Genomic DNA, 57,671 nt, shown 5'->3' on the forward strand with positions numbered 1-57,671 from the left:
ACATTCGCGCCTTCCGGGACATGATGAAGCTCCTTGGCTCCAATTGGTCTTTTATCCTTACAGACGTTACTGTCGGCTCCGCCGGCAATGGTGAACGGATGGCTTATGTCTTCGATACCCGCCGGGCCAACTTATCGGGTCTTGCCTCCGAAATTGTAGTACCTAAAGAATGGCTAGATGAAGTAGAAGAAAATTCGCTCAAAGATCAGTTTGTCCGGTCACCCTACGCCGTGAGTTTCCGGTCAGAATCCAAGACGTTCATCCTCGTCACCCTACACATTATCTACGGTAAAAAGTCGAGTGATCGCATTGCTGAACTCAAAGGCATCGCCCGCTGGCTAAGTGACTGGGCTTCTGATATCAATACCTACGATCAAAACCTGATCTGCCTCGGAGACTTCAACATCGATGAACGTGGCGACCTACTCAATCAAACCTTTCTGGCCAAAGGCCTGTACGTTCCCCCGGCTCTGCAGGCGCCGGAAGCCACCCGCTCTATCTTCAATAAAGATAAATACTACGATCAGATTGCCTGGTTCAACGGAGACAACAAGCAGCCAAAACTATCCATGGATTTACTGGCGGCAGGCAACTACGATTTTGTTCCCCTTCTCTGGAACGAAGAAACCCACTCCAAGCTTCAGCATTCCTGGATGATCTCTGACCACTATCCGCTCTGGGCAGAATTTTCCATTCGTTGAAAAGGAATTCGGTAGAAAATAAATGATGCTCTATTTCTGACAGATTTCATACTTGCCCATAGGAGAATCCTGTTAGAGGCTATCCATCACACCAAAATATCCTTAACGACCTTGCCGTGCACATCCGTTAACCGGTAGCGACGCCCCTGATGCTTATAGGTCAGCTGTTCATGATCTACTCCCGTCAGGTGCAGCAGCGTAGCCTGGAAGTCATGAACGTGCACCGGGTCTTTGATGATGTTGTAGCCGAATTCATCCGTCTCACCATAGCTGACACCCGGTTTTACGCCACCACCCGCCATCCAGATAGTAAAACAACGTGGATGATGATCGCGGCCGTAGTTGGTAGCCGTCAGGGTACCCTGACTGAAGTTTGTGCGGCCGAATTCTCCTCCCCAGATTACAAGAGTATCTTCCAGCAATCCCCGCCGCTTTAAGTCAACGACCAGCGCCGCGGAGGCCTGATCCGTATCCCGGCACTGACTGGCAATTTCCCGGGGCAGGTCCACGTGTTGATCCCACCCGAGATGATAGAGCTGGATGAACTTCACATCCCGTTCGGCCAGGCGACGGGCCAGCAGACAGTTAGCAGCGTAGGTTCCGGGCTTCCGGGCCGCTTCGCCGTAGAGCTCGAAGACTTCATCGGGCTCATCGGAAAGGTCCATCACTTCCGGAACGGAAGTTTGCATCCGGTAAGCCATTTCATACTGGCTGATTCTGCTTTGTATTTCGGGATCCCCAAAGTCCTGCAGACGCAATTCATTGAGCTTCGCGATTTTGTCCAGAAAATCACGGCGGGCGTGCCGGTCAATACCCTTGGGGTCCCGCAGGTAGAGCACCGGGTCTTTGCCACTTCGAAACTGTACACCCTGATGCAGGGACGGCAAAAAGCCGTTACCCCACAACCTGGAATAAATTGGCTGTGGCCGTTGCGCGCCCCGGCTCAGCAACACGGTGAATGCCGGCATGTTTTCGTTTTCACTTCCCAGCCCGTAACTCATCCAGGAGCCAATGCTCGGCCGGCCGGCCTGCTGACTACCGGTCTGAAAAAAGGTAATGGCCGGGTCATGATTAATGGCCTCGGTGTGCATACTTTTGATAAAGCAAAGCTCATCCGCAATGGCCCCGACGTGTGGCATCAGCTCACTCACCCAGGCACGGCTCTCTCCCCACTGTTTAAAGCCAAACAGCGACCCCGCCAGCGGCATGGAGCTTTGGTTGGCCGTCATTCCGGTCAGGCGCTGATTTCCACGCACACTGGCAGGTAATTCTTCTCCATTCCGCTCCCGGAGGAGCGGCTTGTGATCATAAAGTTCGTATTGACTCGGGCCACCCGACTGAAAAAGATAAATGACCCGCTTTGCCTGCGGTGGCAGGTGCAGATTTTTGATGGCCGCCGGTAAGTCAGGAGCGGCCTTGTCCTGACCACACCCCAGCAAAGAACCCAAAGTCAGGGCTCCGAGGCCAAGGCTCGCCTTACCGAAAAAATGACGGCGGTTATACTTTAGTCTTGCTTCGTGAAGAGGGTCAGTCATGGGAATAAGTTATCGGGACTTTACGGGATTACTTTCTCTGCGCTTCATCAAGGTTGAAAATGGCGCTAACCACCATCGTGGCGGCAGCCAGGCTTTTTCGGTCTATTTCCGGGGGCGGTGGCACCGTACCGATGCTAAGCAGTTCATCGGCCGCTGCGGGATCTTCTTCGAAGTAGTCGGCATTCTCCGCCAACATTTCCAGCAGGATGTTTTTCTCCGGCTCACTGGGTTCACGGGAAACTACCTGAACAAAAGCAGCCCTGATCAGGGCATCTTCACCTTGCTGATCCCGTAAGAGTTGCTGGGCCAGATGGCGACTGGCTTCGGCGTAGAGGGGAGAATTGAGTACGACCAATGACTGCAGCGGCGTGCTGGTTTTCTGGCGTTTGACGGTGCAGACGGTTCGTTCTGCAGCGTCCATGGTCAGCATGTCCGGGGGAGGAATGGTCCGCTTAAAGTAAGTATACAGGCTTCGGCGAAAGAGGTCAACGCCCCTGCTGGGCCGGTAGATCGGTTCTCCGATATCGGAGGCCATCTCATACCAAAGACCGGCGGGCTGATAGGGTTTGACCCATTTGCCTCCAATTTCGTCGTGGAGCAGCCCGCTGGACGCCAGTGCATGATCACGGAGCATTTCGGCCGTAAGCTTGCCCGACGGGCCACGGGCCAGCCAGCGGTTTTCGGGGTCTTCTTTCTCGTCTCCGGGACGAAGACGGCCGCTTTGCCGGTAGGTGTTGGAGGTAAGCAGGAGCCGGAGAATGGCCTTTGTGTCCCAACCATTATTACGGTATTCCAGTGCCAGATAGTCCAGTAATTCCGGGTGGGAGGGCAGGTCGCCCTGATTACCAAAATCTGCGGCTGACTTCACCAGCCCCTGGCCAAAGACCTGTTGCCAGAGTCGGTTGACGGCCACCCGGGCGGTGAGCGGGTGCTCCTCCATAAAGAGCCACTGCGCCAGACCCAGACGGTTCTTTGGGGCATCATCAGGAAGTGGCGGCAGGGCACTGGGCGCCTTACGGCTTACGGGTTCTCCGGGATGGTCGTATTCTCCTCGCAGACGCACAAAAGTGGGGTTTATCGTGTCTTTCTCTTCCATTACCATCACCTTGGGCAGGGTGCGATCGATGGACCGAAGGCTATCCAGCATGGCGGCCGTTCGGCGGTAGGGTTCTGAATAATGCAACAAGAGGTGTTTCTGCCAGCGGTCAGCAGTAAAACGGGCGGAATTTGGGCGCGAGGCCGCAGGTGCAGAGGAAGCTAACAGAGCAATGTCCACGGGGCTCAACTCCCGCTCATAGAGCCGGAAGTTGTCAATAGCGCCCCGGGCAAAGCCCCTTAACCCTGCTCGGGTACGCCCCCGCTGGTTCCAGTTTCCGATGGCGAAGTGATTGCCATTCAGGATGGTCTTCCGCCTCAGGTTATCTACAACAATCTTTGCATCCTGCGGCTGCGCCCCGATGTACAAGCGGACTCCCCTACCCCTGCCAGACCCATCGTAAGTCACCGCTACGTGTTGCCAGCTTCCCGCAGGCACGGCCGCCCGGGTGCGGACCTCCAAAGCCCGCAGGCCTTCGGGGTACTGGTCGGGCGACCACCATTCTCCCGACAGACGAAAAGCCAATTGATTGTTAGCCGTCAGCACCAAATCATAGCCGTTATGCAGCAGCTCATCCATCCGCTTGCCCAAAATGGCCCGGGTGCCACCCCGCCCGTCGTGCCTGATCCAGACCGAGGCCGAGAAAGCCTGGTGGTGTTCAAAATCGCCCACCAGCCCCAGCGAAAGGTAGTTTTCGCCGTCAAAAGACAGGGCCTTCCCTTCTCTTCCGCTCACTTCCTTTACCGCCCCAAAGGTTGGTGGAAGATTGAAGTTCATCCAGCCGTCCTCCGTTTCCGGTAAGCCGCTGAGGGTTCGCCCCCCCTCATTATCGTTAAAATCAAAGCGGGCCACCAGCCCCTTGGCCAGCAAGGTTTCCTTTGTCTCCAAAACCGCGTCCTCCCCCGCGATAATTCCCGATCCTTCCAGCTCCCGCTGTCTGCTCTCCAGGCGGGTGATGAATTGCTCCACCTCCGCCAGTTTTTGCTCCAATTCCCGACTTTCAATCGGCATATTCGGCACCGGCGCTTCGTCGTAATAACCGTTAGCCGTTCCCCTTTCGGTGATGTTGTTAAAAAAGGCCGTCAGCTGATAATAGTCCGTATGCAAAATCGGGTCGTACTTATGGGTATGACACTTAGCACATTCAACCGTGAGGCCAAGGAAGGCCGTCCCAAAAACATGCGTTCGGTCACTGGCATATTCCGCCAGATATTCCGCTTCGATGACGCCTCCCTCCTGGGTGATGGGGTGATTGCGGCCAAAGCCGGTGGCCAGTTTCTGCTCGTAAGTCGCCTCCGGCAGCAAGTCACCAGCTAGCTGCCAGGTGACGAAGTCCCGATAATTCAGGTTCTCATTGAAGGCTTTGATGACCCAATCCCGCCAGGGCCACATCGTTCGGGGCCGGTCATCCTGATAGCCGTGGCTGTCGGCGTAGCGGCTGAGGTCCAGCCAGTCGATCGCCATCCGCTCACCATAATGCGGAGAGGCCAGCAAGCGGTCGACCACCTTTTCGTAGGCATCCCCCGAATCATCATTTTCAAAAGCCAGCAACTCCTCCGGCGTTGGGGGCAGGCCCGTGAGGTCAAAGCTTAGCCGGCGGAGCAAAGCCCCTCGTTCCGCCTCGGGGCTATGGGTCATCCCGCGCTGCTGAAGTTCCGACAGCACGAATTGATCAATCGGATTACGGACCCAATCCATCTCTTCCACCTCGGGGATAGGGGGCATTTCGGGCGCCGAGAATGCCCAGTGCGGCTTGTATTCAGCGCCTTGCTCAATCCACCGCCGGATCAATTCTTTTTCATCATCGCTCAGTGACAGGTGACTCTCGGGTGGTGGCATTACCACTTCCGCATTACTACTGATGATGCGTCTCCACACTTCGCTGTTGTCCACGTCTCCGGGAACGATGGCAAATTTCCCCGCCTTGTTTTTGAGTTCAGCGTAGGCAAGTTCCGGGGTGTGGAGCGCAAGCCCCGCCTTTTGCTTGGTTTCATCGGGGCCGTGGCAGGCGTAGCAACGATCACTCAGCAATGGCTTTATGTGAAAGGTGAAATCAGGGCGCTCCGGAACAGCAGCAGCGTGTTCGTCGGCGCGCCCGTGGTTACTGAACTCGCCGAATGTACAGGTGCAGAGCAAGGTGGTAAAGCAAAGAAGGGTAATGAGCCATCGGCATCTCTTAACGGTAGTAATGGATCGACTCATACTTTATCGGGCAATATTATCCTTGGATTTCTGTGGGGCAGGTTCCCTTACTCCCCTCCTTCTTTGCCTAAACTACTAAAATATTCAACCATTCGCCAACGGCCATCCGCCATCTTAACCAATGCGACAAGTATTATACTCAAATCATGTACTCACGTCTCTGAAGCAGGAGAATGGCCTTCGTTTCCGTCAGATATTGTCCTTGTGCAAAGCGTAAAATCCATCCAGCGCCACACGAATACCCGCGCTGTTTTCCTCCCGTGAAAGGAAGTAATATACCCGTCGGGAAAGCAAAAAATCATTGGCTTTCAGCAATGGTACAAGCTCCCTTGAAACTGCCTCCGAGGCAACTTTAGCTTGCTCAATGAGTCTGAGCAGGTAATCGACCTCCTGAAAAGCAGGGTTCTCCGGTAAAAGGCCGATTAAACGGACAACAGTTCCCTCCCCCGGTTTGCTCTTTGCCCGCAATAAGGATTTCAGCACCTCCTGCCGCAGTCCGCTCCGCTCCGTATCGTAGAGTTGTACCATGGCCATCAGGTATTGCCCGGGGTCCAGCCCTTCGAGAAATGAAAGGCTGAGGGACAACAGCTCCCCCTGCGCATGAGCCGAAAGCCGCAGGACGGATTCCACCAATTCAGGATCGTACTGTTCGCGCCGATTTAATTCACTGAGGGCATAATGTTGCTTCGCCTGATTTCCTGAATCCAGTAATTGCCTGAGCGCCGAGACGGTAGCCCGGGCTCCCGTAATACGACGCACCTCACCAACCACATCACCATTAGCCCAATGCCACAGGGTGAAGCAGGACCAGGTGGCCCCAATGACCGTTTGTCCGTTTGCCAGTAGTATGGTGGTCGCTCCCGATATTCCATCCACCTGCCCCTCCCCGATTACCTGATCATGGGTAACTTCATGGTAAGTAAGATCACCGTAAGGAGAATTTTCGTCCAGCAAAATCGTCTGCAGGGTTTGATAATCGTCTTCTGTGAAAGGAACGCCCTCTCCTTTTTCCAGATAATCTCCGGGGACAAGCTCATACTTCACGTACTTTCCTAATGCATCCCAAAACAGGCTTACCGGTACGACTTTACACTGATGATCCGCGCAAATAACCGATTGTACGTCAAGCCTGAATATCCGTTTTTCGTTCACTTCTGCTTCAACGAGCTGGAAAGTAGTAGCATGTTCCTGTTCGAATGCCGGATGGTTGGCCTTGATCTCATGTACCCCAACGACGGTTTGGCAACTGCTTCCTGAGGGAAGCAGCTGTAAAACGAGCAGAAGCCCCCCGATGAACTTCGAAGGCGTCAGGATATTTCCCCAATCAGGCATAACAGCGTACTTCAAAGAGCTTAGCATTGGCAGCGCCATAGGTTTCCTCCAGATTAATCCTGATGGCGGTAAACCGTTGAGGCGGAAAGGTAAATTTAATCAGGCGCCGCTTGTTCTTGTCCAGCTTTCCTAAGGATACCCACTGCCCCTTTACCCGGCCTTCCACACTAATGGTTTTGAGTAGCTCTTCCGGGACGGTATTGGTGAAGGTTTTACTGACTTTGGAGTCTTTCCGCATCAGAATATTCCTTCTTACGTTCGTATCGCACTTGATTTCGATTTTACGCAGCAAAACGGGCTCCCGCCATTCCAACTGAGCATTGGCGGGCAGGCCCTCGGATTCCCAGTGGTGCACCACGTCCAGAAAGTCCCGCGACCACCCATCCGTCAGCAAGGCTGCATCGCCCGAGCTGGTGGAGGAGCCAATGATCAGATCGGCAGTACGCGCCAGGTCTTTTTCGTCGCGAGCGGGTCGGTCAGGGATGAAAGCATCATCACGCAGCAGTTGTTCCTGTAGCTGGTTCAGATGCTTTTTATAGACCTCCCTTGGCCCGCAGGATTCCGCAATACAAATAGCGGCAGCCGTTCCTACGGCCTGCCCCATGGTTGCACAGGTTGCCATTACGCGGGAAGAAGAAAGAGCAATGTGGCTCTGGCTGATGTTGCGCCCGGCAAAAAGCAGGTTAGGTACATTCTTTGAGTATAAACTCCGGTAAGGGATCTGGTATACCCGGTGAAAATGCTCGTGGAAGAAGCTTGGCGGAGCTTTTAAGTCTTCAATCCCGCCCGGATTGTGTTCATCGAGCGACCATCCGCCGTAGGCGACGGCATCCTCGAACTGTTTATACCCGAGCATATCCGGTTCTTTGAGGATGTAATCACCCATGAACCGGCGGGATTCCCGCCGGCCGGGCAGGGAGCACACCCAGTCGAGGGCCTCGTTGGCAGACTCCGGGAACTTGCCGGAATTTTTGATGTAGTCCCACAGTCCGTAGGCATAGCCCATCAGTTTGTGACGGTTTTCCTCGAATTCACCGATGATATCGTCGTCGCTACCAACTTCTATCCACCAGATGCCATTTTGGTAGTTGTTGAATTTTCTCCCCTTGTGCGCTATTTCCGGATCAAAGGGGATAGTGAAGTGAGGCGCCTCGAAGGGCATCGGCCGGCCCATGTCTTTAGCTTCCAGCATCAGGGAAGCTCCCATTTGCCATCCGTCGGGCTCATCGGGGGCATACTTTTCTCCGAACTCGGCTTTACCCTCCCGGCCCGTACGATAAACGGCGCCGGCGGTTGCCGCCAGGAGGCCATCTCCTGAACAATCGATAAAAATGTCAGCGTTTATCGTGATGGTCGTCTCCGTAGTTTGCTGCCAGCATTTGGCAGCCTTGATCCGGCCGTTGTCCATCTCCGCCTTCGTGGCCTGGGTGTTCATGATGAGGTCCAGGTTGTCTTCAGCAGTAATGAAACCGTAGAGTACGTGATCCCAGACGGGGTAAGATTCCTGGGGGTTGTGGAAACGGTTGTGAAGCAGCAACTCTTCAATGACGCCGGTTTCCCGCTCGGGCTTTCCCCCCTTCAGGTGAGTGACGCCATTGACGTGTACCCGGATTTCACTGGAGGCATTGCCTCCCAGTACGGGGCGATCCTGCACGAGAACTGTCTTAGCTCCGTTGCGAGCCGCAGAGACCGCGGCGCACATACCCGCCATTCCACCACCGATCACGGCAACGTCGTAGTTCAACGTTTTTTCCCGGTGGATGACGCCGGACTTTTCCCCGTTGGGTAGTTCCTGAATTACACCACCCTTATCCCGAGGCCCGTCCTCGCCCGCAGCAGCCATACCGCTTAAGGGCACGAGGCTAACGGTCAGGGCTTGCTTTGCTGACTTCTTAAAAAAATCTCTCCTTTTCATCACATTTACTTCTGGTGTACTGGTCTAAAATATGGCTTCCCGGAATGATCAGGGCCGCCAGAAAGAACGTACGCAGCAGAAGTACCCATTAATGGCCATTTATTGTCAATGAATACTCAAATGTTACCATCAGGAAATGAGCGGCAGGCAAAAAACAGGTAAACGAGCGAGCTATCCCCCCCTACACCATCGCCCGCAGCGACTCAATCTTCGCCGTCCAGTCCGCCAGTTTTTTGCGTTCCAGAGCAACGACGGCCTCCGGGGCGTTAGCGACAAAGCGCTCATTGGCCAGCTTCTTCTCTACGCCCTTCACCTGTCCTTCCAGGCGGGCGATCTCGGCGTTGATCTTCTCGGCTTCAGCGGCACGGTCAATGGTTTCGTTGAGGACGAGGTAGGCCTTGTCGTTTCCGACGAGGAAGGGCAGCGCGTTGGCCGGCGTGTCGCCGGTCAGTTCAACGGTGGAGAGAACACCGCTCTTCATCAGGAATTCCTTTGCACCTGCGGTAGCGCCCAAAAGCGCCTCACTGGCGTCGCTCCGCTGAATGAACAGCTGCAAGGCATCCCGATGGCTCACTTTCCGCTGGTTACGAATGTCCCGTGTGCTGGAAACGATGTCTTGCAAAACGCTGAAAGTCTTGACGATCTCCGCGTCGTAGGCACTGGCCTCCGGCCAGCGGCTAACGATACAATCTTCACCCTCACCACGCTCGCGCAACTCATGCCAAACCTCCTCGGTGATGAAGGGCATGAAGGGGTGCAGGATGATCATCATGCGCTCGAAGGCGCTGATCGTGAAGTCGTAAGTCTCCTTACTCAGCTTACCGTCAGCGGGCTTGATGGCCTCCAGGTACCAGGAGCAGAAATCGCCCCAGATGAAGTTGTAGAGCAGGCTCAGCGCCTCACTGATCCGGTACTCGCCCAGCAGGCGATCCGTTTCGGCGACGGTGTGGTTCAGCTTCGCGTCCAGCCACTTACCGGCCAGGATGGTGACGGGGTCCGGGGCTTTATCCGACTGCTCAAACGACTGAATCAAACGGTTGGCGTTAAAGATCTTGTTACAGAACTTCTTGCCCTGGTTACAGAGCTCGGATTCATTGAGAACCTTGCCCGTCTTCTGATCAATTGGCGCATCAAAAACGATGTCGTTGCCCGCAGCGGCGGACCGCATCATACCGAAACGGACACCGTCCGCACCGTAGTTTTTCAGTAGTTCCAGCGCGTCCGGGCTGTTGCCCAGGCTTTTGGACATCTTGCGTCGCTTCTCGTCGCGGACCATGCCAGTGAAGTAGACGTTCCGGAAAGGCATCTTCCCCTTCTCCTTTGCGAAGGCCTCTCCCAGCAGTTCTTCGCTGAATTCGTAGCCGGCCATAATCATGCGGGCCACCCAGAAGAAAATGATGTCCCAGCCCGTAACGAGGTCGTTCGTCGGGTAGTAATATTCCAGTTCCTTGCTGTCTTTCCAGCCGTCGAAGACGGACATGGGCCAGAGCCAGCTGGAGAACCAGGTATCGAGCACGTCCTCGTCTTGCTGCAGGTCATCCATGGTGAGGTTCTCCGCCGGGAGCTTACGCCGGGCCTCTGCCAGAGCTTCTTCGGCGGTTTCAGCGACAAAAATTTCGTCCTTGTAGTAGTATGCCGGGATGCGCTGCCCCCACCAAAGTTGCCGGCTGATGGGCCAGTCTCTGACGTTTTCTTCCTTCAGCCAGCTACGGTACATGTTGATCATGCTGGCCGGGTGGAACGTAATATCGCCAGACTCAACGGCGTTCAGGGCGGTGGCTGCCAGTTCGTCCATTTTCAGGAACCACTGCATCGTCAGCCGTGGCTCAATGACGGCATTCGTCCGCTCAGAGCGGCCAACGCTCGTGCGGTACTGCTTGGTTTCCAGCAGGTCACCGGTTTTCTTGAGCAGCTTAACGAACTCAACGCGGGCTTCGTCGCGGTCCATGCCCACAAACTCGATGGCGTTCTCGTTCAGGGTACCGTCCGGGTTGAGCAGGTCGATAACCTCCAGGCCGTACTTTTCGCCCAGGGCATTGTCGTTCATGTCGTGCGCCGGAGTGATCTTCAGGGCACCGGTACCGAAGTCCATCGCCACATAATCATCGGCGATGATCGGAATCTCACGATTGGCGATGGGAACGATGACTTTGCGGCCGTGGTATTTCTTGTAGCGCTCGTCGTCCGGGTGAACGGCCAGAGCCGTATCCGCCGGGATGGTCTCCGGGCGGCTGGTGGCGATAACGATGTATTCGTCCTCCGTACCCGCCACCTTGTACCGAACGTGGTAGAGATTCTTGTTTTCTTCGGTATGGATTACCTCTTCGTTGGAGAGAACCGTCTGGGCGGCGGGGTCCCAGTTCGTCATCCGCAGGCCACGGTAAAGCTTACCTTTTTTGTGGAGGTTAACGAAGACCTTGATAACGGCCTTGTACAGCTCCGGCTCCATCGTAAAGCGGGTGCGCTCCCAGTCACAGCTGGCGCCCAGCTCCTGCAATTGCTTCAGAATAATGCCGCCGTATTCCTCTTTCCAGGCGAAGGCGTGGGTCATGAATTCGTCCCGGCTCAGGTCGGATTTCTTGATACCCTGCTCGCGCAGTTTCTTAACCACCTTGGCTTCCGTAGCGATGCTGGCGTGGTCCGTTCCGGGAACCCAACAGGCGTTCTTTCCGTCGAGGCGGGCCTTGCGAATCAGAATATCCTGAATGGTATTATTGAGCATGTGCCCCATGTGCAGCACACCGGTGACGTTGGGCGGAGGAATTATAATCGTGTAGGGCTCGCGCTCATCGGGCTCACTGTGAAAGTAGTTCTTTTCCATCCAGTGGGCGTACCACTTGGATTCAACGTCTTTGGCGGAATACGTTTTAGCTGACATAGGCTGCAATAAATTTAGGCGCGAAGATAGGGCGCGGGATTTGCTTGCGGTAACGGTTTTATCGGGGCGAAGAGTTGCGGGGGCGCGGACGCGGGTGCAAGGGGAGTTACCGGAGCAAGCACCGCTCCGCGTGTGACCGGCCAAAGCGGCTTCCAGCCGCGCTACCATTATTCGATAGCGCGTGCAGAGTACGCTTTAGCCGGTCGCTGCTGGAAGCAGCTTACGTCGTTGCTACGCGCCAGGGCGGGGACGGTTTGATCTGGTAGAGTAGAGACCCTTATCTTTAACTTTCCTCCCATTACCATCGTTATTACAGTATGGAAGCAATCTCATTCCCCAATCGCCGGTACACCCCTGAAGAATACTTCAAGGAGCTCGAAAAGTCAGAGCATAAGCTGGAATATGTTGATGGAGGGATTCGTATGATGGCGGGGGGGAGCCCTGCACACAATCGCTTAATCAAGAATGCATTCAGGAAGATGGATGCGAACCCTAACAACTGCGAGATATTCCTTAGCGATAGCGCTGTTTCAATTCCTTCCAGAAACAGCTACTTTTTCCCCGACCTAAGTGCTGTCTGTGACCCGAATACTGAAAAGGAAGAGGCCGGTATAGAAAAACTGTTAAACCCCTGCCTCATCGTAGAAGTCCTTTCCGAAAGCACGGGAGAAACAGACCGAGCGGAAAAGTTCAATGCCTACCGACAGCTAGACAGTTTTAAAGAATATATCCTGATCGACTCCCGGAAATTACTTGTGGACACCTACTATCGGGAATCAAACGAACTTTGGCATATTCGGTCTTACTTTAAGGAGGATCAATTGGTGGAGATACGTACGCTAGGGGTGCAGATTGCGGTGGGAGATTTTTATGAAGGGGTGGTGTTTGGGGAGGATAGCGAAAAAACTAAGGAAGAATAATGCCTTCAGCATTGGTAGCGCGGCTGTGAAGCCGCTTTGGCCGGTCGCTGCTGGAAGCAGCTTACGCCGTTGCTACGCGCCAGGGAGGATTCAGGCGATTCTTCCCCGCAAAGTATAGCTTGATCTTATTGCCGGCGGGGTCGTTCAGGATGGCCTCGCGCCAAAGCCAGCTTTCGTCTTGAGGCAACTGGTCAAACCGGATGCCTTTGTTTACCAAATCAGCGACCACCTCATCGAGCTGTTCACACTCGAAGTAGATGATAACTCCGGGCCCGATTACCGGCTCCTCCACTTTATGAACGGATAGCGTAGCGTTTCCATCCGGGCAGAGCAGTCGGGCATATTTGGGCATAGCCTCTACGATCAGTTCCAGGCCGAGGGTTTGGTAAAAGGTGACCGTCTCCTGAACATTGATGGCGGGGACGGTAATTTGATTGAGGTTCATGGAAGATGCTTTACGCTAAAGACAAGCGGGCGCAGATTCCAGTTGAAAACGGGTGACTCTCCCCTGCTCTCCCACCCTTTCCTTGCCCCTGCGCGCCGTCGCCCGGAATCTTCTCTTTTTGATTGTCTACTTCCGTTTACCTTTGCTGCCCCTTATTCTTTTCTCCCCTTCCCCCCTTATTCCTTTCTCCCCTTCCCCCTTTACTCATGATCTATCCCGCTCATCTGGAAGCCATCGCCTCCGCCCTCGCCGCCATCTTCACTGATGGTGCTTACGCCGACCGGGAAATTGCCCGGGTGCTGAAGGCTGATAAACGCCGTGGCAGCAAAGACCGCGCCTTCATTGCCGAGCAGACCTACAATGTCGTCCGCAACTACCGTTTACTCCGTCATCTGGCAGGAGGTGGCAAGCCCAAAAAGCGCGAAGACTGGTGGCGACTGGTGGGTATCCAACTGCTACTCGAAGGAGAATCACTTCCTCCCTGGAAAGAATTTGCCGGGCTGAACGAAAAGGAGATTCAGGAAAAATGGACGGATGCTCAGACCACCCGCGCGCTACGCGAGAGCATCCCCGATTGGCTGGATAAAGTCGGGGCCACCCAGCTCGGCGAGCTTTGGGAGCCTACCCTTTCCGCCCTGAACGAACAGGCCCCCGTAGTGCTGCGGGCAAACCGCCTCAAAGCCACGCCCCAGGAAGTCCAGAAACAGTTGGCCACTGACGGCATACAGACCGAGGTTATCTCTGATGATGCACTTTTGGTGACCGAACGGCGCAACCTCTTCCGTACGAAAGCCTTCAGCAACGGACTCTTTGAAGTTCAGGACTTCAGCAGTCAGCAGGCAGCACCTGCCCTGGAGGTGGAACCCGGCCACACCGTCATCGATGCCTGCGCGGGTGCCGGTGGCAAGAGTCTGCACCTGGCCGCCCTCATGGAAAACCGGGGAAAGATCCTTAGCCTGGACATTCACGGCTGGAAGCTCAAAAACCTGAAAGAACGCGCACGCCGCAACGGTGTGAGTAACCTCGAAACAAGAGAAATCACTTCCACCAAAGTCATCAAACGACTCGCCGGGCGGGCGGATCGCCTGTTGCTCGACGTCCCTTGCTCCGGCCTCGGTGTCTTGCGCCGTAACCCCGATGCCAAGTGGAAATTATCTCAGGATTTCATTGACCGCGTCGTCATCGAGCAGGCCGACATTCTGAGCCGCTACAGCAAAATGGTCAAGCCCGGCGGTAAAATGGTCTATGCCACCTGCAGTATCCTGCCGCAGGAGAACGACGCGCAGGTAGACGCCTTCCTGGCCTCCGAAACGGGCCAGAGCTGGACATTGGAACATAAACAGACTTTTCTACCCGAGGTGGACGGGTATGACGGGGATGGCTTTTTTGTGAGCCGGCTGGTTAATGCAGGCTAAGCCCTTGAAGGAGGTTTAAGGCACGCCCTTTTTTGAAAACCGCAGCGAACAGCCTCCTCCCGGAAGCCGTTGCAGGCTACATGCCCAAGTTATTCGCCATTTCTCCACTTACCGATGTTATCACCGAGGGTGATACCAAAACACCCTTGTATAAAGTCGACCTCAGGAATCTTTCCCGGGCCTTCTGCGGGGCCTTGTTTCTGGCCCTGCCGTTACACTTTACGATGGAAATGTGGGCCCGCGCGCGGGTAATTCCTGCCTGGGCACTCGTTCTCATCATCATAGCCTGTTATTTCATTAATGTAGGATTTGCTTTTTACAGCGGGTTCAAAGGAAAGACTGATCAGCAGGTACCCTGGCTCGATGCACTGAGCAGTATGGGCATCGGCCTGGCGGCCAGCGTCATTACACTGCTCCTGATCGATCAAATAGGACCTGAAATGTCGGTAGACATCATCCTGAGCTGTATTGCCCTGGAAATGGTTCCCACCAGCTTCGGAGCCAGCCTTGCCAAAAGTCAATTAGGCAGTGGTGACAGTAATGACAGTAAGGACCTGACGAAAAACTGGTCCAGAGACAAGACAAAAATGATCGCTTCCCTTCTCGGGGGCATTATGTTCGCCTTCAATGTTGGCGCCACCCAAGAGCCAATTACCATTGCGACTTCCGCTAAATCATTACAAATGATTGGCATCATCCTGTTCTCCCTGTTCGTCAGCTACCTGATGATCTTCATGACGGAGTTCGAAGAAAACGAAGAAGATGCCAAAGGAATTATGGGCCCAAGCTGGGCAGAAACGGTGATTTGTTACGCTATCTCACTAGTCGTTTCCGCAGCTCTTCTATGGATGTTTGGCTACCTGACGCCCGAAACACCCCTTTCAGTATTACTGCCCTGGATTGTGGTCCTGGGCTACGCAACCACTCTAGGAGGCTCAGCCGGCAGGCTGGTCATTTAAGAGGGCGTTTCAAATTACCCCTATTAAGCAATAAACCCTTTTTACCATGAAAGACGATCAGAAAAACTCAGCGAAAGATTCCTCCACGGAGCAGCAGCCTCCTCCAACCATTATTGCATGGTCCGTCCGTGGCGTTAGTCTCTTATTAATTCTTAGCCTCATAGGTTTCTTCATTTGGTCTGCGCTGCAGCCCCGCATAGAGCCTGCCTTCGACCTGGCTATTCTGGACGATAAGATCGAACGAAGAGGAGAAGAATGGGTGCTACCGGTAGAAGTGACGAACCGGGGCAGCATCAGTGTACACAAGCTGAAGGTGAAGGCCAGTTTGAGCAATAAGGCAAAAGGTGCTGCCGAGGAAGCGCACATCGTTCCGATGCTCGGCCCCAATGAGATGGTTACGCTTGTTTTCTGGTTTGATCAAGATCCACGGCAAAGCCAACCACAGCTAAGCGTGGGCAGCTATCAATTGCCCTGACGGACAAAGAACCGTTCCATCGGACCGATGTTTTTTGCGTCGAAAGTTCCCGCCGGCTCAACAACAAATGTATCAGGTAGCAGCTCTTTAGTCGTCTGCGATATTGCTACCCGACCAACGTCTCCCGCTGCCTCCAGCCGTGCGGCCTGATTGACGGTATCCCCCCAGATATCATAGACGAACTTGTCTTGCCCCACAACTCCCGCTACCACCGGGCCACTGTGAATCCCAATCCGCGCCTTGAAATAGTCATTTGTCTCCAGGTAAGCCTGAATATCGAGTGCCGCCCGGACCATCCGCTCAGCATGATCCGTATCCGGCTCCGGCAAGCCGCCGGCGCACATATAGCAGTCTCCGATGGTTTTGATTTTTTCCAGGCGATGCTTACGGACGATCTCATCAAAAGCCCTGAAGGTTTCGTCCAGCAAGCTCACCAGTGTTTCCGGGTCCAAGGTGGAGGCCAGGGCGCTAAAGCCCTTAAAGTCGGCAAACAGCACCGATACGGAGGGGTAACTCCGGGCAGTGGCCTTGCCTTTCGTCTTTAATTCTTCCGCCACGGTAGCAGGAAGAATATTGCGCAGTAACTCGTCCGAGCGCTTACGCTCGCGGGAAATTATCTGATTCTGTTCCTCCAGCTTCGCCTGGTAGCGTTTGCTCGATCGAAAACGGAAGTACAGAGAGGCCAGAACTAACAAGATGCCTCCGGCCAGTGCCAGTAAAAAGTTACGTCGGAGTTTTTCCTGTTGCACCACAGCTTGCTGCCGGTCAATCACACTTTCCTGCTGAATGAGCAGGATGCTGTCATTAAGTATCTGAAAGGCCAAAGCATCCAGTTCACGCTCCTGCTCCTGCAGCTGTAACATTTGCCGCACCTGGCTGTCATTAAGGGCGGTGATGGTTTGGTTCTGAACCGACACAATTGCAGAAAGAGAAGCCTCATTGATCGAATCGGCATTGGGGATCTTACTTCGTCGCTTTCGAGCTGAAGGCAATTCGACGGTCTCCGTTTTCCGGTTTCCCGTTAATTTCTCCAGCCTTCCAAGAATATCTTCCACGGCTTCTCCCTTCCGTTCTTTTCGAAAGAGTTGAGCCGCCAGTTTGAGCTCCCGGATACCGGCCACTCTTTCTTTGGCAGTAGCCTGTTTGCTTTCCGTCAGTGCCCTGCCCAATAACCGGTGTCCTTCTGCTTTCACCAATGGCAGTTGGGCTTCCTCTCCACTTTTGATGAGTGCCTGGCTCTGGGCTTTAGCCGCCCGGTAATTAGCCTCTTCCAGCATGGCTTCAATTACCATCACCTGATTGCTGTAGTCATTCGTCTGACCAAATACAGAAAGAGCAGTCAACAAAAAAATCAGCAATGTGAGCATCCGGAGCCTCATGACCATTTAGTACCACGGTGTGGGGCCAATTGTTTAATTCCTGAGGGCTACCGGGCCTAAATCAACCATTTACGCGGTATTCCCTGGAGACGACAAAGTCCCGAAAGTCTGCATCCTGAATAATTTCCTCCCCGCCATCGGGTGCGCCATTCAGGTATTCAACGGGCTCAAAGTTCTCCATCGGCGTGTAGGGAGCGGAGAGTTCTTCAATAAATTGAGAGCGTTGCGCCAGCGGGTTGTTCCGGTCACTGGCCATTTTAGTCATGATGGTCGTTCCGGCCACCAGCAAGAGCAGTGCCGCGATCATCCAGGGGCGAATACCCAGAATGCTGCTTCCCCCACCCCGGCGCTTGTCGAGCCGGCGCTCAATCCGGTTCCAGCTCCGGGATGCTGGCGTCCGGCGCAAGCCAGTAGCCTGGCGGCGAAATTCCTTCTCGAAGGGATCAAAATTTGCCATGGTTTAATGCTTTAAGGGCTAGCGGTGTAACCCATTTTTTCTAATTGTTCGCGCATCCGCTTTTTAGCCAGGATGAGCTGTGATTTACTCGTATTGATGCTGATCTCCAGCATCTCGGCGATTTCCCGGTGTTTATAGCCTTCCACTACGTAGAGGTTAAAAACCGTCCGGTAGCCCGCGGGCATCGTATCCAGCAGGGCCATAATGTCGGCTTCCGCCAGCCGGGCAGTTGCACTGGCCGGAACGGAGAAAGTGGCGGGATTCACATCGTCTAATTCCGAAGCCTGCTTCAATGCGTGCTTTTTACGCAACAGCATCAGTGCTTCATTGACTACGATACGGCGAATCCAACCTTCGAAGCTGCCCTGTTCGTTAAAAGAGGCAATTTTATCGAAGACCTTGAAAAAGGCCGTTACCAACACGTCTTCCGCATCGGCATCCCGGGCGGTATATCGTCTTGCTACGGCCAGCATGACCGGGCTGTATCGATCATAAACCGCCCGCTGGGCGCGGCGGTCGTTGCCTTTACATCCGGTTATGAGGTCTTGCTCGGTCATAGTGATTCGTGAGACAACCTAAAGATGCAACTCCCTGACCGAATGGTGGGTCAGGCCCAATCAAAATCAAAAATATCCCTGAAGTGAGCTTTCACTAAGGGTTTTACCTCCTCCAGCGTAACGGATCTGCCCAACTCCTGACTCAGACTGGTGACGGCCCGATTATCATCGGCAATACCGCAAGGAACGATGTTGCCAAAGTGATCGAGGTCCGGCTGCACGTTGAAGGCAAAGCCATGGAGGGTGGTCCACCGACTAAGGTGTACACCGATGGCACAGATTTTTCGGCGGGGCTGGCTTGTGGCTTCGTTTCCGGGCAGCCATACGCCCGTAAATCCTTCATCCCTTTCGGCATAAATTCCAAAATCGGCGCAGGTCCGGATCACTACCTCTTCCAGAAAACGGACGTATTGATGTACATCATTAAAGAACTCATCCAGATCAAAGAGCGGGTAAGCCACCAGCTGACCCGGGCCGTGGTAGGTAATGTCTCCACCACGATTGATTTTATGAAAAGTGAAGCCCTGGTTTTCGAGTTGTGCCTCATTAAGCAGCAGATGATCAATGGAACCCGATTTACCCAGTGTGTAAACGGGCGGATGTTCCACAAACAGCAATTCATGGGTCTGGAGAACCGGCAGTTTATCCTCCTTTTTCCGCTCGCGGTTTTCTCGCTTCCGGGCCACAATAGCCGCGTGGCGTTCCGTTTGCAGGTCCCAGGCTTCCTGGTAACCGAGGTTCCCAAGGTCAGTAAATTTTACGAGAGGTTGGCTCATGCTGACAACAACGCTTTAACCAAAGGTTTGGATTTGGGGGCGCGCCCGCAGGTGCAGGGTTTTGATGAGTTCACGCGCGGAGCGCGTGGTGGGCAAACCCTGCTCTGCTTAATTTTCATTGCACCTGCGTACAGCGCCCTGAATTGCCAAGCTAAATTTGTACTTTTGCGCCCGATTTAACGCGCGGTAGCTACAATCAGCCTACCCTACTAATAATACTATCATACTAACAGCATGGCTCTCAAATGCGGCATCGTCGGCCTTCCTAACGTCGGCAAATCCACCCTCTTCAACGCCCTGACCTCGGCCAAGGCGCTGGCGGCCAACTACCCTTTTGCCACCAAAGAGCCCAACATCGGTGTTATTACCGTACCGGACCCAAGGCTGGACAAACTCTCTGAGCTGGTTAACCCACAAAAGGTGATTCCCACCACGGTGGACATTGTGGACATTGCCGGACTCATCAAAGGGGCCAGTAAAGGAGAAGGTCTGGGCAACCAGTTTCTCGGGAATATCCGAGAGACGGACGCCATCATCCACGTTGTTCGTTGCTTTGATGACGATAATGTTGTTCACGTCGACGGCTCCGTTGACCCCGTCCGGGATAAGATGATCATCGATACGGAACTGATCCTGAAGGACATCGAAACCGTTGAAAAGAAGGTCGATAAGTTCCGGCGGACAGCGAAGTCTGGCGATAAAGAAAGTAAGAAGATGGTGGAGGTAGGCGATGCTCTGCTCGCCCATCTGGAAAGCGAGCAGCCCGCCCGTAGCTTTGAAACCAGCGAAGAAGGTGAAGAGATCGTGAAGGATCTCTACCTGCTGACCGCCAAGCCCATCCTCTACGTTTGCAACGTAGACGAAGACAGTTTCCCCGGTGGCAACAAGCACACGGAGGCCTTCAAAGTAGAAGCAGCCAAGGAGAAAGCAGAGGTCATCCTAGTCTCCGCTCAGATCGAAGCTGAAATTGCCGAACTGGACACCAAGGAAGAGCGACTGGAATTCCTGGAAGAGATGGGCCTTGAAGAAGCTGGTGTAAACCGGGTCATCCGCGCCAGTTACCAGCTGCTGAACCTATTGACCTACTTCACGGCTGGCGAAAAAGAAGTCCGCGCCTGGACCATCACCAACGGCACCAAAGCACCTGGTGCTGCGGGTGTTATCCATACCGACTTCGAGAAAGGCTTCATCCGTGCGGAGGTCATCCACTATGCGGACTACGTAGAGTTTGGCTCTGAGGCCGGTGCACGTGACGCCGGTAAGCTGGGTGTGGAAGGCAAGGAGTATGTTGTGCAGGACGGTGACGTGATGCACTTCCGGTTTAATGTGTAAGCCTACACCCGCACCACTACCATCACGCCCGTACTCCACCCCATTTTCGTAAGGACAAAGTCCTCCCGCTGCTCCAGGTAGTCCACCAACCAGGCGACCTTATCACTGTGTCCGTCCGGCCAGTTAGGCTGTGCCGTCATGTCATCAATGACGTAAAAGCCGCCGGGCTTTATTAAGGAGAGGACCTCTTCCGTTTCACTGTATTTCCCGGGCCAGGCGTCCGCAAAAACGAGGTCAAATGCTGCTCCGGAGTACTGTTTTATCCACTCGGTTCCGTCCTGACATACTAATTGGACTTGCGCCTCATCGCCAAAGAATCCTTCGGCGATGGTGATCAGAGCGGGGTCATTGTCTACGGAGGTAAGCTTTGCTTCTGCTCCGACCAGGCCATCGATCATCCAGGAAAGCGACAAGCCAATGCCGGTACCCAACTCCAGAAAGTTTCCGTTGGGCTTACTGCTCATCAGCGTTTTGAGCAGGCTACCGATGTACTTATCGGAGGGCATGGTAAAGCCTGTCTCTGCAGACCTGGCTTCCACTGCCGGGAGGATGGTTGGCTGATCGAAGAAAATAGCGTCGTTCATATACGGGTTCCTTTTCTTCAAGGAGCAGCTTTTACGCCTAACCACCAAAACGGACCAAAGCTGATTTACGACCGGCGAAGCCGGGAAAGCTGCTGCTGAATTTCCTGCTCTTTTTCCACCCGCGAAAAGCTATAATCCCCCGATTCTGCGGCGGCTATATCGTAAAGTAATATGGCCCGTTCAAATAGTAGAATCTGCTGCTCCGGGCGGTCTTCCCTTCCGGCAGCCTCCCGAAGAAAATCAGCTAACTGTTCGATGTGGACCGGCGTCATTTTTTGCCCGACCATTACTTTCAGCAGCTCTTCTCTTTCGGCGGTCAGTAATGTCTCCAGCGGCAGGCCAAGTGCTTCCCATAACTCATCATTGACCACTTGCTCCCAGCCGGCACCAGGCTGATTACCGGAGGTAGTGTTCAGTAAGCGGGCAATGGCTTTACCGATGGCACCGCCCAGCCGTTCAATTTCGTCTTTGAGTAAGTCTCGTTGTTGCATAGCTGCTCATAAAGCAAAAGCTATGCCAGGTGGAAAGGGAGCTGCCAGATCAACATGGACATGAGACCAGTTTCATTCGCCAAAAGTATTCAGGGCACTCCATGGCTATAATAACTTTTCTTTGCACCTGCACGTTAGGCCGGTTCAGTGAGCACGTCTGCGCCACCTGCCTTGTTAAAAGATACCGGAAACGCATGTTCGGGTGATTACCATTGCGCAGCAGTGTTACTTATTTATACCGGCGTCCCAAATCCGCTTTAAAGCATATGCTTTGCCTGCGGAAAGTTTTACAGTATTCTCCGTTTCGCTGAACAGACTTATCTGGTTGAAGACCTGATCGGGAAAAAATATATCGGTAATCACCGTAGCTCCGCCGTCCGCAAATAACTCAGCGGAAGCTTGGTCAAAAACCAGTTGCATACGAATGGTTTCAGCGTCAGCATTTCGTGGTGCTATGGTTATTTTGTCGGCGAACTTATCAGAGAAGGAGGTATCACCACTTTTAGTCCGATCGCTAAAGAACTCATCTTCTGAAGGATCATATCCAACCCGATACGACTCACCAGAGCTATTGTGTAGTATTACTCCGAAAGAACCAGCTTTTTCTTTATCCAACAGCGTGAATTCAAGTTCGAGTTCATAGGTTCCTTTACTGCGGTCGGTTATTGGCGCTGACGCTGGTGCAATGAAAGCTTTTAAGGGCATTGTGGCAGAAACTACATCTCCGTTCAACATATTTTCACTGGTTCGAAGTTGCTTCAATTCCTTTACTGGCGTAGAGAATATCCGGTATCCTGACGATAAGCGATGAAGCTCCAGTTTACGGGCTACCGTCATGGCACTTCGCCATGCTTCGGTAGGCACATCACGGGCATACTGCCAGTTACTCATCCATCCGATAAACAGCCGCCGGCCGTCAGTTTCAGGAATATTGGACCAGGTTACGCCGGCGTAGTTGTCCCGGCCGTAGTCCAGCCAGACTGCTTGTTCATTGGTTACTTCTTTTCTGAAGTCCTCGTCAAGAGTAAACGTTTTACCATCCCAATCACCGACAAAATACTGGGTGGCCGAGCCTCCGTTTGGTCCTCCCGGGTTGATACTTGCAATCAGTATCCATTTAGTAATTCCTTCCCCTTCTACGCTCGCGGGGAAGAAGTCAGGGCATTCCCATACGCCTCCGTGGCTACCAAACTCCTGGCCAAACTCGCTCTCAAAAGTCCAGTCGATCAGGTTCGGACTGCTCCAGAACATCATTCTGTTTTGAGCAGCGAATACCATTAGCCATTGTTCTCGTTCGGCATCCCAGCTTACTTTCGGATCCCTGAAGTCCCTAATTGATTCCGTATTAGGCACTACGGGATTACCCGCATATTTCTTCCACGTACGCCCCCGGTCGTTGCTGTAAGCAATGCCCTGGTACTGAAAATCCTGCCTGCCAGCTTTTTCCATTTCAGAGTTGTGGTAGGTAAAAATGGCAATCAGCGGCCCATTACCATCCTCCCCCAACCCACTGGTGTTTTTCTCGTCATACACGGCACTTCCGGAGAATATCCATCCAAGACTGTCGGGATATAAAGCAATGGGTAAATGTTCCCAGTGTACCATATCTTCACTAACAGCGTGTCCCCAGTGCATGGGGCCCCAAACGGTGCTATCGGGGTAATATTGATAAAAGAGATGGTATTCGCCATCATAAAACACCATGCCGTTCGGATCATTCATCCATTTTTCCTGTGGCGAAAAGTGAATCTGTGGACGGTGAGAGTCCAGATATTCCATATTGGCGTCACTTTCAGTAATCATTTCGGCCTCATTGTGCCCTGGCCCGGTCTTTGAGCCACACGAGAAAGCTATCATTACCAAAAGGAGGCATGACAACAGAATAGAATTATTCATTTTAGCAATTTTATTTTTTAATCAACTTACCGCTGGAAATGGTCCGCCCTGAAGAAAGTCGGTAAATGTAGGTACCCGCCGGCTGGTTACCGCCACCCCACCGGAATTTTGCGATGCCTGAAGCGGGAACTATTTGTTCTGTTTGCCATACGTGTTGTCCGGTAACAGAGAATATATCTAACGCAATACTTTCCCCCGCCTGGAGCCTGGTGCTGAAGTATGCTTTGTCCTGAAATGGATTTGGAAAAACCTCCGTAGAGGGATGATCATTAACCAAGTCACTTTCATGCAAGTCCGTCAGTTCACCACCTTCAATGACGTTTACGGTTTGATTGACATCCAAATCATAGTAAGTTTCTACCTTCCCGGATAGCCAGGTGATCTGGAGTTCATCAATTTTTGTAGCGGCTCCAATGCCAAAGTGAACGGCCTTAAGGCTCTGCGCAAAAAAGCTGGTGCCATGGTACCAACGATACAATGTTTGCTCTCCTGCTTTAATACGTACTTCTGTCCCGTAGGCACTGCGGTTGGATTCAGTTCCTTCCAGCCGGACTTTAAAAAAGTTGTGATTCCCGTCATTGACCAAATCATTACGAAAAAGCATGGGCCTTGACGCCACGTTAGCAATAATGACGTCGAGATCACCATCACCGTCATAGTCAAATACTTCCATTCCCCGGGCACGTTCCATTCCGTCCAGACCAAAATCAGCTGAACGATTGACAAAGCCTTCCTCCCTGTTTTCGATCAGGGTATTTTGAAAAAAACAATGTGGCTCATCTTGCTGCTCGACCCCTCCAATGTATTGTTTACTCACAACTCCATTAACGGCGAATAAGTCCTCGTCTCCGTCCTGATCAGCATCAAAAAACTGTACGCCCCAGCCCCAGCCAGTATTATCAACCGCCAGGTTTTCTGCTACGTCAACATAACGCCTTCGCCCGGTATTTTTAAATAAGGGATTTGGGTGATGGGAAAAAATATTGGTTACATAGATATCAAATAAGCCGTCGTTATTATAGTCTCCAACGGCAATGCCCATCCCTGCCCCTTCATCAGCCATTCTGTACGCCAGACCGCTTTCGTTATAGTGAAGACCGGATGTGTTAGTCAGACATTGATTGGCTTCGGTATCATTGGCAAGATAGAGGTCCAGAAATCCATCCTTGCCAATATCAATGGCCGTGGTAGTCCAGGTAATACCGGCACTGAACAGAGCCGGATGGTTGTTAAAAAGGGAGAAGGTCCCCTCCCCCAGGTTTTCGTAAGCCAGGTTCGGTCCGTTGAGTACGGAAACATAAAGGTCAAGATCACCATCACGATCGTGATCGAACCAGGTAGCTCCTCCGCTATAGCATTCATTACAGCCCACCAAGCCTGCCGCTATACTGACATCGGTGAATGTACCGTCGCCATTATTATGATAAAGTTGGTCTTTACGGCTATTACTCAGGTATAAATCAGGAAAGCCATCATTGTCATAGTCCCCCCATGACGCTCCCATTTTCTCGCCCAGGGATGCAATGACATCGTTGTTTACAAACTGATCGGTAAATCCCGCAGCAATAGTTACGTCAGTAAATGTACCATCTCCATTATTGCTCATCAACCGGTTCCAGGTTGAATCAGCAGCAGCTTCAAAGCTGTGATAACCGGTAAAGAAAATGTCTTCATCGCCATCACCATCAAAATCAGCTATGGCTACCCCGTTATTGTCGGAAATATGGCTAAGACCTGCCGCCAGATCAACCCTGGTGAAGGGCTGAGCGCACAGCTGGGCAGCCAGGAGTAGTAGAACCGCAAAGAAAAGACGTTGTGTACTCATGGTAATTGATTGAGATTTTAAGATCTGCGTACTGTGAAATGCTCCGGATGCAATAAATCAAAAGCATCCGGAGCATTAGCAATGATCGGCTTAGTTGTAGCCTGGGTTCTGAACGTATAGCCCCTGAGAGATCGTAATCTGCTCTTGGGGGATGGCCAGGTACTCATCTCTCCCTGCGGTAAAGAGTGCATCGGTTAGGTGAGCTACGCGGTCACGCTCCTCGTTAAAGTAGGTATTAAGCGTTTCGGCGGCGATACCCCAGCGAACGAGGTCAAAGAATCGCTTGGATTCAAAGGCAAGTTCCAGGCGGCGCTCCATGCGGAGAATTTCGCGGGCGTTATCCTGGCTTCCCAAATCTGAGTACTCTCCGACGGTCCAATCACCAGTCGCATTTCCTTCAGCATCGACTATCCGCGAAAGGCTAGCTTCTGAAATCGCCCGGCGGCGAATTTGATTGATGATCTGTAGTGCTTCACCAAGTCGGTTAAGTTCTATGAGTGCTTCTGCTTTCCAGAGCAATACTTCCGCCCAGCGGATCTGGTCTGTATTTCGGGCAATGCTAAAGAATGCTTCGTATTGACGGAAGGCCGGAGAATTCGGAAGTTCCTGATCCTTCATTCCCAATTTGAAGCCATAAACGCCAGGTACACGCGAATAAGACTCATCATAAACCCGGTTAGGGTCATATTTAAACGGCATACCGATAAGCCCGATCGTATGAGCTAAGCGGGGGTCCACCTTATTGGCTCTGGTATCCTCGATAGTTTCAATCTGAGCCCCTGAATTGAAGTCACTCAGCAAAGGCAGGCCACTATCATCGGTTTTATAAGCATTGGTCAGGTTTTGGGACGGCTGGTTGAAAGAGCAGCAACCGTAGCCAGGTCCGAGAGAAGAGGTAAGACCGGTTGAGAAATTGCCTCTGCCCTGATTAGACCCATCATTGATGGAACGCATAACGGCCCAGACAGACTCCACACCACTTTCATATTCCCACAGGAAATTTTTTGCGTAGTCATCGAACAGCTCATATTCTCCCGTGCCCTCAATGGTATTGATCAGGTTAACTACTTCCTGCAGTTCAGCAGAATTGATGCTTACTACCTGATGGTTGTCATCCTGAACGTAAGCTTTGTACATCAGCACTTTCGCCAGATAGGCTCTGGCCGCGTTCTTGGTCGGGCGCCCTTCATCAGCTTGTGCGTCCGGCAAGCCTTCAACTCCTGCTCTGAATTCTTCCGCGATGTAGGCCCAACCTTCCTGGTCGGTCAGTTCGCGGTTGGAAACATTAATAATTTCTGCCTTAGGAACATTCTCATCAATAAAAACCGGATACTTGTAAAGAACCTTGAGGATGAACTGATAGTGACCGCGCAAAAATCTCATTTCCGCAAGGCGTTGTGCCGCGCTTACCCCTGCCTCTTCCTGATAAACGGCCGGATCGATGGCTTTAATCCGACTCATCGCATCGTTGACACGGGAAATTCCGGCATAAATCCATTTCCAATTCAGGTTAGCGTTAAAGTTGTTAGGGTCATTAAGGGTAAAGACTTCCGTCTGGTGTGTCGGGAACTGGTCGCCAATACCACCGCCACCTTTGTATCCGTCGTCAGAACGACTGGTACCCCAGGCCCAAAGATCACCATATTGGTGGGCCAGCAGTCCGTCATTACCAAGACTTGCGTAGGCCGCAATTATCATCGATTCTACCGTTTCCGGGCTTTCCAGATCACTACTGGACACTACTCCCGTTGGGGTGAATTCCAGGAATTCATCGCTACAGGCGGTTAAGGTTAAAAGCAAAGCGACAACCGCCAGGCCTATATTCATCTGAATTTTTCGATTCATGATTTCAATTATTTATTGTTCGTTATCGTACTGCTCCTGAAATACAAAGCTGAATTTCCGAATGGATAATTTCTTTGCCCGTTAATTAACTTGGCAGCACGACAAGGATTAGAGTAATTATGGATTAAAATCCGGCATTGATACCGAGAGAGATACGCAATGGCTTTGGGTACAGACCACCAACATTGTTTTCTACACGCCAGCCAACATGCGGGAACTGGTTTGGGCCATTCCTGTCAACAATCCAGCCCAGATTTTCTCCGCTCAGGTAGACGCGTAGGTTAGAGAAGATGTTACTAAGTCCTGTTCCGGAAGGCAAGGAGTAGCCTAAAGTAGCCTGACGGAAAGCAAAGAAGTTCCCGTTGCGGACGTTATAGTCCAGAGAAAAACCGAGTGGTTGGTTACTGTTACTTACCGCAGGTATATAGCTGTCGGTATTGGTAGGTGACCAGGCATCGAGCTGAGCAACGCCACCATTCTCACCGTTATTCAGAGAACCAAGTTCCATACGGAAAACATCCGGAGCCACTTTACGGCCAAGGGCGCCCCAACCGAATACGGTGAGGTCAAAGTTCTTATAATCAACACGTAAGTTAAGACCGAACTGAACGTCCGCAACACCATTACCCCGAGAGTCGTCGTATTCCTGATCGAGCGCATCAATGACGTTATCACCGTTCAGATCAACATAGCGAAGGGCGCCTACTCTGGCACCTGTTTGTTCCGCGTGTGCGGCCACTTCTTCTGCGTTCTGGAAGATACCATCCGTGCGGTAGCCGAAAAAGGCATTCGGTGCCTGCCCGATGATGTTTTGCTCCTGATTACCGGGGTAAGAAGTCCACAGATCTTCGGGAAGATCGGTTATTATCGCTTTGTAGCTGCCAAAATTAGCCCCTACGGAGAAACCAAAATCGCTTTTAACCAGGCTATTGTACTGAAGGGAGAACTCCCAACCATTGGTTTCTACGTCGGCAGCATTAACGAACCGACGGGCACCGTCACCAAAAGCACCGATGGCTGTAGGAATAATCAGGATATCCTCCGTTTGCTTGGTGAAGATCTCGAAGGTTCCCGTAATGGCGTCGTTCTTAAAGCCAAAGTCCATTCCGAAGTTCAACTCGGTGGAGGTTTCCCATTTCAGGTCGGGGTTTTCTGTCTGGATAGAAAGGAACCCGGAAGGAAGAATACCACTATCGTTATTACCGATATCGTATGCCGTAGCTGCATCATTACAGACGATCTCAGCGCAGCCGCCACCCCAGGGAAGCACTACGTTTTGCGGTGCATAAACTGCACGGTAAAGAGCCAGGGTTGCGTCGTTAGCCGTAAACTGGTTACCTGTCTGGCCGTAAGCTGCCCGTACTTTAAGATTGGAAATAAAGTTGTTGTCAGCCAGGAATGGTTCTTCACTGATTCTCCAACCTACAGAAGCTGCGGGGAATACCGCATACCGGTTGTTGGCTCCAAAACGGGAAGACCCGTCGCGGCGAATGGTAAAGGAGGCCAGGTAGCGATTGTCAAAGGTGTAGTTAACCTTACCAAAATAAGAGAACAGCGAGAAGCCTGTTTCTCCTCCGTTATTAGACCTTTCGCCCGACGCGGCTCCCAGCTGGAAGTATTCATTCGTTTCCAACGCGAATTCTTTAGCGGTGGCTGAACTGAAGGTCTGGGTGTTTTCGATCGCTTCCGTACCGACAAGAAAATTAAAATTGCTTTTACCAAGGTCCAGTTTATAAGTCAAAGTATTATTGAATACCGTACTTACATACTGGTTCTGACCAATTGTTAATTCTGCTACATTGTTCGCCAGGAAACCACGGGAGTAGGTCCTGAAAATATTGCGGGAGTTGATGTTGTCATAGTCAACACCAAGATTCGTACTGAAAGTCAGTCCGTCGATGATTTCGAAACTTGCGTAGACGTTACCGAAAATTTTGATGTTGTTTACAGCATCGTCCCGGTTATCAAAGGCAAGCGCAATTGGATTATCACGATCAGAGAAACCTCCTCCGGGAGGGCCGGAGAAGCGGCCATCTTCTGTTCGTACGGGTAATATTGTTTTATACCTGTATGGAGCTGCTTCTGCAGTACCTCCAAAGCCATTGTCCAGAAGCTGACGGTCTCCCCGAACCACCGCCAGGTTCTCTCCAATAGTGATCCGATCATTTAGAAGTTTATGGTAGGAGTTCAGGCGGAGACCCATCCGCTCATAGGCCGTTTCAATTACCACTCCTTTTTGGTTAAAATAGTTCGCTGAGAACATTACACCACCCCGTTGGCCACTCTCTGAAAAGGAAATATCGTAGTTCTGAACGATTCCGGTCTGGGATATCTCATCCCAGTAGTTGGTTCCTTCCTCGATGCTGCCTCCGTAAGTACTATTTGGATGGCCTGCCGGGCGCAGCTGATCCTCTTCGTCCAGCCATTCCGGGTAGATAATTCTTTCCAGCACCGGAACGCCGGTTCCCTGAATGCCGGGGCCAAGGCTGGGGTCGAGTCGCCACTCGTAAGTGTAAACTCCGGTAGCATTGGGGTCAGAGCCGTCGTTAACGGCTCCCTGCCATTCAATCCTCGCACGTTCCTCACTATTCGTAAGTTCATCATAATCGTTCCAGCTCTCTACACTGGTACGTACGTTGAAGTTAATTTTTGTCTCCCCCTCCTTGGGTCGACGGGTAGTAATGATAACAACACCATTGGAGGCACGCGAACCGTAGATGGACGCAGAAGCTGCATCTTTAAGCACTTGCACGGATTCGATGTCGTTGGGGTTTAGCCAGGACAAGCCCCAGTTCTGCGCATATCCGGTTCCGAGCGCATCAGTATTAAACGGTTCAATTGGCACACCATCTACAATGTAAAGCGGGTTGTTGTTATTCAGAGTACTGTTACCCCTTACCTGTACGCGTGCGCCCTGACCGGGGTCTCCGGAGAGTTCAACGTTAACGCCAGCGGTTCGCCCCTGCACGCTTTGCAGTACATTCGGGTTAGCCACGTCCTGTATTTCATCCATGTCGATGACCGCGATTGCGCCCAGCAGGTCTTTTTTCCTTTCGGTAGCGTAACCTGTAACGACAACCTCATCAAACAAGACTCCGGAAGAAAGTGCTACGTCAACAGTAGTCTGCCCTGGAGCTAGCGTCACTCGTTGGGTAGAATAACCAGTATAAGAGAAAACCAGGGTAGCGTCAGGCAATACACTTAGTGAGTACTTCCCGTCAAAGTCGGTAACAGTACCTGTTGAAGTTCCTTCCAGTAAAATTGAGGCCCCAACCAGCGGGTCTCCGGTCTCAGCGTCGGTCAGTGTTCCACTGACCGTTTCTTGTGCGGACAGATGGAGCCCCGCCACAAGCATCGAAAACAGAAACAATATTTTTAGTTTCATAACAAAGTTGATTAAAGTGAATAATTTGTCAGTGGAGCTTAGCAACCCAGTTCCAATGACTTAATAAGTCTGATCGACTGTTTTTGCATTTGTCTTAGCAGCATTCAGGAAGGCCTGAACTTCTGATTCATTATAGGTAGGTGTTCCACCAGTTTTACTGGCCACTAGTGCCCCTACTGCCCCGGCATAAGCAAGGCATCTTTGCGGCACTACGCCTCTTAGGTACTGGTATAAAAAGGCGGCGAGAAAGGAGTCGCCGGCCCCAATTGTATCGGCGACGGTTACTTTAAATCCGGGATGTTCGTGAAGGCCGGTGCTATCCATTAAGGCAGCACCATTTTTCCCGCGCGTCAGAATGGCAGCTTTGAGCTCCAGGCTCTCATATAGCTCCCGGAGGAGTTCTTCATCCGTACCCGACCAATTGTACCATTTACCGATCAGGTGAATTTCCTCATCATTAACCTTTACAATATCCGCTTGGCGCATGAGCGCTTCGATTTGAGATTGGGTAAAAAAGGGTGCGCGTAAATTCACATCCAATACGCGCACCTTAACGTCAATTAGTAGTGATGATAAACTTTTCAGGTTTTGGGAAGTCCGTGTTGCCAGGCTACCGAACACCATTGCGTCCGCACTGCTCACGGCCCGGCGAGCCGCATCATTTACTTCTATTTGATCCCAGGCGACTGGTGATACAATCTCATAAGTAGGAGTAAGTGAGTTCAGGAAGGTTACCGGAACAGTTCCCGTTTCCAAATCATCATCTTTTTGCAGCGCAACGCTATCCAGTCCATTTTCGCGAACGAATTGAATCAGCTCAGCCCCCAGGGCATCCCGGCCTACCCGGCTGACAATAGAACTCAGGCCGCCAAGTTGATGAAAGTGGTAGGCTACATTGAGCGGAGCACCGCCAATCTGTTTCCCTTCAGGCAAAAGATCAAAGAGTGTTTCGCCGAAGCAAACTATTTTGGGCGCGACCGCAGGTGCAATGGAAGTCATACGACAGCATTTTTCAGGTTAAGTGTTTCGCCCAATTCTTCAAGAGTGACGCCTTTGGTTTCGGGCATCATTCGCCATACAAAGACCAGTTGTAGCACCATCATGAAAGCGAAAAAAGCGAAGACCGGTGCAGTACCGATGGAGGTAAACAGAATGGGAACCACCGAGGGAATGGCCGCCGCTAAAACCCAGTGAACGGAAGTGCCAAAAGACGTACCGCTGGCCCGCAGATGGTTTGGGAATATTTCACTCAGAAATACCCAGATTACTGTTCCCTGCCCGATGGCATGGGCGGCAATAAATACGAAGAGGAACAGGGGTACGTACCAGCCCTGCCAGCCCAGGGCAAATGCTATTGCCACCATACCCAGCGAAAAAATGTACCCAACCGAACCGATGTACATCAGTTGGCGTCGCCCAAAACGATCAATCAGAGAAAGACCAATCAGCGTAAAGACCATATTGACAACCCCAATGCCTACACTACTCAGCAGAGCAGAACTCCGCTCCAGGCCGGCGGTCTCAAAGATTCGGGGAGCATAGTAGAGAAAGGCGTTGATGCCCGAGAACTGGTTAAAAAAGGCCAGTAAAAAAGCCAGCATCAGGGAAAAACGGTAGCGCGGATGGAAGATCGTCTCATCAAGATCCGACTGCTGGTTATCCTTTGCTATTTCAGCCATCATTGCACCTGCGTCCGCGCCCGGATTAATAAGCAGTAAAACCCGTTGCGCTTCCTCAGGCTGATGACCTTTCACCAGTAACCAGCGCGGCGAACGGGGAACACCAAGAACCAGTAAAGTGTAAATAAGCGCTGGAATCGCTTCCACCCCGATCATCCATCGCCAGGCATTCTCTCCAACACCACTTAATAAGTAATTGGACAAAAAGGCAATCAGAATACCAAAAACGATATTGAACTGGTAGGAGGCCACTAACTTACCACGGTCAGCTGCTGGTGCTATTTCAGAAATATAAGTGGGGGCAGCAATCGTGCTGACACCAACCCCAATTCCTCCTAAAAAGCGAAAAGCCGCGAACAGCCAGGGATCACTGACCGATGCCGAACCAACGGCTGAAATGAAGTAGAATACTCCTATCCATATCAGGGTAGTTTTGCGGCCAAGCCGATCGGTAGGTATACCTCCGAATAAAGCACCGGCAACGGTCCCCCAAAGTGCAGAGGCCATAACTACGAAGCCATGGAACAACTCTCCTCTACCCCACAATTCCTGCAAAGACAGATCAGCTCCCGAAATGACTACTGTATCGAAACCAAATAGAAAGCCCGCCAGAGCCACAGTCACGGACCAGAATAATATTTTGTTATTTTTCACACTTTCGACTTTTACAATGGCAAATGTCGATCAGCGCAAAATGTAGCACCGTCTAAAATGGTACCAAATAATCTGTGAAATAATCCCAGAATATAAAGACAGCTAAATGGCTGAAAATCAACGTTCTAACTTTCGTCACTTCTCCTGTCTCCCGGAAATCATAAAAATTGTCTCTCGCTTAAAACACTATTTTAGAGACCTGCCCCCCTCTGTAGTCTAATGTTTGTTCTCTCTAAAACCTGTGGGTGAGGTATGAAACCTGGACTTAAACACTTTAGCGAAGTATTCAGGAGTAGAGTACCCCACAGCATAAGCGATGTCGGCAATGGACTTATCAGTTTGCCTAAGCAGAAATTGTGCTTTGCGAAGCCGTACGCTTTCAACATAGCTGGTGACCCCCTCATTTAAAAGCTCTTTCACCTTCCGGTAAAGATGAGAACGGGACACACCCAGTTCCTGGCAAAGATCAGTGGCCTTAAAGGTTGAGTCTTCGTAATGAGTTTCTACATAATCAGCTATCCTCCTCAGAAAATCCAGATCTTCCGGAGGAAGATCTTCCCGTTTCAGAACTTCACTGAGCTGATCACTTACTATTTCGTTGCTCTTGACCGCATTCTGTACGTCGTTTTTCCGTTCTTGTAGCATCTCCCGAATTCGGGTGATAAAAAAGGTTACGTCAAAAGGTTTATCTTCATTAAAGGCAATCTCATCAGCTTCGTCAAGCTGCTCTGCCAGTTTATGTAATTGCTTCTGGTTTTCTAAAATCTCCTGATTTTTTTCTCTTAGGCTGGTATACGCCCGTTGTTTAGACCAAAGGGAACGAATAAGAGAAACCGCCAAAACGAGTCCGATGAGTAATGCGATCAGCAAAATTGAAATCAGTAGTCGTTGGCTCTGATAATTAACCCGCAGGCGATCAAGTCTTTCAACTTCCTCATCGATCATCTCCTGAAGTTTGCTTACTCTTTTCATCTGATTGCTCAGAATAACAGCATTGCCAGGCTCGATCACAATAGTTTCCAGGGTATTCTCTTTTTGATAAGGCAAGCCCTGTACAATGGCCACGATTAGCCTCACAGCCTCATCTCCCCCGGTAGGGTACAGAACCGATGCGTTGAGAATACCGTCTTCTACAGCTTCGATCCCCCGGCCAGTGCCCGGAATGCCATCTATGCCGATAAAGAATATGCTGTCTGCCAAATCAGTTTCTCTGGCGATAGAGTGAGCCACTTCCGCCAGATAGTCGGTATGGGAGAAGACGATGTCTATATCCTGGGATTCGGAAACCAGACGACGGAAAGAATCCGGCATGTTAATTACCGTGTGATCCCTGACGAACTGATCAATAATGAAACCAGGGTTCTCGCTAATTCCCTCAACGAACCCCCTGGCTCTCTCGACGCCAGGAGATATTGTTTCCGGAAGCTCAATGGTCATGATTTTACCTCCCTCCGGAAATTTTCCGGAGAGGTATGTTCCGGCGGTTCTTCCGATCTCAAAATTGTCAGCACCAATGTAAGCGGTATACAGATTGGATTCAATTTTCCGGTCAATCAGAACAACCTGAATCCCGGCGTTATAGGCTTTCTCTATAACGGGTGTAAGGGGAGCAGATTCATTTGGTGATACCAGGAGCACGTCCACTTTTTCCTCAATAAATTCCTCAATGTGCTGAATCTGCAGCTCGCTATTGTTCGCCGAAGTCCTGAGCGTAAGGGACAACTCGGGATGCAGGGAGGATTCACGCTTAACCTCCTGGTTCATAATATCCCGCCAGCCATCGTCGCAGCACTGCGAGAATCCAACTTTGATGGTATCAACCGATGTGTTCTCTCCCGTAGTGGAGGTACAGGAGGTAAAGACACCTATTGCAATTAGGGTTACCAGCAGATATCGCATGTCCTTTACTCCTTTCATGTTGAACTATTCATCTGTCCGTAGTGGAAAAACAAAACCGTTTGCTATGATATTTTTCAACTGTCAAGATAGCACTTACGCAGGCATTCCGGATTTCTAAACTGTGTTCTGTTAGGTAAAGTCATCGACTTGACTATCGATTTTGTCAGACAGAGCAGACTCTATAACCAGCTCAGGCACCAATACGATGCAAACTAAATAATCCATTGTTGACAAAGAGCCGACAGCGCCCTCCACGGCCCAAGTTACCCGTACCTGTGCGCCCGCTAAGCCTGCCGAAGTCCGCGCCGCCTATTTACTTACCACCTTTCCATTCGAATGCACCAACCGCAGCTGCTCCATCTTATTAGAAATCACTTCAAAGGCCGTTGGCCCATCCTGAAACTTCACCTCAGTTTCCTCCCCTTTCTTCATGAGGTTGGTGAAACATATTTCGAAGAGCTTGGTATTGTCCGGCATAGAGGAGCCGTTGACGATATCCGGATCTGTCCACAGCGAAGACACGTACCCACGATCTGCGAAACGGACGCCGAATTTATCCACCCCGTAACCGGGCAGTTTCATGCCCCGGACGGATTCGTACTTCAGGGCCGCGCTATCAAAACGCATCGTAAACTGAAAGCCCAACAGATCCTTGAATCCGGTGGCCTCCACCGGCAGGCAAACCCTTTCTCCGCTTTTAGCCTTGGCCTCTCCCATCCGGACAATCAGGGCGCGGGTTTTCTTATCCCCGGTAAAACCCGGATCCTGGATCAAGGGGCTTCGTGGGTTTACCTTGCCCACCACGGGCTCCCCGGTCTGGGCGTTGGCGGCGCTATTATTACAGCTAAAGACCAGTAAAAACAAGCCCGCGAACAGGCTCATTTTGGTGAGTATTGTAAGGAAGCTCGTGCTCCGAAAAGGCATCAGTTGCATGGTGTAACGTTTAAGGAAGGGCAAACATCGGTGAATTATCCTACTTTTAGGCATCAATAGCATGTAAACCAACTAATACCTGATGAAAAATCTTATTGCCACCCTGCTGCTTGCCGCTCTGTTTTTTTCGTGTGTTCCACGAAATCAGTACGAATCTATCGTAACGGAGCGCAATTATTATCGCAATCAATCTGCCCTGGCGGATAGTCTTGCGGACCAGCGCGCCATCAGTTCTTACGATGAGGTAGACCTGACGGGTAGTGAGCTTACCCAACGCATTCGTCAGGTAGAAGCCCTCACGGCGACCAATGTATCCCTGAATAAGAGTTACCAGGATCTTGAAGCTCGTTATAACGAATTGCTGGGTCAAAGCCAGAGCATGCTCTCTGAGAACGGTACGGAGGTAACGGGCCTTCAGCAGAGCCTGGCAGAACGCAGCGCGCAGGTTTCTGCGCGCGAGCAGGAGCTCCGGCAGCTGGAGCTTGATTTGCAGGCCCGTCAGGAAGCCATCGAACGAATCGAAGGTGATTACACCCCCGCTGGAGGCGGCCAGCCGGTTTCCTACGGCACCGTTAGCCGGGACCCCGGCCTCCGGCCTCCGCTCAGCGGAAGTCAGAACGCAGCCCTGAAGCTCAACACCATCCAGAACGATCTGAACCAGCTATTAGCCAACGCTGGTCTGCCGGGCAAGAGTTACATCGTTGCGCCAGCCGGTAATAACCGGCTTCAGGTGAGTCTGGCAGAAGGTAACCTCAGTACTGATGGCTTCACCGTTAGCCAGGCCGGACAGCAGCTGCTACGCCGGATGGCCATGACGCTGCGGAATTATCCTTCCGTTGAGTACACCATCATCGGCCACGCCGATGGTGCTAACCCTAATGCTTTACGAGCTTACGAAGACAGTACCGACAAAGCGATCAACGTCGCTCAACAGCTGGTTAACTACGGCCTTGACCCCGCAAAAATTACCGCTGGCGGAAAAGGATTCTACTCTCCCGTTGCGGACAGCTCTACGCCTACAGGGCAGGCTGCCAACCGTCGCATGGATATTCTCCTCACCGTTCCTGAGTAAATCCCCCTACCCTAATGACGCTATTACATAAACTGGGGCTTTGCGCCCTCTTTGCGACCTTGTTTCTGACCAGCTCCTGTGACCCCGCCGTCATCCTTGGCCCACAGGCACAGAATGCGGATAAATATGATCTGCGCATCAGCTACTTCCAGGGAGCCTGCTATGGCCGCTGTGAGGTTTACCGGCTCGATGTGTACGATAATGGCTTGCTTGTTTTTAAGGGTGAGCGCTTCACCGAACGTCCCGGAGTATGGCAGAAGAGTATTGATCGCCGACGGATCGTATCCGTTATTGACAGCTTTGAACGGGCGGACTTCAAAAACTACCCCCGCGCTTTCCGCAGTCAGATTCCGGATGCTCCATCCAGAGAGATCACGTTTTATGATGAGGAAGGAGAAGGTTACACGACCTCCTTTAAGGAAAGTGCTACCCCGGAGTTGGAAAATCTGGCACTTAAACTCCGCCGGTTGGCGGAGATGCCTAATTACCGCCCGGTTTCCGATACGATTCCCGGCTTGAATCTACGCCCGAAGGCCAATAAAGAACGGGAAGAGATCATCGTTGAGCTGCAAGCCGGTACCCGCGTGGAAACCTGGCTGGTCAATTACGGGAAACAAAACGTGCAGTTTAAGCAGCGCCTGAGCCCTAATGGTAACTACTACCTCATCACTGCTGATCCTAACCTGATGGGTGCGGATGAGCTGCTGGAGTATTTGCGAAAAGATGCATCAGTATTGAGTGCTCAGCGGAATCAAGCAGTAAACCCAAGGTAAGGGCGTGGTTTCAACCGGGCTTAACAACCCATTGACACCCCTGGCTGAACCCAATCCCCCGCTACGTGTAGTACCTTCGCACTTCCTACACAAAGCTATCGCCAAATGACGCTGACTACGCTCCTCACCTATATTACCATTGCTGCCCTGGGTCTGACGGGCATCACCTACTACGTCCTCAAAGAGAAGGAAAGCCTCTGGATGAGCTTCCTGCAAAACTTCACGGGTGCACTCTTTCTGTTCTCCGGCTACGTAAAGGCCGTGGACCCACTCGGTACGGCCTATAAAATGGAGCAGTATTTCGCGGAGTTCGAATCTACCTTTGCGGATACGGCTATGGGCTTTATGGCGCCGATTTTTCCGGCGCTGAGTGAATTAAGTGTCGGCTTTTCGGTCTTCATGATCGTGCTGGAGATTGCCCTGGGGCTCATGCTCATTCTCGGAGCCTGGCCCAAGCTTACCTCCTGGCTGTTCTTCCTCATCGTGGCCTTCTTCACGGTGCTAACCGGGTTTACCTATCTGACGGGCTATGTTCCTTCCGGAGTTAACTTCTTTGACTTCGGCAGTTGGGGCGCCTACGCAGAATCGAACATGAAAGTGACTGATTGTGGCTGCTTCGGAGACTTCCTGAAACTGGAACCCAAAACTTCTTTCCTGAAAGACGTCGCATTGCTCGTTCCCGCCTTTCTCTTCCTCATTTTCACCAAGAAGCAGCACCAGCTTTTCACCCCAAAGATCCGTACGATTGCCGTTGCGGCCATCTCTGTTATTTCCCTGGTGTATGGCATGAGCAACTACGTTTGGGATATTCCCGGACAGGACTTCCGCCCCTTCAAGGTAAACACCGACGTGGCCGCCGTGAAGCAAGCTGAGATGGACGCTGCCGCCGCCGTACAGGTAACGGGCTATAAAATGGTTAGCAAAACCACCGGAAAATCGGAGGAGCTCACCATGGCCGAATTCCTCAAAGAATACCAGAACTACCCCGAAGACCAGTGGGAATACGTACAGCTCAAATCAGCCTTGACCATTGAGCCCACTAAGATCAGCGATTTCGAAATGACGGATGTAACCGGAGACGACCCCATTCCCGCTCTGCTGGAAGACAAGGGCTACACCTTCCTCGTCGTAGCCTTCAAGCTGAAGGGAGAACCGGGTAACTGGAAGGAGAGCTACCTGGAAGACTGGACCGAAGACATCAAGCCAGTCGCCGATGCGGCCTTAGCCGCTGGCCACAAAGTCGTTGGCATGACCAAGCTCAACGATCCCGCAGCAATTGATGACTTCCGGAAAACGATCGGAGCCGACTATCCTTTCTGGCAGGGAGATGATATCATGCTGAAGACCATCATCCGCTCTAATCCTGGCGTTGTTCTGATGAAAGACGGCGTCATCCTGAATAAATGGCACCACTCCAGGCTGCCTGCTTTTGAGGAAATCAAGGCAAAGGAGCTGCTGGCGGCCGGTAAGTAGCCCTTATGCTGAAACCTGCAACCTTAAACTTGCAACCTGCCTAAATTTTTCGTTGCTTTGCGCTCGGGCAAACGAACCCATCCGCGCCCGTTGAAAATTTGTCCCCTTATGCTGAGTCGTCGTAACGTTCGTATCAAGATCATGCAGGTGCTCTACGCCGCCCAGCGGCAGCAGTTCAAAAGCCCCCGGGCTTATGAATCACTGTTCATTCAAATGGTGGACAACAGCTACAAATTATACCTCCAGAACCTGCTTATCATTCAGCGGGTCTGTGAATACGCAAAGCACGACCTGGCTACCCGCCGGGCGAAGCTGCGCCCCACGGCGGAAGACAAAGCCTTTCAGGCTATTTTGGCTGACAACCCCATCGTTTCCTTCCTTTCTGACAACAACGAGCTCTCCCGTGCTTACGAGCAGGCGGGCGTTAAGCGCACCATCGACGCTGACCAGATCCAGGGCCTTTACCGCGACTTCCTCACCACGGAAGCTTATCAGGAATACCTCACGAAGGGCGACACAACTTCCGCTTCGTCCATCTCCCTCTTGCTCAAGCTGTACAAATGGCTGCAATCTCAGGAGCTTTTCCTGGGCATGATTGAAGATCACTTCCCCCTTTGGTCGGGCGATAAGAGTCTCGTGATCGGAGCGATCAAAAAAACCATTAAGGCACTGCCGGCGGAACAGGACTTCTACAAAGCTTACCAAAATCATGGTGAGGCCGTCCTCGAATTCGGTCAGCCGCTACTAAAGTTTGTGGTGGAAAGCGACGATGCTTTACTGGAGCGTATTAAACCGCTGCTACAAAACTGGGAGGCAGAGCGGGTCGCGATCATCGACATGATCCTGATCAAGATGGCCGTTGGAGAGTTCACGCAGTTCCCCGCCATCGCGCCGGAGGTGACGATCAATGAATACGTGGACATTTCCAAGAGCTACTCCACTGACAAGAGCCGGGAATTCATCAACGGAGTACTCGACAACTTGCGCAAGGAGCTGCAGAAGGACGGGCTGGTATAGGGCGCGGCCGCGGGTGCAGGGCTGAGTAGAAGAGCAAAGGCTTGCGTAACATTCACTCGTGCTGCGCACTCGGACTCCCCGGATTGCGGCGATGGCTACGCCCTCGCCTTCATCCGGGGCTAAGGACGTTCGATCCCTACGGGATCTGCCAGGCTGGCGGTTATTCGATCCCTACGGGATCAGTAGTACCGGCGTTTCATTGTTTCGGCCGAAGAGGTAGCGGTTACGGCCCAGGCCAATGATGCTCCGGATTTCTCCATCAATGTTGATGCCGCTTTCAGCGGCAGACAGCGCCCGGAAGTTTCCCTCGCCATCATTCTCCAGCATCAGGCCCCGGCCGGCATCATAGCGGCCGATTTCCGGCTTGACGTAGTAGAAGTTTCCTCCCGCCAACAGATCCTGATCCCCATCTCCATCAATATCCCTGGCCAGGAGGGCATAGACTGGCGTCTCCTGAGCGGCGGCGGGAAGGTAGCTGATGTGGAAAGTTCCGTCTCCCTGGTTTAGCAATGCCATACTGCGAAATTCGTTGGCCTCCAGCCGGACGGAGCGACTGAGCACCTCTGCGTCGAAGATGTCCTCCATCGTCTGGTCGCCGAAGGAGCTGTACTTGAGGTAGCGCTTCCGAAGGCCGGGAAGCTGCTTCACCAGATCGTGCAGCAGTGGCATGGGGTAAGGCTTTCCCTCTTCGTAGGTAGAGAGGATTTGCTCCGCCGAGCCATTCTGGTCGAAGTCATTGACGTGCAGGATGACCGGTGCATCGGCACTCGCGCGGAAGCGCGAGTTGAGACCGTGGTTCCCCAGAATAAGGTCTGTCTTACCATCACCATTCAGGTCGGCTGTTTCCAGAGCGGTATACCAGCCGGCAATTCCCTGCTTCTCCAACGTCCCTTGCACCTGCGGGCCCGCGCCCAGAAAATCCAGCTCGATGGACGTCAGTTTTCCGTTGGCAAATTGAAAGGCCGTTGGCTCCATGTATTCGCCCACCACCACGAGTTCCCGCCGGGCATCGCCCGTCACGTCCGCCCAACGGGCGTCCGTAATCATTCCTATTTCCTTCAGGGCAGGAGATTTGCTGTCCGTGAATTTGCCTCTGCCATCATTTATTAACAGATAGCTGTCCGCCGGCGCACCGTAAAGCCCGGGCCGCTGCCGGCTACCCACAAAAAGGTCTTCATCGCCGTCCTCATCCACATCGTAAGCCGCCACTACGCTACCCGCCGCAACGCGGGAGCCAGAGGGCAAAAGCTGTGTGCTCTTCGTCCATCGACGCCCTCCCCCTTCATTGAGGTAAAGTCGGTCCAGCAGCGCCGTTGATGAATTACTGAACTCGCTGCTACCGCTCACCACGTAAAGGTCCAGATCTCCGTCGCCGTCTGCATCGAAGCAGCTGCAAGCCACGTCTTCGCTTTCAGCATCCGCTGAGAAAATAGCTTCGGCTGCCGGGGTATAGCTGCCGCGGGTGTACAAATTCATCCGCCCCGCCTGCCCGCGGGCTCCGCCGCGGTAGAAATCCAACTCGCCGTCGCCGTTAAAATCACCCGCGCACAATGCCGGTCCCTCCGCACTAAGCATGAAGTAAGTCAGCGGGTCGCGGTCAAAGTCACTGTAGCGGTTTTCTACGTGGGCGTTATTGGTCAGAAATGACAGCGTAGTCATTTGGCGGAAGTGGGAACCCTTCTCGCGCGCCATGCTTGTGCCTGCGCTAAGGCCATTGGCCATGCCCGGGTTAGGCTTCATAACGCCCACCAATTGATCCGCTTCCAGGTTGCGCATCATCAGTGTCTCTCCGTCCGGCCATTCCAGTAAAAGGCTATCGATCCGAGCGTTAGCACCGAGTCCGAAATGCATCCGGTAATCCATGCTGCTCTGGAAGCCGCGCATGGGCATATGCTCTAGGTACTGTGACTGCCCTCCCGCATAAACCGTTGCTTTGGTGCCAACGGCGAAGGGGTTTTTTCCTTCCATCTGAGGCCGCAGCTGAAGCCAGTGGTTGTTTTTCTGAGAATCGCTGTTGTTGCGATAGACTGCTACACCACGGTTGACGTTGTTTACGACCAGGTCGAGATCACCGTCGTTGTCCAGGTCACCGTAGGCAGAGCCATTAGAGAAGCCCAGCAGGTCCAGACCGTAGGCTTCCGCGACGGGCTCAAAGTCGTAGTTCCCTTCGGGCCCAAGGTTGCGGAAAGCATGATTAGGAACGGGGTTGGAGGGGATGGCATCCACCAGGGTTTTGAAGTCTACTTTGCCAGAAGCGGTGACCTTCTTTTTGAATTCATCGTTAGCGATGTAGTCCAAAAAATCACGATTCGTAAGATCCTGGAAAATGCCATTGGCCACGAACAGGTCTTTGTTCCCATCATTCTCAAAGTCGAAGATGAGCGCTCCCCAGCTCCAGTCCGTCGCTTCTACCCCAGCGAGACGACCAATCTCCGTGAAGGTGCCATCGCCGTTGTTCCGCTGCAGCATGTTGCGGGTAAACTGGTGATAATAATCGTTATCCAGGTTGAAGCGATACTTATTCCAGTTCTCGAAGGTTGTTGCTGTTTTGATGCGCGCGTTCGTTGCTGGCAGCATCTCCGTGACGAAGATTTCCCCGAAGCCATCATTGTTCAGGTCAGCCATGTCTGCGCCCATACTGGCGGCGCTGATGGATTTCATGGACGACGTAAGCGTCTCCCGAAAGGTACCATCGTGGTTATTCATGTACAGGTAGTCCCGCTCGAAAAAGTCGTTGGAGACGTAGATGTCCGGCCATCCATCCCGGTCAACGTCGCCAACCGTAACCCCAAGCCCGAAGCCGATGATGGAGCCGTAGATGCCAGCGGCTTCGGAGACATCGACGAATTTACCATCGTCGTTCCGGTAGAGCACATCTCCGCCTTTCTCGTCCCGCTTCGGGCGTTCGTTGCGTTCCAGGTTAAAGGAACCGATGGCCTGGTAGCTATTGTTAAGCAGGTAGCAGTCCAGGTCGCCGTCCCGGTCATAATCAAAAAAGACCGCGTGGGTGCTCAGGCCTTCGTTGGCCAGGCCGAATTCTTCGGCCGCTTCCCGGAAGGTTCCATCCAGATTATTGATGTAGAGCTCGTTGCGGCGGTTGTCTCCGGCGATGTCTCCGGAGTTACAGAGGTAGATATCCAGAAATCCGTCGGCATTGATGTCGACCATCGTTACGCCCGTACTCCAGGCAGCCTGGCCGGCTACGCCGGCCGTTTCGGTAATGTCCTCAAAGCGAAAGTCACCTTTATTCAGGTACAGGCGATTATCGACCCGGTTTCCACTCAGGTAGATATCCGTTAAACCATCGTTGTTGATATCGCCGAGCGCAACACCGCCTCCGTTGTAGTAGTTCCGGTATTTGTAGATATTGAAATCTTCGTCGTATTCCAGCAGGTTAGCGAAATCGATCCCGGAATCCGATGGACGGATGCGCTCAAAGAGAGTGCTGCCATCGTAGGGAGGAATGGTTTCTCCATCCGTCCTAACGTCCTGCTCACAGGCAGACGCAAAAAACAGTAGCAGCAGCGTTGGCCACCATAGTATACGGGATATCTGATGCATCATGTTCTACCTGATTTTTTGCCCCAGTTTTTCCTCGGGGAGTACGCTTAAATCTGTAAATCGGGCCTGCACGATCTGGCTGTCTTTCATCCAGATGGCAATAGCCCGGTTATTGTTTACCTGGGTAACGATGCTCCCCAGTACTTCGTGGGGTACTACGATCCATTCCCCTCCGTATTGTTCGTCCATCCACTCCGCCACGTCTTTGAGGAGCTTATCACTGTGAGCATTTTTATTCCATGGAGACCAGTCTACGTAGGAGAAGAGGACATCCATAGCTTCAACGGTGTAGCTGTCGCCGAAGTCCGGAGCGAAAGTCATTGTTGCCGGCCGGTCGAGTTCATCAGGCAGTTGATGATCAACGGCATTACCACCTCCAGCCATCGTAATCTGTTGGTTCTTATTCAGAACCGTGCATCGGTCGTAATATTCCCGCTTAGCAATCCCCAGCTCAAGGCCGAGGAAAAAGTCGTTGGTCTTCTGCTTGCTGGCTACGCCACGGGCGTGCGCTTTCTCGTAGCGTTCCAGCGGGGGCAGGTCAGCATCGTTAATACAGCTGGTGAGGGTCAATCCACCCAGCAGCGCGAAAAGGAAAATCAGTTTTCTCATCGTTCGATTTGCAGTTGAATTAAGGTTCCGTTGGAGCGGGCCACGGTGAAGGACCGATTACCCGTTGATTTAATCTGTCGAATATCCCCTTCCAGGACCATGCCGGTTTCTTTCGGGCCCAGAGCGATGAATGCGCCTTTACCATCGTTGAGCAGGATGGATCCAAAGCTGGCGGCATTGATGCCGATTTCGGGCTTAGCGACGGTTTGATTCCCTCCAATAATGAGGTCCAGGTCACCATCTCCATCGAGGTCACTTGTAGCAATGGCGTAAACGGGAGCTAACTGCGCTTCGCGCGGTAGCGGCTGTTTCTCATACCCGTCTTTACCGCCGTTGAGAAAAACAACGGAGGCCAGCTCATGGATTTGGGAGACGACCGATTTATCGCGTAGGGCTGCGGGGAAGAGTTCGTCGAAGCGCTTACTTGCATAGTCAGCATAAGTGGGCAATCCCTTGCGCAGGGCGGGCATGGTTTTCACCAGGTCGTCGCGGAGGGTCAGGGGATAACGCTTTCCGGTTTCGTCGTACATGACCAGTAGCTGGTCAGCCCGGCCATTGCGGTCGAAGTCGTTGACGTGGAGTTCCAGCGGGGCAGTCTCGGAGGCACGAAAGCTGGTATTGAGGCCGTGGTTTCCAGCGACAATGTCCGTCGAGCCATCACCGTTCATATCCCCCAGCGAAAGGGTATGCCAGATACCGCCGCTATTGGGTATAACTTCTTTTTCTTCGATGCGACCATCACTAAAGTGGAGAATAACAATCGGGCCACAGTCTAGGCTGACGACGAGTTCCGGCTCTTTATCGAGGTCCATCTCCGCCCAGGCGGCGTCAGTGACCATGCCGAGTTTTTGGAGGCCCGGGAGTTTAGCGTCGGAGAAATTCCCCTTGCCATCATTGAGTAGCAGGTAAGAATCCGCGGGAACACCGTAAGTGCCGGGCCGGAGGCGGGCGCCGACGAAGAGATCCAGGTCACCGTCGCCGTCCACGTCGTAGGGACGGGCACAGGAGCCGGAGACAAATTTGTTGCTGACGGGCAGGATCTGGCTGGAGCGCTTCAGGGTGCCATTGCTCCGGGTAATGTAGAGCTTATCAATCAGGGCAGTGGAGCCGTTGGCGAATTGATGACTTCCATTGACGACATAGAGATCGTCCATATTATCGCCGTTAACGTCAAACCAGACGGCGTCGACGTTTTCACCGGCAGCATCTTCGGCAAAAAGGTCGGCGGCTTTAAGGCTCGCCTTACCGGCAATGATCATTTGGCCAGACTGGCCGGCAGCACCGCCGAGGTAGCCGTAGCAGCTTTTACAGTCGGAGAAGGCAGCACCATAGGCCAGTGCCGGGCCTTCGTTGTTGAGCCCGAGCAGGAGCAGGGGATCGCGGTCAAACTCCGTGGCCCGGTCCTCCACATGACGGGAGCCGGGCATCTCCTTTTGCAAAACCCGAATATTGGGCAGGTCCCCTACCCTGCTTTTGTCAACTTTCACTGCATCCTGCGTGCGCGCCAGACCTTTGCCTTGCGCTAGTTGAAGTACCGGAGTCCCGGGCAGTTCCCGGAACGTTTCCCAGGCGCCTTCCGGCCAGCGAACAAGTATTGAGTCCGGTTCGCCGGCTACGTGAATGCGCTTATCAACCGTACTCTGGAAGCCGCGCATCGGCTGCAGTTCGGTGTAGGTAACTCTTTGGCCCACATAGGCGTACACCTTGGCCCCGATAGCGTCCGTGTTCGGGGAAGGGCGCGGACGCAGGTGCAAGGTGCGCCCCGGCAGCAGTGTGTTGTTGCGGTACACCCCCACCCGGCCGTCAATGTTATTGACCACCAGATCGAGGTCGCCGTCGTTGTCCAGGTCGCCGTAAGCGGCGCCGTTGCTAAACGTCTCCTGATCCAGCCCCCAGGCTGCTGCGACCTCCGTGAACGCCAGTTCCCCATCCGCCCGGAACACCCCATTCACCAGCGGCTGGGCCGGTATTTTATCAATAACATCCGTGATGCTCTTTCCTTCCTCGAAGATGGCTTTGCGGATGGCTTCCGGATTAGCGTTGAAGTTGATGTAATCCTGATCGAGCAGGTCTTTACCGTTTCCATTGGCCACAAAGATGTCGCGCAGTCCATCATTATCCATATCGAACAACAGGGCTCCCCAACTCCAGTCCGTAGCGGCCACGCCAGCCATCCGGCTTAGCTCGCTAAAGCGTCCGTCTCCCCGGTTATGTTGCAGCACGTTACGGCTGAATTGCTGGTGGTAGCCCTGATCGCGAAACAGCTGGTACCGGTTCCAGCCGTTGAAGGCCGCCGTTGTTTTACGGCGGTATTCCTGACGGGGCAGCATCTCGGTAACAAAGAGTTCCGGCAGGCCATCGTTGTCAAGATCCGCAAAGTCAGCGCCCATACTTCCCTGGCTTATTTCCGGCAAGTAGGCGGGCAAATCTTCGCGAAAAGTTCCGTCTCCGTTATTGAAATAGAGGTAGTCCCGCTCAAAAAAATCGTTGCTGACGAAAAGGTCCGGCAGGCCGTCTTCGTTCACATCTCCGACCGTTACCCCCAGCCCGAAGCCAATGGCGGAGGAATAGATATTGGCTTGTTGGGTGACGTCGGAAAAGCCCTTGCCATTCTCGCTGGCTAAGTTTTTAAGCAACTTGTTCCCTCCCTCGGGGTCCGCTGTTTCCCGCAGTCCCTTTTTCAGGTCATAGCCCGTAGTAGACCGTGTGGAGTTGTTGAGCAGATAGGCGTCCAGATCGCCATCCTGATCATAATCAAAGAAAGCTGCGTGGATGGAGAGTCCGACAATATCCAGGCCGTATTCGGCGGAGGCTTCGCGGAAGGTAGCATCTCCATTATTCAGGAATAGTTCGTTATGGCGAACCCCCGTCATTCCCGCAATTTTCTCCCCTGCTGGCGGGCCGGCCTTACAAACGTAGATGTCCTGATCACCGTCAGCATCAATATCAACGATAGCAACTCCGGTAGACCAGCTGTCCGGGCAGGCAACACCCGCCGCTGCGGTAACATCTTCAAAATGCCAGTCTCCCCGATTGAGGTACAGCTTATTATCTACTAAGTTTCCACTTAGAAATATGTCCGGTAAGCCATCTCCGTTAAAGTCTGCAATACCAACTCCGCCACCGTTGTAGAAATTGCGGTAAGTATAGGGGTTAAGTTGATCGGTATAGTGGAGGTCATTACGAAAATCCATCCCCGTGGCGGGGTCACAACTCATCAGGCTGAAGGCAGCGTCTTCTGTCAGCTGGCAGTCCTCCTCTAAGTGAGCAACGCCCCTTTCACAAGCAGTGAAAGCCAGTAGTAAGAACAACAGAGAGGATATTGATATGGATCGTTTACACTGCATAATCGGGATCGGAGCGCAAAGATACGCAACTCAGAATCGCCACATATCGATCATCCCCCGAAAGATCTTAGCCGTGTTTTGGGCGTCCACCAGAGCCCGGTGCTGCTCTCCTTCCCATTGATAGCCTTCGTGCTTGACGGCTGACTTCAGCCCTCGCTTTTTGGGAAGGTTTTTGATCTCCTGGTACTGCTTTTTCAGATCGATGTGTTCGTCCAGCCAGTAATCTTCCAGTCGGTGTAAGCGGCAATCAGCCATCAGCTGCTCCCGATCAAAGTCTCCCCAGGAGGCCAGCAGGTATTCGTTCTCATCTACCCCTACCCAATCCTGAAATTCCTGTATGACCCGCTTAAAGTCTCTGGCCCGGTTGACCTCGCGCTGATCTATCTTTAAGAGACGCTGACAGAAGTGACTCATCTTGGGGTGGATCACTGGCTTAATCAGCCGACTGAAATGCCCTTCAATATTTCCGTAACGGTCCATGGCGCAAGCCCCGATTTCTAAGGTTTCCTGCACCATTCCCGGAGGACGCCCCTCCCAGCAGGTGGCTTCAATGTCGTATACTATAAACTTCACATTATGGAAATGCACGAGCAGGGGTCAAAGGTTTATCTTTCCGGAAAAGAATCGCTTTCGCAAAAAAAAAGCGCCAGGATACACAATGGCATCCTGGCTATGAAGCAGGTTAATTCGCTTAAAAATTTTACAATTCAATATTGAGACACTATGATATCTTCGCTAGAGTCGGGGCATCCGGCTCTTGATTTCGCCATGATAGGCTTTTCCCATCTTCAGTTCGCGCTCACCGATAGCAATGGTTCCTGTCGCGAAGCTGACACGGTCAACCTGATCAAAATTGACCAGAATACCGCGACTTGCCCGTACAAACTCCGGAGCAGCTAATTCTTCACTAATGGCAGCAAGGGAGCGCTTAATCGCAAATCGCTTTGACTTCGTTTGAAGGTAGGCGTAATTCCCATCTGCCTCGATGAATTGAATTTCAGACAGAGGAATCTTTATGTAGGTAGTTCCCTCCCTCAAAAAAAGGTGATCGGGAGACTGGTTCATATAATTCATTGCTTTGTAGATAAATGTGCATGTATAAATAGCAGCTTGAGTAGGATTATCGCCTTTAAAATCAAACTATTTGCGTTTCGGACGTGTCAACATGCTATTAGTCACACCCCTGAATAAAAAAACACCACATTTTCTTAGGCTAACACAATCAACGGCCACTAAAAATATTGCAAACTCATTGAAAATTAGACAGATGCGCCAACTTCCACTTTACCAGGTAGACGCTTTTTCCAAGGACACATTCGGCGGCAACCCAGCAGCAGTAGTTCCTGTCCCGGTATTTCCACCGGATGAACTGATGCAAAACATCGCCTCAGAGAATAATTTATCCGAAACGGCTTTTGTGACCGTCCGGGGCGCCGGCAAATTTCACATCCGTTGGTTCACACCCGCGATGGAAGTCAGGCTGTGCGGCCATGCCACTCTTGCCTCTGCTCATATTCTCTACCAATCGAGTGAAGCCAAGCCCGAAAAAATGCTTTTTAGAACGGAAGAAGCGGGCACCATCACCGTCAGACCAAATAAGAACGGAAGCTACAGTATGGACTTCCCCCTTGATACGCCCCAGAAGATAAAATCTCCAAAGGGCTTAAGAAGTGTGCTGGGAGGGATCAAGCCTTTAGAGGTTCATCTTGGGACTGATGACCTGGTCGTCGTCCTTAAAAACCGTAAACAGGTAGAAAACCTGAAACCAAACCTTCCGTTACTGGCGGGAATGAAAAAGTATCGCGGCCTCCTCGTTACGGCTCCTGGCAAAAAGTATGACTTTGTTTCCCGTGGTTTTTTCCCCTACTACGGCATCGATGAAGATCCGGTTACCGGATCGGCGCATACCGTACTTACCCCATTGTGGGCGAAAAAACTTGGAAAGAAAAAGCTGACCGCCCGGCAGGTGTCTAAACGAGGAGGTGACCTCCTCTGCGAAGTAAGGGGTAAAAAAGTACGGTTAACGGGCCATGCCGTTACTTACCTTACCGGCCAGATCCTATTGAAAAACGAGTTGTAGGCTTAGGACTCGTTTGCGGTGTTCGTACAGTATAATTTAAGCTTCCGTACAAATATGAAAGCCCCTCCTTTAGCTTTGCCAAAGGAGGGGCTGGTTGCAGCTTATGGTTCGCGTTACCTAATCAACACTCAGGTTGACCAGCTTCAGTCCGCGTGAATCCGTTAGTTTTTTGGCTTCTGCCGTTATTTCTTCAATGGACTTACCGGATAAGAACGCACTATCGTACTCTCCATCCTGGAATACAGCAACATACTGGGTCTTATTACCCTCCCGGAAACGGTCAAAATCGATGAGTTCAACCTTACTCTTCTTTCGTTCCTGATATTCCTCCGTGAATTCTTCCAGAGTATTGGCGAAATAGAGGAAGTTGAATCTGTTCACCGGAGAGAAATGATAAAGGACGACAAAGGAAGGCTCGCCGTTGGGGATGTTAAGTACAAAGACCCGCTTAATCTTGAAACGGTCTTTAGCCATCGCACGAGTCCGTTTGAGGATGGTCTCCCGGCTGTCCAGTAACCATACCTTATGGATCGTTGGGTTAGCCTCCTTAACCCAAACCCCGTAGAAATCGTAATCACTCTCGTTCAGCACGACGGCAGCAACGTCAATCATTGTATAGCCCTCTTTCACCTTCGCCCGTTTGAGCTTAATAAACCCCGCCCAGCTGCTGGCTTTCTCGACATGATCTTCCAACGGGCTTTCAGAGTAGATCCCCACATACTTTCTTTCGTCTCCTCCCTGCTTATAGGTCTCCAGATCGGTAAGACGGTAACCAGCAGCGTTTTGCCGCTGATGCTCACTAAGAAAAGATTCCCATCCGGCGATGGTCACCTGCCGGATGTCAGCATCGGATGGTTTGTAGATGGCGGAAAACTTCTGAGCACTCAGGCTGGCAGAGAAAGCGATCATCAGGACCGCAACGAATGATCGTAGCATAATTTGACTTGTCTGGAAAAGTAAAGGTAAACGGTGGGTCGTTTATTGTATGTCAACCAGCCTTTGGACGTTTCCCCAGCCCAAGGTCACCAGACTTCCCCCTCTATCAAATGTATTTAAGTCCTAAATCCCCGTCATTATGGGCGCGGACGCAGGTGCAGGCAATTTTTTTAGCAGCAAGGGAGACATTGTTTGTCTCCCCTGAACACCACTAAAGGTTACTGCTTGTAAACTGATTCCGCCTTTACCCGTGTAAGTTGTCAGACAAACACCAGTATCTACCAATGTCGGCCTTCCTGAGCCTTTATAAACAGAACTTAATTTCAGGCTTTCTCCAGCAATAGTTCATGTCCTTTCAAAGCCGATCTCAGGCTATCAACATCCTTAACGCCAATAAAAAAATTCTGGCCGTCTTTGGTGCGGATTGACAATCCGTTACGACCGTAAAAAGTCAACCGCTTTTCCCCACCAAAGTGGTGCTTGCTACCGTGGTTCGGAGCCAGCAGAGGCGTTTTTACAATTTTGCAGGACTCGACGTTTTCCCAGGAAATCTTTCGGGAGCTATCGTGCAAAGGCGCTAGTTTATACTTGATTTTCTTGTCGTTGACAACAACTTTGAGCTGCAGACGGCGCAAGAACCAGAGGATTCCTCCCAGTGAAAGTGCAATAAGCGTATAAGCTATAGCCTTACCAGCCTCCATGTTATTGAACACCGTAGACACGAGTCCATATACTGCTGCAATGGTACCAATAATGAGAAGTGACAAAGTCATCTTGTCATTGTAGCGTTGCTTTTCTTTATAGATCAGGGTAGCCATGATGGTTAATTTTTGTTGATAAAATCTTCAATTGCCACTAACGAACCTGGCCTCTACGCAGCTTTTTACCAGCTGCCAGGAGAGGGTCACCTACCTTAAAGAAGGATACTGCCCGCTAGGAATTGAATGCAAAGACACGACTTTACATTCAATTAACATTGGAATTACCTATAATTAACCTCTAAAGGGCTTCAAAAGTTGCCCACTACATCAATTATCTACTGGTTTGCTCTCGCATAAACTCCATTGATAATACTGCGCCCAGCACTGCTTCTGCGGCGTCACTATCAGCTTTAAACCGGAAGAAAAGCTCCTCTTCGCCATCTTGTTTTTCTTCCAATGACACAATCAGGTCATTGACTCCGTAAGTAGAGAGCTTTTGCTTGATGGTAGCCATTCCAATTACTTTTCCGGTTGAAGGATGGCCCGCCCGAATCTCAACCGTACCTCCGGAGGTAATGTTAGGCACCAGGGCAACTTCCAGCTTTACGGCAGAAATCCCCGTTAAGTCAAGTTTACCATAGCTTGCCCATCCGCCACCACTGGCAACGAGCACGTCCATTTCCTCATCTCCCATCGGGTTGTCTTTCCCGTCTAAGTGGTAAGCCATTACCTTGTTGCCTTGCGAAAAGGCATGAGCGCCAAATTTTGCGGGTCTTAGCATGACGACTTCCTTGGTAGTTAACCTTGGCAGACCATCTCCTGCCCCCTTATCGGTATAACTTGCTTGCAGGTAATACCTGCCGGGAATACCCGCTTTGTGTTGGTCGAGCACAAGTTTCCCACTGGAAGGCCGGCTCTTTTTGCCGGGTGGAGGGCCGGAAAGGCTAAGAATGTAATCAGCCATACGCTTAGCATCCGCCCTGGGTAAATCGGGATGAGCGCTCATCGCCTGCTCTCCCCATACACCACCACCTCCGGCAACAATTTTACCGGCCAGGTAGTCTGTAGCATCAGCTTGTTTCCGGTATTTATCGGCAATCTGCTGATAGCTGGGGCCAATACTTTTTTCGTTTACGGCGTGGCATCCAGCACAGTCTTGTCCGTCGATCAGAGCCTTGCCGATGGCGAAGTCGGTTCCTTTACCGGCCACCTGGTGGCCGCGCTCAATCTCTACGAGGTCTTCGCCCTCTAAATAATCCAGACTAACGGTAATGGCCTGAGGGTCAATCTCACCGTCTTCAGCATCAGTGACTTTAACCTGATATTCCAATTGATCTCCACCAAAGAAAAAAGAACGGTTCCCCGAAAACTCTAAAGCTACCTCAGGAAGATTGTTTCCTACCAGTACGGTGGTCTCTTTGCTACTCCTATTCCCTTCACTATCCTCTACTACAAGAGTAAGCGTATGCTCTCCTTTTTCGTCGGTGACATAGTCAAGTTCTTTCTCTTTTCCTATAACCTCGTCGTTCAGCATCCAGCTAAAGCTCATCTCATCTCCATCATAATCAATGCTACCGGAAGCATCAGCCACAAGATGAAAAGGAGCTCCGCCAATGGTGTGAACCATTTCCAGTTCAGGAACTGGCGGCCGGTTACCAGAATTGTAACGAATTCTCAGCAAGCGGGCATCCGGATTGATACTAAACCACTTGTTACCGTATTCAATAACGTAGAGATCCCCCTCCGGCCCAAACAACATGTCCATTGGGTGAAGTAGTTTTTGAGAAGGGAGGAAAGGCTCGAACTCCGTTACATAGCCCGTTTCATCTAACTCAGCGGCCATGATATAATCCCTCATCCAGTCATAGAAAAAGAACTTGCCGGAATAGTATTCCGGAAAGCGATGATCACTATCCTCGTAGTCATCACGATAAAAGACAGGACCAGCCATGGCGTTTCGGCCACCGGTGCCTAACTGGGGAAACTCCTCGCTAACGGCATAGGGGTAGTAGATCATGGCTGGTTGTGCCGGTGGAAGTATACGAGCTCCGGTATTGAGCTTGCTATCATTAACAGGTTCCGCCGGATTGAAGGCCTCACCGGTAGTTCCTGCTTTAAAATCCCTTTGATGGTACGGTTTATTGTCACCAATAAAAAGTGGCCACCCGAAGTAGCCTGCTTCCCGGGCGACATTGACTTCGTCATGTCCTCTGGGTCCCATTCCCAGGCTATCTTTTCCTGCATCCGGCCCCACATCTCCCCAGTAAACGTTGCCATTACGCTGATCAACGTGAATACGGAAAGGATTACGCATACCCATGGCATAAATCTCGGGACGGCCTTGCTCTGGGTCAGAAAACAAATTACCCTCCGGAATGGTGTAGCTACCGTCCTCTTCTACTTTGATTCGGATAATCCCTCCCCGCAGGTCCATTGTGTTTGAAGAAGACCGGCGAGCATCAAAATTAGGTTCGTCCCGGCTATCATCAATGGGGGCGAAGCCGTCTGATTCAAATGGATTGGTATTGTCACCAATGGATAGGTGGAGTAAACCCGTGCCGCCGAATTCGATACTTCCTCCGGAGTGACAACATTTATTCCGGTCCGTAGGTACATCAAGAATTATCTGTTCACTTTCTTTATCAATACTGTTCCCTGACAACTTAAACCGACTCAGGCGATTTACACTTTCTTCAATATTTGGGCTATAGTAAAGGTAAAACCATTCATTCGCTTCAAAGTCGGGGTCCAGGGCGATACCCAGCATTCCGTCTTCGAATTCAGTCCAGACGTCAAAATTAGCGATTTCAGCCTCCGCTTCGAAGTCAGGGTCATAGACCTTTACCGCTCCCGTACGCTCAATCCAAATCGGCCGGCCGTCAGGCAATAGCTCCAACTCCATGGGTTCATTCATGCCCATGACGAGTTCTTCCACCTGAAAGCGATTTTCTTCTGGCGTGGCCTTTACTCCGGCATAATCCACCGGGTGATTATCTCCCCAGGCATATTCCATCCCTCCCCATATGTGAGCGATAAAGTCCGGGTCCGTATAACTTTCCGGCGTGTGCCCAAGACCGGTGTAGAAGGTTCTTCCGTTCTCAAATTCGCGGTACCAGGCAATGGGATGATAGTCTCCGTTCTCTCCCCCCTCATAAGAGTTTTCATCAACCCGTAATACCGGGGTAATGCCTTCCTGAATATTTTTATAGTTGTACCATTCATCAAATCGCTTCCATTCCTTATTCAGGTGAGCCGTTGAAGGGTGGTTGTCTTCTAAGACCAGTACGGTTGCATCCTGATGCTTAGGGTGGCTAAGAAACCAGGCACCCGCCAGTTCATTGTACCATGGCCAGCCATATTCAGTATCAGCTGCCGCATGGATGCCCAACCAGTTTCCACCAGCTTGCATGAAGCGCTTCATTTCTATCTCCTGAGCTGGGTTTAGAATATCTCCCGTAGTGCTTAGAAAAACAATAAGATTGTACTTAGAAAGCTGATCCTGCGTAAATACGGAAGCGTCCTCAGTCGTATCGACCTGAAAGCCCTTTTCTTTACCCAAACGAAGAAACATCTCTTTTCCCTGCTCAATAGAAGCGTGCCTGAATCCTGCAGTCTTGGAAAATACCAGTACACTTCTTACTTCAGGAGCTTTAGGACTACAACCAAAAGCTAAAAAGATGAATATACTGATGATGAATAGCAGTACTGCGGGATGCAGATGCGTTCGTAACTGGTTCATAATGTAGCGTACTTTAAAACTCTTATAATCCCAAATAATTCTGTCAATTCAGACAGCGGACGTACAGATGTCCGATGACCTCACAAAGCAAGCCAAAAAATTGGCTGCATGAATAACTAATAAAAAATGGAGATAGTTTGAGATTTAGCAATTTTATTTTCAAAAAAGCTCATTTATCCACACTCTAATTCCGTTTTGCAACCTTGAAAAGGGATTTCCTCACTCCATAAACGAAAAACGCGGAGGCACCAGCCTGGTGCCTCCGCGTTTCAGAGAAGGAAATCGTTTATCCTGATTAGAGGCTGGTTACAATACCAGCTATTTGGTGCCCCGCCCGAATGTTGTTGGCCGCTGCTTGTGCATCTGCCATACTACCGAAAGTGCCTGCATACACACGGTTGATGATTTGGCCATCATTTTTTCTTGCGCTGAGGTAAAAGACATTTGAAATGCCGGCTTGCTTCAGCTGATTAACCCGGTTTTTAGCGTACAGTTCGTTGTTGTAGGCGCCGAGCTGCACCGCATAGCCGCTAGGTGAAGTGGCTGGGGCCGGCATGGAGGCCGCGGGTTGACTTACCCCACGCGCCGTAGTGTTATTTCCATAGGCGACAGGAGCAGGTGTATTGTAGGTTGGTGGAGCCTGAACCGTACGATTCTCCTGATAGCGAACCACCGTAGAAGGTGGTGGAGCTACCTGGGCAACAGTCGCAGGCTGTGGCGTTGCACCATAGGCCTGAGGTGTAGACTGGTATACCTGAGGCTGTACCGTTGTTTGTACACTGGGAGTTGTCGTAACAGCAGCAGGTTGCGGGACAACTGTCGTTGGACGGCGGCTGTAAGTGATATTAGGCTGAGTAGCAGTAGCTGCGGGGTAAACTTCCCGAGACATTACTGACCCACTGTTAGTCTGAGGTGCAGACATAACGGCGTAATTGCCGCTGCTGGGTGCCGGAGTTCCATAAGTTGCCGGACGGGAGTAGGTCTGTGGATTTTGACTAGCCTGACCGTACGCCGCTGGCTGAGGCGTCCCGTAGGATGCAGGGCGGTGATCATTCCCCTTTGACTGCCAGCCGTAGGCTTCACCTTCAATCGTTACCGGGCGAACCACGCCGGGCTGACCACCCGTAGCGGGCGTATTGCGGTAGGTTGTAACCGGTGCAGGGTTGCCATAAGCAACCGGTGCCGGAGCAGCCGTGAGGGGCGGAGCCGGGTTCCAATTGCTAAAACCTACTCTCTCAACGCTAACTCTGCCCCGGTAATTAATACCAAGTTGATCGGCCGCTGCCTGGCTTAACATCACCAAACAATCCGGACATTCCTGACCGCGATCATTAACCCGTACAGTAACGTTGCGGTTATTGTCAAGGTTAACCAAACGGATTAGCGTTCCCAAAGGGAGAATGGTATGGCTTGCCGTAAGCTCCGTTGACTTATAGGTTTCGCCGTAAACGGTGCTGCTTCCGTTGAGATTCGGATTATAAATGCCCGCCATTCCGCTTTGCCGTTCGTTATAAGCTTTTTCATAGGCCGCCAGATTGGTCTGCGCCGGCTGTACCTCATTAGGGTGAGGAGAAGATGGAGACTTGCTATTCCACTCAAAAGTTTGAGCAGACAGATCGGTGAAGGCACATAATGCAAGTACAATGAGTAGATGTTTCATCTGTAGGGATTACTTTAAGATACAAAAAGCCAGTGGGAAAATACTGACGTATTCTAACTACTTAGACGCAAAATAAGGGAGTAGGTACCGTTAGCACCCCAAGAAGCATCATCTTTTTGCCTAAACAGCTAATTATTTAACAACTTTTTGCGATTATGGATTAGAAAAAGGTGGTTTTAACGACCTTTTTAACGCAATTCATTTAGAATATGGTATGCCAACATCCCCGGTGCAAGCAGGCAATTTGCCTTACGGCCACTAATCAGTCTTCCATTTTCTAACCTCTCTCCAGGCGTAGGACTCATCTTCCCAACGAATCAACTCAACTTGTTTGGGGCCTTTATAATTAAGGAACCAGGTCTCAATGATAGAGCGGGCAGCATCGTTTTCCAGGGCCAGGTCCAGAAAGTTATCGACATCAAAAACCCGCAACGAAGAATCTGCCGGCACCGCAATGATTTTTGTATCAATCTCACCGCGATCTCTTAGCAAAAGCGCCGCAATGGGTTTGGCTGCAATTTTAGTGCCGGTTTCCAAACTTTCGCTGAGGACGAGAACATCCAGAGGATCTCCGTCTCCCCCGCGGGCACGGTCCATCAGTGTAGACGGCACGAAGCCGTAATTACCGGGGTAGGGCAAGAAATTAATGACCCGTGCTCTCCCTCCATTAAGGGTATCGCTGGCAAAACCGGTTTTTTGCGCGAACTCAATTTTCTGGTTAGTTCCTGCCGGAATTTCAACAATGACATTGAGCGCATCCCCCTCTGTACTTGCTACGGCATAAGGGTCAGACGGCCTATCCAGCTGACTATCTTTTTCACCGCAGGACGAGAAAGTCATTAGAAGAGAAAAGATGGAAAAGAGCAGAAATTGTCTCATAAAAGTAAAGGTAATTAATGAAGCCGTTCCGCAAAGAACGCCGGGGAAGTAACGGAAGTCTGGCAGCAACCATTAAGAGACCAGAGGGGCGTCTTCCTTGCTCTTAAATGTCCCCCTTGCACCTGCGTCCGCGCCCTGATGGTAAGAGATACTGCGAGATTTACCCTAGATTACTACTTCTTGACCACCCATTATATGCAGAAGAACACCCCCATACAAACGTATCAGGCCTATCCTTCGGAGATAAAGGAGGACAAAA

42 protein-coding genes (2 of these 42 cut by a window edge) are annotated in these 57,671 nt (G+C 51.7%); 12 read left to right on the top strand and 30 right to left on the bottom strand.

Annotated elements, in window-relative coordinates:
• Positions 1–701, top strand: the 3' portion of a protein-coding gene (locus tag BM123_RS08005; protein WP_090167084.1) for an endonuclease/exonuclease/phosphatase family protein. 265 nt of this gene lie to the left of the window's left edge; 701 of the gene's 966 nt are visible here — the last part of the coding sequence; the start codon falls outside the window, past its left edge; its stop codon occupies positions 699–701.
• An 86-nt stretch (positions 702–787) separates the two neighbouring features.
• Here BM123_RS08005 and BM123_RS08010 read toward each other — a convergent pair whose 3' ends face one another.
• The 5 genes from BM123_RS08010 to BM123_RS08030 form a co-directional block, all read right to left on the bottom strand.
• Positions 788–2,236 carry a DUF1501 domain-containing protein gene (locus tag BM123_RS08010; RefSeq protein ID WP_090167086.1) on the bottom strand — a complete coding sequence of 483 codons (1,449 nt, stop codon included), beginning with the start codon at positions 2,234–2,236 and terminating at the stop codon, positions 788–790.
• Between the two features lie 28 nt (positions 2,237–2,264).
• On the bottom strand, positions 2,265–5,534 hold the full coding sequence (locus BM123_RS08015; RefSeq protein WP_090167088.1) for a DUF1553 domain-containing protein: 3,270 nt from the start codon (positions 5,532–5,534) through the stop codon (positions 2,265–2,267).
• Positions 5,535–5,723: 189 nt separating this feature from the next.
• On the bottom strand, positions 5,724–6,881 hold the full coding sequence (locus BM123_RS08020) for a hypothetical protein (protein ID WP_139211809.1): 1,158 nt from the start codon (positions 6,879–6,881) through the stop codon (positions 5,724–5,726).
• Positions 6,859–8,781 carry an FAD-dependent oxidoreductase gene (locus BM123_RS08025; protein WP_090167092.1) on the bottom strand — a complete coding sequence of 641 codons (1,923 nt, stop codon included), beginning with the start codon at positions 8,779–8,781 and terminating at the stop codon, positions 6,859–6,861. Before BM123_RS08025 ends, BM123_RS08020 begins: the two co-directional genes overlap by 23 nt.
• 181 nt (positions 8,782–8,962) lie before the next feature.
• Positions 8,963–11,659: a valine--tRNA ligase gene (locus tag BM123_RS08030; RefSeq protein ID WP_090167094.1), complete on the bottom strand. Its 2,697-nt coding sequence runs from the start codon at positions 11,657–11,659 to the stop codon at positions 8,963–8,965.
• Positions 11,660–11,976: 317 nt separating this feature from the next.
• On the opposite strand from BM123_RS08030, the gene BM123_RS08035 reads away from it, so the two are divergent.
• Positions 11,977–12,579, top strand: coding sequence for a Uma2 family endonuclease (locus BM123_RS08035; RefSeq protein WP_090167096.1), 603 nt, complete (start codon positions 11,977–11,979; stop codon positions 12,577–12,579).
• 61 nt (positions 12,580–12,640) lie between these two features.
• Here the strand turns inward: BM123_RS08035 and BM123_RS08040 are convergent, their stop codons facing one another.
• Positions 12,641–13,024: a VOC family protein gene (locus BM123_RS08040; RefSeq protein ID WP_090167098.1), complete on the bottom strand. Its 384-nt coding sequence runs from the start codon at positions 13,022–13,024 to the stop codon at positions 12,641–12,643.
• Positions 13,025–13,230: 206 nt separating this feature from the next.
• Between BM123_RS08040 and BM123_RS08045 the strand changes: the two genes are divergently transcribed.
• The 3 genes from BM123_RS08045 to BM123_RS08055 all read left to right on the top strand — a co-directional run bounded on the left by BM123_RS08045 (position 13,231) and on the right by BM123_RS08055 (position 15,873).
• A complete protein-coding gene (locus BM123_RS08045; protein ID WP_175489293.1) occupies positions 13,231–14,439 on the top strand; it encodes an RsmB/NOP family class I SAM-dependent RNA methyltransferase in 1,209 nt (402 codons plus the stop codon).
• 80 nt (positions 14,440–14,519) lie between these two features.
• Entirely contained in the window at positions 14,520–15,398 is an 879-nt protein-coding gene (locus BM123_RS08050) for a DUF2391 family protein (RefSeq protein ID WP_139211810.1), read from the top strand.
• 46 nt (positions 15,399–15,444) lie between these two features.
• A complete protein-coding gene (locus BM123_RS08055) occupies positions 15,445–15,873 on the top strand; it encodes a hypothetical protein (RefSeq protein ID WP_090167101.1) in 429 nt (142 codons plus the stop codon).
• On the opposite strand, the gene BM123_RS08060 is transcribed toward BM123_RS08055, so the two are convergent.
• From BM123_RS08060 to lipB, 4 genes are read right to left on the bottom strand one after another with little or no spacing between them, the layout of a single operon-like run.
• Positions 15,861–17,258, bottom strand: a complete 1,398-nt coding sequence (locus BM123_RS08060) for an adenylate/guanylate cyclase domain-containing protein (protein ID WP_090167104.1) — start codon at positions 17,256–17,258, stop codon at positions 15,861–15,863. The genes BM123_RS08055 and BM123_RS08060 overlap by 13 nt on opposite strands.
• Positions 17,259–17,313: 55 nt before the next feature.
• A complete protein-coding gene (locus BM123_RS08065) occupies positions 17,314–17,709 on the bottom strand; it encodes a hypothetical protein (protein ID WP_090167106.1) in 396 nt (131 codons plus the stop codon).
• Positions 17,710–17,720: 11 nt separating this feature from the next.
• Positions 17,721–18,266, bottom strand: coding sequence for an RNA polymerase sigma factor (locus BM123_RS08070; RefSeq protein WP_090167108.1), 546 nt, complete (start codon positions 18,264–18,266; stop codon positions 17,721–17,723).
• Between the two features lie 50 nt (positions 18,267–18,316).
• Positions 18,317–19,042, bottom strand: a complete 726-nt coding sequence (lipB, locus tag BM123_RS08075; protein WP_090167110.1) for a lipoyl(octanoyl) transferase LipB — start codon at positions 19,040–19,042, stop codon at positions 18,317–18,319.
• A 234-nt stretch (positions 19,043–19,276) separates the two neighbouring features.
• Between lipB and ychF the strand changes: the two genes are divergently transcribed.
• On the top strand, positions 19,277–20,374 hold the full coding sequence (gene ychF, locus BM123_RS08085; protein ID WP_090167114.1) for a redox-regulated ATPase YchF: 1,098 nt from the start codon (positions 19,277–19,279) through the stop codon (positions 20,372–20,374).
• A gap of 2 nt (positions 20,375–20,376) precedes the next feature.
• Here ychF and BM123_RS08090 read toward each other — a convergent pair whose 3' ends face one another.
• The 10 genes from BM123_RS08090 to BM123_RS08135 all read right to left on the bottom strand — a co-directional run bounded on the left by BM123_RS08090 (position 20,377) and on the right by BM123_RS08135 (position 35,565).
• Positions 20,377–20,958: an O-methyltransferase gene (locus BM123_RS08090; protein WP_090167116.1), complete on the bottom strand. Its 582-nt coding sequence runs from the start codon at positions 20,956–20,958 to the stop codon at positions 20,377–20,379.
• A 65-nt stretch (positions 20,959–21,023) separates the two neighbouring features.
• Positions 21,024–21,449 (bottom strand): hypothetical protein, encoded by a 426-nt coding sequence (locus tag BM123_RS08095; protein WP_090167118.1) that lies wholly within the window; start codon positions 21,447–21,449, stop codon positions 21,024–21,026.
• Between the two features lie 225 nt (positions 21,450–21,674).
• Positions 21,675–23,345: a glycoside hydrolase family 32 protein gene (locus tag BM123_RS08100; protein ID WP_090167120.1), complete on the bottom strand. Its 1,671-nt coding sequence runs from the start codon at positions 23,343–23,345 to the stop codon at positions 21,675–21,677.
• A gap of 10 nt (positions 23,346–23,355) precedes the next feature.
• Entirely contained in the window at positions 23,356–25,170 is a 1,815-nt protein-coding gene (locus BM123_RS08105) for an FG-GAP-like repeat-containing protein (protein ID WP_090167122.1), read from the bottom strand.
• 90 nt (positions 25,171–25,260) lie between these two features.
• Positions 25,261–27,015 (bottom strand): RagB/SusD family nutrient uptake outer membrane protein, encoded by a 1,755-nt coding sequence (locus tag BM123_RS08110; RefSeq protein WP_090167124.1) that lies wholly within the window; start codon positions 27,013–27,015, stop codon positions 25,261–25,263.
• A 124-nt stretch (positions 27,016–27,139) separates the two neighbouring features.
• Positions 27,140–30,400 carry a SusC/RagA family TonB-linked outer membrane protein gene (locus tag BM123_RS08115; protein WP_090167126.1) on the bottom strand — a complete coding sequence of 1,087 codons (3,261 nt, stop codon included), beginning with the start codon at positions 30,398–30,400 and terminating at the stop codon, positions 27,140–27,142.
• 60 nt (positions 30,401–30,460) lie between these two features.
• Positions 30,461–31,399, bottom strand: a complete 939-nt coding sequence (locus BM123_RS08120; protein ID WP_090167128.1) for a carbohydrate kinase family protein — start codon at positions 31,397–31,399, stop codon at positions 30,461–30,463.
• Positions 31,396–32,733 (bottom strand): sugar porter family MFS transporter, encoded by a 1,338-nt coding sequence (locus tag BM123_RS08125; protein WP_090167130.1) that lies wholly within the window; start codon positions 32,731–32,733, stop codon positions 31,396–31,398. The genes BM123_RS08120 and BM123_RS08125 overlap by 4 nt, the downstream gene beginning before the upstream one ends.
• A gap of 216 nt (positions 32,734–32,949) precedes the next feature.
• Entirely contained in the window at positions 32,950–34,650 is a 1,701-nt protein-coding gene (locus BM123_RS08130) for a substrate-binding domain-containing protein (protein ID WP_090167132.1), read from the bottom strand.
• A 291-nt stretch (positions 34,651–34,941) separates the two neighbouring features.
• On the bottom strand, positions 34,942–35,565 hold the full coding sequence (locus tag BM123_RS08135; protein ID WP_090167133.1) for a cohesin domain-containing protein: 624 nt from the start codon (positions 35,563–35,565) through the stop codon (positions 34,942–34,944).
• A gap of 82 nt (positions 35,566–35,647) precedes the next feature.
• Here BM123_RS08135 and BM123_RS08140 point away from each other — a divergent pair, with 82 nt between their 5' ends.
• From BM123_RS08140 to BM123_RS08155, 4 genes are all read left to right on the top strand, one after another.
• Positions 35,648–36,637, top strand: coding sequence for an OmpA family protein (locus BM123_RS08140; protein ID WP_090167135.1), 990 nt, complete (start codon positions 35,648–35,650; stop codon positions 36,635–36,637).
• A gap of 14 nt (positions 36,638–36,651) precedes the next feature.
• Positions 36,652–37,410 carry a DUF6438 domain-containing protein gene (locus BM123_RS08145; protein WP_139211812.1) on the top strand — a complete coding sequence of 253 codons (759 nt, stop codon included), beginning with the start codon at positions 36,652–36,654 and terminating at the stop codon, positions 37,408–37,410.
• A gap of 105 nt (positions 37,411–37,515) precedes the next feature.
• A complete protein-coding gene (locus BM123_RS08150; RefSeq protein WP_090167139.1) occupies positions 37,516–38,883 on the top strand; it encodes a DoxX family protein in 1,368 nt (455 codons plus the stop codon).
• 108 nt (positions 38,884–38,991) lie between these two features.
• Complete coding sequence (locus BM123_RS08155; RefSeq protein WP_090167141.1) at positions 38,992–39,900, top strand: transcription antitermination protein NusB; 909 nt, start codon at positions 38,992–38,994, stop codon at positions 39,898–39,900.
• A 171-nt stretch (positions 39,901–40,071) separates the two neighbouring features.
• Here the strand turns inward: BM123_RS08155 and BM123_RS08160 are convergent, their stop codons facing one another.
• The 5 genes from BM123_RS08160 to BM123_RS08180 all read right to left on the bottom strand — a co-directional run bounded on the left by BM123_RS08160 (position 40,072) and on the right by BM123_RS08180 (position 48,482).
• Positions 40,072–43,464 carry a VCBS repeat-containing protein gene (locus BM123_RS08160; RefSeq protein ID WP_090167143.1) on the bottom strand — a complete coding sequence of 1,131 codons (3,393 nt, stop codon included), beginning with the start codon at positions 43,462–43,464 and terminating at the stop codon, positions 40,072–40,074.
• A gap of 3 nt (positions 43,465–43,467) precedes the next feature.
• On the bottom strand, positions 43,468–44,070 hold the full coding sequence (locus BM123_RS08165) for a dynein light chain family protein (RefSeq protein ID WP_090167144.1): 603 nt from the start codon (positions 44,068–44,070) through the stop codon (positions 43,468–43,470).
• Entirely contained in the window at positions 44,067–47,381 is a 3,315-nt protein-coding gene (locus BM123_RS08170; protein WP_175489295.1) for a CRTAC1 family protein, read from the bottom strand. The genes BM123_RS08165 and BM123_RS08170 overlap by 4 nt, the downstream gene beginning before the upstream one ends.
• A 66-nt stretch (positions 47,382–47,447) precedes the next feature.
• Positions 47,448–47,990 (bottom strand): 3'-5' exonuclease, encoded by a 543-nt coding sequence (locus tag BM123_RS08175; protein ID WP_090167147.1) that lies wholly within the window; start codon positions 47,988–47,990, stop codon positions 47,448–47,450.
• Between the two features lie 162 nt (positions 47,991–48,152).
• On the bottom strand, positions 48,153–48,482 hold the full coding sequence (locus BM123_RS08180) for a LytR/AlgR family response regulator transcription factor (protein WP_175489296.1): 330 nt from the start codon (positions 48,480–48,482) through the stop codon (positions 48,153–48,155).
• A gap of 202 nt (positions 48,483–48,684) precedes the next feature.
• Between BM123_RS08180 and BM123_RS08185 the strand changes: the two genes are divergently transcribed.
• Complete coding sequence (locus BM123_RS08185) at positions 48,685–49,497, top strand: PhzF family phenazine biosynthesis protein (RefSeq protein ID WP_090167151.1); 813 nt, start codon at positions 48,685–48,687, stop codon at positions 49,495–49,497.
• A 117-nt stretch (positions 49,498–49,614) separates the two neighbouring features.
• On the opposite strand, the gene BM123_RS08190 is transcribed toward BM123_RS08185, so the two are convergent.
• From BM123_RS08190 to BM123_RS08210, 5 genes are all read right to left on the bottom strand, one after another.
• Entirely contained in the window at positions 49,615–50,433 is an 819-nt protein-coding gene (locus BM123_RS08190) for a hypothetical protein (protein ID WP_139211813.1), read from the bottom strand.
• 323 nt (positions 50,434–50,756) lie between these two features.
• Complete coding sequence (locus BM123_RS08195) at positions 50,757–51,251, bottom strand: hypothetical protein (protein WP_090167155.1); 495 nt, start codon at positions 51,249–51,251, stop codon at positions 50,757–50,759.
• 214 nt (positions 51,252–51,465) lie between these two features.
• Positions 51,466–54,873, bottom strand: coding sequence for a ThuA domain-containing protein (locus tag BM123_RS08200; protein ID WP_090167157.1), 3,408 nt, complete (start codon positions 54,871–54,873; stop codon positions 51,466–51,468).
• A gap of 295 nt (positions 54,874–55,168) precedes the next feature.
• Positions 55,169–56,533 (bottom strand): RlpA-like double-psi beta-barrel domain-containing protein, encoded by a 1,365-nt coding sequence (locus BM123_RS08205; protein WP_090167158.1) that lies wholly within the window; start codon positions 56,531–56,533, stop codon positions 55,169–55,171.
• 258 nt (positions 56,534–56,791) lie between these two features.
• Positions 56,792–57,412, bottom strand: coding sequence for an inorganic diphosphatase (locus BM123_RS08210; RefSeq protein ID WP_090167160.1), 621 nt, complete (start codon positions 57,410–57,412; stop codon positions 56,792–56,794).
• A gap of 195 nt (positions 57,413–57,607) precedes the next feature.
• Here BM123_RS08210 and BM123_RS08215 point away from each other — a divergent pair, with 195 nt between their 5' ends.
• Positions 57,608–57,671: the start of a hypothetical protein gene (locus BM123_RS08215; RefSeq protein WP_090167162.1), read on the top strand. It continues 3,335 nt past the right edge of the window; 64 of the gene's 3,399 nt are visible here — the first part of the coding sequence; it begins with the start codon at positions 57,608–57,610; its stop codon lies beyond the right edge, outside the window.

Source organism: Neolewinella agarilytica (genome assembly GCF_900110645.1).
GTDB lineage: Bacteria > Bacteroidota > Bacteroidia > Chitinophagales > Saprospiraceae > Neolewinella > Neolewinella agarilytica.

Coding starts and splice junctions, on each gene's coding strand:
- BM123_RS08100 (WP_090167120.1), bottom strand. CDS start 23,345: ATGAATAATTCTATTCTGTTGTCATGCCTCCTTTTGGTAATGATAGCT.
- BM123_RS08150 (WP_090167139.1), top strand. CDS start 37,516: ATGACGCTGACTACGCTCCTCACCTATATTACCATTGCTGCCCTGGGT.
- BM123_RS08205 (WP_090167158.1), bottom strand. CDS start 56,533: ATGAAACATCTACTCATTGTACTTGCATTATGTGCCTTCACCGATCTG.
- BM123_RS08165 (WP_090167144.1), bottom strand. CDS start 44,070: ATGAGAAAACTGATTTTCCTTTTCGCGCTGCTGGGTGGATTGACCCTC.
- BM123_RS08210 (WP_090167160.1), bottom strand. CDS start 57,412: ATGAGACAATTTCTGCTCTTTTCCATCTTTTCTCTTCTAATGACTTTC.
- ychF (WP_090167114.1), top strand. CDS start 19,277: ATGGCTCTCAAATGCGGCATCGTCGGCCTTCCTAACGTCGGCAAATCC.
- BM123_RS08105 (WP_090167122.1), bottom strand. CDS start 25,170: ATGAGTACACAACGTCTTTTCTTTGCGGTTCTACTACTCCTGGCTGCC.
- BM123_RS08065 (WP_090167106.1), bottom strand. CDS start 17,709: ATGGCAAATTTTGATCCCTTCGAGAAGGAATTTCGCCGCCAGGCTACT.
- BM123_RS08160 (WP_090167143.1), bottom strand. CDS start 43,464: ATGATGCATCAGATATCCCGTATACTATGGTGGCCAACGCTGCTGCTA.
- BM123_RS08060 (WP_090167104.1), bottom strand. CDS start 17,258: ATGGTCATGAGGCTCCGGATGCTCACATTGCTGATTTTTTTGTTGACT.
- BM123_RS08055 (WP_090167101.1), top strand. CDS start 15,445: ATGAAAGACGATCAGAAAAACTCAGCGAAAGATTCCTCCACGGAGCAG.
- BM123_RS08140 (WP_090167135.1), top strand. CDS start 35,648: ATGAAAAATCTTATTGCCACCCTGCTGCTTGCCGCTCTGTTTTTTTCG.
- BM123_RS08180 (WP_175489296.1), bottom strand. CDS start 48,482: ATGAACCAGTCTCCCGATCACCTTTTTTTGAGGGAGGGAACTACCTAC.
- BM123_RS08135 (WP_090167133.1), bottom strand. CDS start 35,565: ATGCAACTGATGCCTTTTCGGAGCACGAGCTTCCTTACAATACTCACC.
- BM123_RS08040 (WP_090167098.1), bottom strand. CDS start 13,024: ATGAACCTCAATCAAATTACCGTCCCCGCCATCAATGTTCAGGAGACG.
- BM123_RS08050 (WP_139211810.1), top strand. CDS start 14,520: ATGCCCAAGTTATTCGCCATTTCTCCACTTACCGATGTTATCACCGAG.
- BM123_RS08045 (WP_175489293.1), top strand. CDS start 13,231: ATGATCTATCCCGCTCATCTGGAAGCCATCGCCTCCGCCCTCGCCGCC.
- BM123_RS08120 (WP_090167128.1), bottom strand. CDS start 31,399: ATGACTTCCATTGCACCTGCGGTCGCGCCCAAAATAGTTTGCTTCGGC.
- BM123_RS08090 (WP_090167116.1), bottom strand. CDS start 20,958: ATGAACGACGCTATTTTCTTCGATCAGCCAACCATCCTCCCGGCAGTG.
- BM123_RS08200 (WP_090167157.1), bottom strand. CDS start 54,873: ATGAACCAGTTACGAACGCATCTGCATCCCGCAGTACTGCTATTCATC.
- BM123_RS08185 (WP_090167151.1), top strand. CDS start 48,685: ATGCGCCAACTTCCACTTTACCAGGTAGACGCTTTTTCCAAGGACACA.
- BM123_RS08145 (WP_139211812.1), top strand. CDS start 36,652: ATGACGCTATTACATAAACTGGGGCTTTGCGCCCTCTTTGCGACCTTG.
- BM123_RS08070 (WP_090167108.1), bottom strand. CDS start 18,266: ATGACCGAGCAAGACCTCATAACCGGATGTAAAGGCAACGACCGCCGC.
- BM123_RS08025 (WP_090167092.1), bottom strand. CDS start 8,781: ATGAAAAGGAGAGATTTTTTTAAGAAGTCAGCAAAGCAAGCCCTGACC.
- BM123_RS08130 (WP_090167132.1), bottom strand. CDS start 34,650: ATGAAAGGAGTAAAGGACATGCGATATCTGCTGGTAACCCTAATTGCA.
- BM123_RS08195 (WP_090167155.1), bottom strand. CDS start 51,251: ATGGCTACCCTGATCTATAAAGAAAAGCAACGCTACAATGACAAGATG.
- lipB (WP_090167110.1), bottom strand. CDS start 19,042: ATGAGCCAACCTCTCGTAAAATTTACTGACCTTGGGAACCTCGGTTAC.
- BM123_RS08110 (WP_090167124.1), bottom strand. CDS start 27,015: ATGAATCGAAAAATTCAGATGAATATAGGCCTGGCGGTTGTCGCTTTG.
- BM123_RS08155 (WP_090167141.1), top strand. CDS start 38,992: ATGCTGAGTCGTCGTAACGTTCGTATCAAGATCATGCAGGTGCTCTAC.
- BM123_RS08095 (WP_090167118.1), bottom strand. CDS start 21,449: ATGCAACAACGAGACTTACTCAAAGACGAAATTGAACGGCTGGGCGGT.
- BM123_RS08010 (WP_090167086.1), bottom strand. CDS start 2,236: ATGACTGACCCTCTTCACGAAGCAAGACTAAAGTATAACCGCCGTCAT.
- BM123_RS08115 (WP_090167126.1), bottom strand. CDS start 30,400: ATGAAACTAAAAATATTGTTTCTGTTTTCGATGCTTGTGGCGGGGCTC.
- BM123_RS08015 (WP_090167088.1), bottom strand. CDS start 5,534: ATGAGTCGATCCATTACTACCGTTAAGAGATGCCGATGGCTCATTACC.
- BM123_RS08030 (WP_090167094.1), bottom strand. CDS start 11,659: ATGTCAGCTAAAACGTATTCCGCCAAAGACGTTGAATCCAAGTGGTAC.
- BM123_RS08190 (WP_139211813.1), bottom strand. CDS start 50,433: ATGCTACGATCATTCGTTGCGGTCCTGATGATCGCTTTCTCTGCCAGC.
- BM123_RS08035 (WP_090167096.1), top strand. CDS start 11,977: ATGGAAGCAATCTCATTCCCCAATCGCCGGTACACCCCTGAAGAATAC.